At 71.5% G+C, this 57,671-nt stretch carries 47 protein-coding genes (1 of these 47 cut by a window edge); 30 read left to right on the plus strand and 17 right to left on the minus strand.

Annotated elements, in window-relative coordinates:
* Positions 1–280 precede the first annotated feature (280 nt).
* Complete coding sequence (locus ACBJ59_RS24845) at positions 281–583, plus strand: hypothetical protein (RefSeq protein ID WP_375112633.1); 303 nt, start codon at positions 281–283, stop codon at positions 581–583.
* Between the two features lie 152 nt (positions 584–735).
* On the opposite strand, the gene ACBJ59_RS24850 is transcribed toward ACBJ59_RS24845, so the two are convergent.
* On the minus strand, positions 736–945 hold the full coding sequence (locus tag ACBJ59_RS24850) for a 4-oxalocrotonate tautomerase family protein (RefSeq protein ID WP_375112634.1): 210 nt from the start codon (positions 943–945) through the stop codon (positions 736–738).
* A gap of 125 nt (positions 946–1,070) precedes the next feature.
* Here ACBJ59_RS24850 and ACBJ59_RS24855 point away from each other — a divergent pair, with 125 nt between their 5' ends.
* Entirely contained in the window at positions 1,071–1,907 is an 837-nt protein-coding gene (locus tag ACBJ59_RS24855; RefSeq protein WP_375112635.1) for a helix-turn-helix transcriptional regulator, read from the plus strand.
* Positions 1,908–2,459: 552 nt separating this feature from the next.
* Here the strand turns inward: ACBJ59_RS24855 and ACBJ59_RS24860 are convergent.
* Together ACBJ59_RS24860 and ACBJ59_RS24865 are read right to left on the minus strand one after the other, a co-directional pair.
* Positions 2,460–3,161 carry a response regulator gene (locus ACBJ59_RS24860; RefSeq protein ID WP_375112636.1) on the minus strand — a complete coding sequence of 234 codons (702 nt, stop codon included), beginning with the start codon at positions 3,159–3,161 and terminating at the stop codon, positions 2,460–2,462.
* Complete coding sequence (locus tag ACBJ59_RS24865) at positions 3,158–4,357, minus strand: sensor histidine kinase (RefSeq protein WP_375112637.1); 1,200 nt, start codon at positions 4,355–4,357, stop codon at positions 3,158–3,160. Before ACBJ59_RS24865 ends, ACBJ59_RS24860 begins: the two co-directional genes overlap by 4 nt.
* A 215-nt stretch (positions 4,358–4,572) precedes the next feature.
* Between ACBJ59_RS24865 and ACBJ59_RS24870 the strand changes: the two genes are divergently transcribed.
* Both ACBJ59_RS24870 and ACBJ59_RS24875 read left to right on the plus strand, forming a co-directional pair.
* Positions 4,573–5,376 (plus strand): hypothetical protein, encoded by an 804-nt coding sequence (locus tag ACBJ59_RS24870; RefSeq protein ID WP_375112638.1) that lies wholly within the window; start codon positions 4,573–4,575, stop codon positions 5,374–5,376.
* A gap of 153 nt (positions 5,377–5,529) precedes the next feature.
* Positions 5,530–5,946, plus strand: a complete 417-nt coding sequence (locus tag ACBJ59_RS24875; protein ID WP_375112639.1) for an HIT family protein — start codon at positions 5,530–5,532, stop codon at positions 5,944–5,946.
* Positions 5,947–6,006: 60 nt separating this feature from the next.
* On the opposite strand, the gene ACBJ59_RS24880 is transcribed toward ACBJ59_RS24875, so the two are convergent.
* Entirely contained in the window at positions 6,007–6,777 is a 771-nt protein-coding gene (locus ACBJ59_RS24880; RefSeq protein ID WP_375112640.1) for a TetR/AcrR family transcriptional regulator, read from the minus strand.
* Between the two features lie 109 nt (positions 6,778–6,886).
* On the opposite strand from ACBJ59_RS24880, the gene ACBJ59_RS24885 reads away from it, so the two are divergent.
* Both ACBJ59_RS24885 and ACBJ59_RS24890 read left to right on the plus strand, forming a co-directional pair.
* Positions 6,887–7,534 (plus strand): hypothetical protein, encoded by a 648-nt coding sequence (locus ACBJ59_RS24885; RefSeq protein ID WP_375112641.1) that lies wholly within the window; start codon positions 6,887–6,889, stop codon positions 7,532–7,534.
* 135 nt (positions 7,535–7,669) lie between these two features.
* Positions 7,670–8,593, plus strand: a complete 924-nt coding sequence (locus tag ACBJ59_RS24890; RefSeq protein WP_375112642.1) for a helix-turn-helix transcriptional regulator — start codon at positions 7,670–7,672, stop codon at positions 8,591–8,593.
* A gap of 49 nt (positions 8,594–8,642) precedes the next feature.
* Here the strand turns inward: ACBJ59_RS24890 and ACBJ59_RS24895 are convergent, their stop codons facing one another.
* A complete protein-coding gene (locus tag ACBJ59_RS24895; protein WP_375112643.1) occupies positions 8,643–9,227 on the minus strand; it encodes a dihydrofolate reductase family protein in 585 nt (194 codons plus the stop codon).
* A gap of 119 nt (positions 9,228–9,346) precedes the next feature.
* A complete protein-coding gene (locus ACBJ59_RS24900; protein WP_375112644.1) occupies positions 9,347–10,492 on the minus strand; it encodes an epoxide hydrolase family protein in 1,146 nt (381 codons plus the stop codon).
* Between the two features lie 52 nt (positions 10,493–10,544).
* On the opposite strand from ACBJ59_RS24900, the gene ACBJ59_RS24905 reads away from it, so the two are divergent.
* Positions 10,545–11,510, plus strand: coding sequence for a helix-turn-helix transcriptional regulator (locus ACBJ59_RS24905; protein ID WP_375112645.1), 966 nt, complete (start codon positions 10,545–10,547; stop codon positions 11,508–11,510).
* Between the two features lie 38 nt (positions 11,511–11,548).
* Positions 11,549–12,088 (plus strand): TIGR00730 family Rossman fold protein, encoded by a 540-nt coding sequence (locus tag ACBJ59_RS24910; RefSeq protein ID WP_375112646.1) that lies wholly within the window; start codon positions 11,549–11,551, stop codon positions 12,086–12,088.
* Positions 12,089–12,109: 21 nt separating this feature from the next.
* Here the strand turns inward: ACBJ59_RS24910 and ACBJ59_RS24915 are convergent, their stop codons facing one another.
* Complete coding sequence (locus ACBJ59_RS24915; protein ID WP_375112647.1) at positions 12,110–12,895, minus strand: integrase; 786 nt, start codon at positions 12,893–12,895, stop codon at positions 12,110–12,112.
* A 106-nt stretch (positions 12,896–13,001) separates the two neighbouring features.
* Here ACBJ59_RS24915 and ACBJ59_RS24920 point away from each other — a divergent pair, with 106 nt between their 5' ends.
* The 13 genes from ACBJ59_RS24920 to ACBJ59_RS24980 all read left to right on the plus strand — a co-directional run bounded on the left by ACBJ59_RS24920 (position 13,002) and on the right by ACBJ59_RS24980 (position 39,836).
* Positions 13,002–14,750 carry an RNA ligase family protein gene (locus ACBJ59_RS24920; protein WP_375112648.1) on the plus strand — a complete coding sequence of 583 codons (1,749 nt, stop codon included), beginning with the start codon at positions 13,002–13,004 and terminating at the stop codon, positions 14,748–14,750.
* Positions 14,750–17,107, plus strand: a complete 2,358-nt coding sequence (locus tag ACBJ59_RS24925) for an RNA repair domain-containing protein (protein ID WP_375112649.1) — start codon at positions 14,750–14,752, stop codon at positions 17,105–17,107. The genes ACBJ59_RS24920 and ACBJ59_RS24925 overlap by 1 nt, the downstream gene beginning before the upstream one ends.
* Before the next feature lie 140 nt (positions 17,108–17,247).
* Positions 17,248–20,703, plus strand: a complete 3,456-nt coding sequence (rpoB, locus tag ACBJ59_RS24930; RefSeq protein WP_375112650.1) for a DNA-directed RNA polymerase subunit beta — start codon at positions 17,248–17,250, stop codon at positions 20,701–20,703.
* 507 nt (positions 20,704–21,210) lie between these two features.
* Positions 21,211–29,955: a DNRLRE domain-containing protein gene (locus ACBJ59_RS24935; RefSeq protein WP_375112651.1), complete on the plus strand. Its 8,745-nt coding sequence runs from the start codon at positions 21,211–21,213 to the stop codon at positions 29,953–29,955.
* A 104-nt stretch (positions 29,956–30,059) separates the two neighbouring features.
* Positions 30,060–30,785: a hypothetical protein gene (locus ACBJ59_RS24940; RefSeq protein WP_375112652.1), complete on the plus strand. Its 726-nt coding sequence runs from the start codon at positions 30,060–30,062 to the stop codon at positions 30,783–30,785.
* Positions 30,786–30,897: 112 nt separating this feature from the next.
* Positions 30,898–31,854, plus strand: coding sequence for an alpha/beta hydrolase (locus ACBJ59_RS24945; RefSeq protein WP_375112653.1), 957 nt, complete (start codon positions 30,898–30,900; stop codon positions 31,852–31,854).
* The gene (locus ACBJ59_RS24950; protein ID WP_375112654.1) at positions 31,851–33,671 is read left to right on the plus strand and encodes an ABC transporter ATP-binding protein; all 1,821 of its coding nucleotides are present in this window, start codon (positions 31,851–31,853) and stop codon (positions 33,669–33,671) included. Before ACBJ59_RS24945 ends, ACBJ59_RS24950 begins: the two co-directional genes overlap by 4 nt.
* Entirely contained in the window at positions 33,668–35,407 is a 1,740-nt protein-coding gene (locus ACBJ59_RS24955; RefSeq protein WP_375112655.1) for an ABC transporter ATP-binding protein, read from the plus strand. The genes ACBJ59_RS24950 and ACBJ59_RS24955 overlap by 4 nt, the downstream gene beginning before the upstream one ends.
* A gap of 192 nt (positions 35,408–35,599) precedes the next feature.
* A complete protein-coding gene (locus ACBJ59_RS24960; protein ID WP_375112656.1) occupies positions 35,600–36,013 on the plus strand; it encodes a molybdopterin-binding protein in 414 nt (137 codons plus the stop codon).
* An 11-nt stretch (positions 36,014–36,024) separates the two neighbouring features.
* Complete coding sequence (gene modA / locus ACBJ59_RS24965; RefSeq protein WP_375112657.1) at positions 36,025–36,831, plus strand: molybdate ABC transporter substrate-binding protein; 807 nt, start codon at positions 36,025–36,027, stop codon at positions 36,829–36,831.
* A gap of 18 nt (positions 36,832–36,849) precedes the next feature.
* A complete protein-coding gene (modB, locus tag ACBJ59_RS24970; RefSeq protein WP_375112658.1) occupies positions 36,850–37,698 on the plus strand; it encodes a molybdate ABC transporter permease subunit in 849 nt (282 codons plus the stop codon).
* The gene (locus ACBJ59_RS24975; protein WP_375112659.1) at positions 37,695–38,726 is read left to right on the plus strand and encodes an ABC transporter ATP-binding protein; all 1,032 of its coding nucleotides are present in this window, start codon (positions 37,695–37,697) and stop codon (positions 38,724–38,726) included. The genes modB and ACBJ59_RS24975 overlap by 4 nt, the downstream gene beginning before the upstream one ends.
* 183 nt (positions 38,727–38,909) lie before the next feature.
* Positions 38,910–39,836, plus strand: coding sequence for an alpha/beta hydrolase family protein (locus ACBJ59_RS24980; protein WP_375112660.1), 927 nt, complete (start codon positions 38,910–38,912; stop codon positions 39,834–39,836).
* A gap of 48 nt (positions 39,837–39,884) precedes the next feature.
* Here ACBJ59_RS24980 and ACBJ59_RS24985 read toward each other — a convergent pair whose 3' ends face one another.
* Positions 39,885–40,976, minus strand: a complete 1,092-nt coding sequence (locus ACBJ59_RS24985) for a helix-turn-helix domain-containing protein (RefSeq protein WP_375112661.1) — start codon at positions 40,974–40,976, stop codon at positions 39,885–39,887.
* Here ACBJ59_RS24985 and ACBJ59_RS24990 point away from each other — a divergent pair.
* Positions 40,975–42,588, plus strand: coding sequence for a GMC family oxidoreductase (locus tag ACBJ59_RS24990; protein WP_375112662.1), 1,614 nt, complete (start codon positions 40,975–40,977; stop codon positions 42,586–42,588). The two genes, ACBJ59_RS24985 and ACBJ59_RS24990, sit on opposite strands and share 2 nt — an antisense overlap.
* Before the next feature lie 10 nt (positions 42,589–42,598).
* On the opposite strand, the gene ACBJ59_RS24995 is transcribed toward ACBJ59_RS24990, so the two are convergent.
* Positions 42,599–43,006: a helix-turn-helix domain-containing protein gene (locus ACBJ59_RS24995; protein WP_375112663.1), complete on the minus strand. Its 408-nt coding sequence runs from the start codon at positions 43,004–43,006 to the stop codon at positions 42,599–42,601.
* 180 nt (positions 43,007–43,186) lie between these two features.
* Here ACBJ59_RS24995 and ACBJ59_RS25000 point away from each other — a divergent pair, with 180 nt between their 5' ends.
* From ACBJ59_RS25000 to ACBJ59_RS25015, 4 genes are all read left to right on the plus strand, one after another.
* Positions 43,187–44,104 (plus strand): AraC family transcriptional regulator, encoded by a 918-nt coding sequence (locus tag ACBJ59_RS25000; protein ID WP_375112664.1) that lies wholly within the window; start codon positions 43,187–43,189, stop codon positions 44,102–44,104.
* A gap of 84 nt (positions 44,105–44,188) precedes the next feature.
* Positions 44,189–45,247: an LLM class flavin-dependent oxidoreductase gene (locus tag ACBJ59_RS25005; RefSeq protein ID WP_375112665.1), complete on the plus strand. Its 1,059-nt coding sequence runs from the start codon at positions 44,189–44,191 to the stop codon at positions 45,245–45,247.
* A gap of 83 nt (positions 45,248–45,330) precedes the next feature.
* On the plus strand, positions 45,331–45,702 hold the full coding sequence (locus ACBJ59_RS25010; RefSeq protein WP_375112666.1) for a hypothetical protein: 372 nt from the start codon (positions 45,331–45,333) through the stop codon (positions 45,700–45,702).
* Between the two features lie 76 nt (positions 45,703–45,778).
* The gene (locus ACBJ59_RS25015) at positions 45,779–46,189 is read left to right on the plus strand and encodes a VOC family protein (RefSeq protein WP_375112667.1); all 411 of its coding nucleotides are present in this window, start codon (positions 45,779–45,781) and stop codon (positions 46,187–46,189) included.
* Positions 46,190–46,313: 124 nt separating this feature from the next.
* Here the strand turns inward: ACBJ59_RS25015 and ACBJ59_RS25020 are convergent, their stop codons facing one another.
* Positions 46,314–48,254, minus strand: coding sequence for a hypothetical protein (locus tag ACBJ59_RS25020; RefSeq protein WP_375112668.1), 1,941 nt, complete (start codon positions 48,252–48,254; stop codon positions 46,314–46,316).
* A 204-nt stretch (positions 48,255–48,458) separates the two neighbouring features.
* Here ACBJ59_RS25020 and ACBJ59_RS25025 point away from each other — a divergent pair, with 204 nt between their 5' ends.
* Entirely contained in the window at positions 48,459–48,803 is a 345-nt protein-coding gene (locus ACBJ59_RS25025) for a VOC family protein (protein ID WP_375112669.1), read from the plus strand.
* Position 48,804: 1 nt separating this feature from the next.
* Here the strand turns inward: ACBJ59_RS25025 and ACBJ59_RS25030 are convergent, their stop codons facing one another.
* The 3 genes from ACBJ59_RS25030 to ACBJ59_RS25040 form a co-directional block, all read right to left on the minus strand.
* Positions 48,805–49,341, minus strand: coding sequence for a hypothetical protein (locus tag ACBJ59_RS25030; protein ID WP_375112670.1), 537 nt, complete (start codon positions 49,339–49,341; stop codon positions 48,805–48,807).
* A gap of 86 nt (positions 49,342–49,427) precedes the next feature.
* Positions 49,428–51,884 (minus strand): transglycosylase domain-containing protein, encoded by a 2,457-nt coding sequence (locus ACBJ59_RS25035; RefSeq protein ID WP_375112671.1) that lies wholly within the window; start codon positions 51,882–51,884, stop codon positions 49,428–49,430.
* Between the two features lie 262 nt (positions 51,885–52,146).
* Positions 52,147–53,079, minus strand: a complete 933-nt coding sequence (locus tag ACBJ59_RS25040; protein WP_375112672.1) for an AraC family transcriptional regulator — start codon at positions 53,077–53,079, stop codon at positions 52,147–52,149.
* Positions 53,080–53,188: 109 nt separating this feature from the next.
* On the opposite strand from ACBJ59_RS25040, the gene ACBJ59_RS25045 reads away from it, so the two are divergent.
* Positions 53,189–54,100, plus strand: coding sequence for an SDR family NAD(P)-dependent oxidoreductase (locus ACBJ59_RS25045; protein WP_375112673.1), 912 nt, complete (start codon positions 53,189–53,191; stop codon positions 54,098–54,100).
* Between the two features lie 27 nt (positions 54,101–54,127).
* Here ACBJ59_RS25045 and ACBJ59_RS25050 read toward each other — a convergent pair whose 3' ends face one another.
* On the minus strand, positions 54,128–54,880 hold the full coding sequence (locus tag ACBJ59_RS25050; RefSeq protein WP_375112674.1) for a TetR/AcrR family transcriptional regulator: 753 nt from the start codon (positions 54,878–54,880) through the stop codon (positions 54,128–54,130).
* Between the two features lie 80 nt (positions 54,881–54,960).
* Between ACBJ59_RS25050 and ACBJ59_RS25055 the strand changes: the two genes are divergently transcribed.
* A complete protein-coding gene (locus ACBJ59_RS25055) occupies positions 54,961–55,824 on the plus strand; it encodes an NAD(P)H-binding protein (protein WP_375112675.1) in 864 nt (287 codons plus the stop codon).
* A 97-nt stretch (positions 55,825–55,921) separates the two neighbouring features.
* On the opposite strand, the gene ACBJ59_RS25060 is transcribed toward ACBJ59_RS25055, so the two are convergent.
* Together ACBJ59_RS25060 and ACBJ59_RS25065 are read right to left on the minus strand one after the other, a co-directional pair.
* On the minus strand, positions 55,922–56,257 hold the full coding sequence (locus ACBJ59_RS25060) for a DUF6313 family protein (protein ID WP_375112676.1): 336 nt from the start codon (positions 56,255–56,257) through the stop codon (positions 55,922–55,924).
* Between the two features lie 141 nt (positions 56,258–56,398).
* Positions 56,399–56,881, minus strand: a complete 483-nt coding sequence (locus ACBJ59_RS25065) for a cupin domain-containing protein (protein ID WP_375112677.1) — start codon at positions 56,879–56,881, stop codon at positions 56,399–56,401.
* A 157-nt stretch (positions 56,882–57,038) separates the two neighbouring features.
* Here ACBJ59_RS25065 and ACBJ59_RS25070 point away from each other — a divergent pair, with 157 nt between their 5' ends.
* Positions 57,039–57,497, plus strand: a complete 459-nt coding sequence (locus ACBJ59_RS25070; protein ID WP_375112678.1) for a carboxymuconolactone decarboxylase family protein — start codon at positions 57,039–57,041, stop codon at positions 57,495–57,497.
* A gap of 79 nt (positions 57,498–57,576) precedes the next feature.
* Here ACBJ59_RS25070 and ACBJ59_RS25075 read toward each other — a convergent pair whose 3' ends face one another.
* On the minus strand, positions 57,577–57,671 hold the 3' portion of the coding sequence (locus ACBJ59_RS25075; RefSeq protein WP_375112679.1) for an NADP-dependent oxidoreductase. Its footprint extends 829 nt past the window's final position; 95 of the gene's 924 nt are visible here — the last part of the coding sequence; the start codon falls outside the window, past its right edge; its stop codon occupies positions 57,577–57,579.

Here is a 57,671-nt window from a genome sequence, read left to right on the forward strand (position 1 = left end):
GACGCTCGCGCTCCGGGGGCCAGTGCGGCCATGACGACGAGGTTGGGCACGGCCGGGGTTCGCCACCAGGGACGGAAGTCGGCGAAGGGCTCGGTGCCGTGCATGTCCGGGTTCGCGGCGTATCAGATGTCCCACAGCGGGTGCCAGAAAGCGTCCGCGACGGGGTTGCTCGGGTACCGCCCGACGCAACCAGAACGCGTAACTCGCGCTGAGCGCGACCGCCGGCGACGGGACCAGACCGGGCCACTGCGGGGACCCACACCGCGAGACCCACGTCAACATGCCCAGGACCAGCGCGGACAGCACGAAGAGCGCCCCGGGCTCCGCCGTTCGCACCCGGGCGACGGTGTCCACGTGCTGCCGCAGGCCGGGCCGGACCAGGTGCGGACGTGCGGCCGGCGCCTCGCGTACCACCTGCTCCGTCTCGGCACCGACGGCGCTGTTCATCGCCGTCACCACCGCGCCGAACGACAGCATGGCCGACGTCAGGAGCACCGCCGCCCTGACCGTCCGTGGCGGTGGCCCCTCTCCCGCGATCATCCTCGCCAGGCTGCAGGGCTCGGGTGCGTGGGGACTGTCGTGAAGATCGTGGGGTGGGGCGATGACCCGGCCAGGAAGGATCACATCTGCGATCCGGCCAGGACGACGCTCCATGACCACGCACTCTGAGGCGTTCGTTGCGGAGCTGCCATCCCGGCCCCGCAACGTCGCCGTCGCCGCGGGGCCGGGAACGGCTCAGGCCTGCTGCTCGATCCTGGCCAGGGTGAGGACCTCGCCCCGGATCCCCCATCCGCCGTCGGAGACCTCGTCGACGAGCACCATCGTGTTGCCCCGCACGGCGTCGCCGAAGGTGGCGCAGTACAGGTCGGTGACCTTGACGACCAGGTCCTCCTTCTGCTCGGCGGTGAGGGTTCCGGCTGGGACCTTCAAGTTCGCGAACGGCATCCGTTTCTCCTTTTCGGTTCGGTGGTTCCCACCATGTCCGGGCGGAGCAGGGGTATCCAGGTGCCCGCTGTCCAGGGGCCGGCGCCCCCTGTCTCGCGGTGGAGCCGGTGTGGAACGCTGGGCCGGTGAACCTTTCCGAACTCGGCAGCTTTCTCCGGACCCGGCGCGCGCGGATCAGCCCCGCGGAGGCCGGCCTGATCAGCGGGCCGCGCCGCCGGGTGCCCGGCCTGCGCCGGGAGGAGGTCGCTCAGCTGGCCGGGACCTCGGTGGACTACTACATCGAGCTGGAACGAGGCCGTGGCGCGCAGCCGTCGGCCCAGGTCCTGGCCGCGCTGGCCCGCGCGCTGCGGCTGGACGAGGACGAGCGGGAGCACCTGTTCCTGCTCGCCGGACGTACGGCACCGGCCGGTCACGGGACGGCCGTGCACGTGCAGCCGGCGATGCTCGCCCTGCTCGACCGGCTCGACACGACGCCCGCGCGGATCATCACCGACCTGCACGAGACCCTCGCGCAGAACCGGCCGGCCACGGCGCTGATCGGCCCGCCCACCAGCGACAGCTTCGTCAGCCGGTGGTTCACCGATCCCGGCAGCCGGTCGATCTATCCCGAAGCGGATCATCCGCACCATTCGCGCGTCCTCGTCCACGACCTGCGCGCCGCGGTGGCCCGCCGCGATCATGACGCGCAGTCGATGGAGATGGTCGTCCGGCTGCGCCGTTGCAGCGGGGAATTCGCCGATCTCTGGGACACCGGCGACGTCGCGGTACGCCGGGGGGACCGCAAGCGGATCGTCCATCCGGCGCTGGGTGTGGTCGACGTCCACTGCCAGAACCTGTTCAGCGAGGACGGCAGGCAACGCCTGCAGTTCTTCACCGCCCCGGCCGGCAGCCCGGCGGTCGAGCAGCTGCGTCTGCTGTCGGTGATCGGCGTCCAGAAGCTCGCTGAGCCCTCACTCCCGTAGGACCTTCCGGCGAACCATCAGCCGGCCCGACCTGCGGCATCCCGGACGCGGTCGGCGGCACGCTCGGCGAGCGCCGTTCACCCTGCCGACGTGCTGCTCACCGCCCGGCCCCCGCCGACACCCGCGTGGACCCGGCGCTAACGTCGCCCCCGCCCTGACCCACACCCGCGTGGACCCGGCACTCGTGCCACCTCCGCTCTGGCCGACCCGCATGAACCCCGGCGCGCTCACGTCACCCCCGCCCTGGCCGACACCCGCATGGACTCCGCTCTCGTCCACCCCCCCACCCCGGCCCCCCCCCGCACTCGTGCCACCGCCCGCTCCCGCCGACACCCGCGTGTGAACCCCGTGCTCGTGGCGGAGCGTGGCCTCCGGTGCCAGGTCATCATGGTGGGCCCGTCCGCGCCTGACCTCGGCCTCACTTCAGGCCGACCTCGGGGGATGCCGCGCGAGCCACCGCCCGCGTGCACCTGGGCGCCCTCCCCCGCTCCCCCCGGCTCCTCCGCTCCCGCCGATCCACGCCCATGCGCGCCTGTGCCAACGCCGAACCGGTCAACGGCGCCCGTCCGGGACGGTGATCAGGCCGCCTTCGTAGGCCGCGATGACGAGCTGAGCCCGGTCGCGGGCGTGCAGTTTGGCCAGGAGGCGGCTGATGTGGGTCTTGACCGTGCCGACGGTGAGGTGAAGGTGCTCGGCGATCTCGGAGTTGGACATCCCCTTGCCGATGAGGGTGAGCACCTCGCGCTCGCGCTGGGTGATGTCGTTGAGGTCCCGCACGGCCGGGGCGGGGTGCGGGTCTCGCAGGAAGTCGGCGATGAGCCGGCGGGTCACGGTGGGTGCGAGCAGCGCTTCGCCGGAGGCGACGACGTGGATGGCGGCGAGCAGTTCGGTCGCCGTGGCGCTCTTGAGGAGGAAGCCGCTGGCGCCCGCCCTGAGCGAGGCGTAGACGTATTCGTCTTGATCGAACGTGGTGAGGATCAGAACGCGGACACCGGCATTGGCGGGGTCGGCGCAGATATGCCGGCTCGCCTCGATCCCGTCCATGTCCGGCATCCGCACGTCCATGAGGACGACGTCCGGCCGCTGCCGGCGGGCCAGGAGCACGGCTTCGGCGCCGGTGCCCGCCTCGCCCACGGTGGTCATCCCTGGCGTGCTGTCGATGAGGACTTTGAGGCTGTCGCGGACCAGGACCTGGTCCTCGGCGAGCAGGACCCGGATGGGCGGGCGCGGATCGTGCGGGGCGGCATCGATCATGACAGGGTACCGTCCGGGTCGTAGGGCAGTCGAGCCGCCACGCGAAAGCCTCCTTCGGGCCGGGGTCCTGCGCTGAACGTGCCTTCGTACATCTTGACCCGTTCGCGCATGCCGATCAGCCCGTGTCCGCCGGAGCCCGCTCGCGGCGGCCGGCCGTGGCGGGGACCGTCGTCGGTGACCTCGATCGTGGCGGCGCGGCCGTCGATGTCCACGGTGACCGAGCAGCGGGTGGGCCCCGCGTGCGCGATGACGTTGGTCAGGGCCTGTTGCACGATCCGGTAGACCGACACCGCGACCGCGGGAGGCGGCGCGGCCTCCCCGCGGACGGTCAGGTCGACCTCGACCCCGGCCGAGCGGGCGCCGGCAGCCAGCTCGGGCAGGTCCGCCATGCCTGGGACAGGCACATGGGCCTCCTGCAGATCGCCGTCGGACCGCAGGAGGCCGAGCACGCGATGGATCTCGGCGAGCGTGCTCCGGCTGGTCTGCTCGATGACGGCCAGCGCGGCGCGCACCTCCTGGGGACGGGCGTCGGCGACATGGTTGGCCACGGTGGCCTTGACGGTGATCAGGCTCATGCTGTGGCCGATCACGTCGTGCAGCTCGCGGGCGATGCGCCTGCGCTCGTCGGCCACCGCGGCCTCGGCCAGGTGACGGACGAGGCGGGCGGTCGTCTCCCGCTGAGAGCGGACGGCGGCTCCGACGACCCATGCGGTGGCCAGGAGGAAGCAGGTCGCACCGATCTCCACCGGCCAGTACGGCGGAATCTCGCTGGGCGACGCCGGGGGCGCCAGGCCGGGGAGCACCTGGTCGTAGAAGATCAGGATCGCGCCCACCGCGGCGAACGCGCACGCTGCGGTGGCCGCCACCGACCATGCGGCCGAGACGGTGGCGGCCACCAGGTACAGCACGAGCACGGTCGGCACGAAGGTCACCCAGATCGCGCTCGCCGCGACGGAACCGGCCATGGTCGCCAGCACCCCCGCCGCGCACGCGAGAACGAGCATGGCCCGCGGCCAGCGTCGCCGGATGGCGATCGGGAAGCTCACCACGGCCGCCACCGGCCAGGCCGACCACGCGGGCCACGACGACGACGGCCCGGGCGGGTCGACGATGGCGTATCCGACGGTCAGCGCCACAATGACGGCCGCCGCCACATCGACAGCGCCCTTTCCACCGACCCGCCGTGCCCAGTTCATGCCGAGAAGTTATCGCCTCCCCGGATCACCCGGCATCTGCCCAGGGTCTGATATCCCGCATCCGACCAGGGTCGTACCACCTGCTCGTACCCGCCGGCCGAAATGCGACCTGGGCCAGACGCGCCGCCACCGTACCGGCCGTCACCATGCTGGTGCGCCCGGCGAACCGTGCCGGGACGCGCCCACCCCGACACCGACGAGACGGGCAGGAACCCATGAACATCGATCTTCGCCGGCGAATCACCGGCTGGCGACAGGCCGGCGCGGACCGGCGGGCCGCCAATGCCGCGGCCAACCTGGACCGGCAACCCCCGTTCCCCGGACGATGGGTGAGCGCCGTCTCGCTGATCGGCGGCCCCACCCTGATCATGGCCGGGACCCTCCTGCGCTCCCCGTTCTACTACTTCGTCCCGTACCAGCTCGTCGCCTACACCCAGCACCCCACCCTCATCACCGCCGCCTACGTCTGCTTCGCCGCCGGGTTCATCATGCTGTGGCCGGCGGTCATGACGCTGGCGCAACGGATCGCCGCCACCAGCCCGCTGTGGGGGCTGTGGGGCGGCTGCCTGGTGATCGTCGGCCTGTTCACCCGGACCTTCCAGTTCGGCACCGATCACCTGGCCTTCCACCTGACCGACGGCCTCGGCCTGCAGACCATGCTCAACGGCATCGACCACTACTACGAGACCTGGCGGGACACGGTCTGGCATCCGTTCAGGGCCATTTCCGGACCGGCCTTCTTCGGCTGGATCGTGCTGGCCATCGGCGCCTACCGCTCCGGCGCCCTGGGGCTGGGCCGCTCGATCGCGCTCGGCCTGATGTCGGCGCTCGCGCTCGGAACCCTCAAAGGCACCGAACCGCAGTCCTTCATCGCCGTCGGCGGCCTCTGCGTCGCCTTCATCCCCCTGGGCATCTCGCTGCTGCGCGGCGGCCCCCCGCCGACCAGACGCGCCATGGTCTGGATCGTCGTCCTCATCGTCGTGCACGTCCTCATGACGGCCTACGGCCCGAGAGGATGACGGCCCCGGACCGGCGGTACGTCGGCGGACAGGGAAGCGGCGACGTAACGTCCGCACCGGCGGAAGGCAGGGAACGGGCAGGACTTCCGGCCCGGCGGCGGTCGTGAGAAATGCCCATGCGGCGGAGCTGCCGCAACCGAGACCATGCTTCACATGAGCGTCTGTATCTTCTGCGCGATCATCGCAGGGCGGGCCGAGGCCGCCATCGTCCACGAGGACGACAGCGTGGTGGCCATCTTGGACCACAAACCGGCCAACGTCGGTCACGTACTGGTGATCCCGCGCGTGCACGTGGCCGGGCTGGCGGACTGCGATGACGCGGTCGGCGCGGCGATCTGGCGGACGGCCCGGCGGGTGTCGGTCGCGCTGCGGGCGTCGGGGCTCCGTTGCGACGGGGTGCGGCTGTCTCTGGCCGACGGGGAGGCCGCCGGGCAGGACGTCTTCCACCTGCACCTGCACGTCGTGCCGCATTATCCGGGGGACGGTGTCGTGGTCACCGCTGACTGGAAGAGCCGCTCGCGTGAGTCTCTCGACCGCGACGCGGCGCTGATCCGGCGGGCGCTCGCGTGATCGCTCAGGGCGGCGCCGCCGGCTGAGCGCGGGCGTCGCGCTCGCAGGACCCGGTCGAGGTCAGCGGGCCCGGTCGAGTTCGGCGAGCCCGGCCAGGATGCGGTCCAAGCCGAACTGGAAGTCCTCCGCGGTGTAGCCGATCGAGCCGGTGTCGACCTGGTCGGCGAACAGGCGGCAGAACATGGGATAGCGGTCCGGCGTCATGACGCTCCCGAGGAACCGGAAGTAGTCGCCCGCCGCGGCGTCCCCACCGTCGGCGATGACCGGGTCCAGGCTGAGGCGGGCCTGCTCGCGGGCGTAGCCGGAGATCAGCGTGACGGCGCGGAGCCGGTCATGAGGGCTGAGGGTGGTCCCGGACAGGGCCTGGAGCATGTGCTCGCCCCACAACAGTTCGTTCGGCGTGCTCGGCGGGCCCGAGGTGGGGATCTGCAGGGCCCAGGGATGCCGCCGGTAGAGGTCGTAGATCTGCCGGGCGATGCCGGCCAGGGACTCCCGCCAGCGTCCGGCGTCGGGCCGGGGCAGGTCGGGGGGCGGCGCGGCGGCGGCGTTGCGCATCACCACCACGAGGTCGTCCTTGGCGCGGACGTGCCGGTACAACGAGGTCGTCGCGGAGTTCAGCGCCGCGGCGACGCGAGCCAGCGACACCGCGGCGAGGCCCTCGCTGTCGGCGATCTCGATCGCGGCCGCGACGATCCGTTCCAGGGTGAGACCTGGTCGCGGACCGGGCTTGGGCCCGCCGGCCGGCTGATCGCGCAGACGGGCCGCGTCGGTGGAGGCACGCCAGGCCAGCTCGATGCCCGCCGGCGTACGTGTCCTGTGCTGCTCCCCCATCGTCGCCCGCTCCCCATGCCGCCCGTGCCTTCACCGGCGAGTCTATAGTGGCGTACTGTGTTCGCCACTATGGCGAATTTCATACGCCACCAATAGGACGGGGCAAGGCATGAGAACGACAAAAGCGGTGGGGATGTGGGCGGGTGGCGGCTTCACCGCCCTGGCGCTGCTCTACCTGGTGGTGCTCTCCGTGATGATGGTGCGAGAGCTGCCGTTCCCGCCCCAGGAGCCCTTCACGACCACTTTCCACGCGATCATGATCCTTGCGGCCCTGATCCTGGTGCCGCTGTGGAGCGCCGTCCATCTCGCCACCCCGGCGGACAGGCAGGTGTTCACGCTCATCTCGCTGGCGTTCGTCGTCATGAACGCCGTGGTCGTCTGCGCCAACCGGTTCGTGGCGCTGACGATGGTCAGGCAGAGCCCCGGGCTCGGCCGGACCGCGGGCCTGGAATGGTTCCAGCCGTACGGCTGGCCGTCGGTGATGTACGCCTTCGAGATACTCGGCTGGGGCGTGTTCTTCTCCCTCGCCTGCCTCTTCCTGGCGCCCGCCTTCCACGCCCCCGGGCTCGAACGCGGCATCGCCGCGACCCTGGCCACCATGGGCATCCTCAGCCTCGGCGGCGCACTCGGGCTCTTCGTCGGCTCCACCGCGCTCCTGGGCGTGATCGCGCCGCTGGCCTGGGGCCTGGGCCCGGCCGCCGCCACCGTACTGATCATGTTCTGGCTACGGGCCCGGCCGCGCGACCTCCTCAGGTGACGGCGGCGGCTCACCGGTGACCACGCGACCGGCTTGTGGCGGTCGGGCGAGGGCATCCTCGACGAACCTGCGGGCCCCGACGGTAGGAGAACCAGTACCACCTTCGACCACCCACGATGCAGCAGGATGAGTGCCATGACGACGACACCCGGCACCACGCTGGGCGCGATGATCCGCACATGGCGCAACCGCCTGCCCCCGTCAGCCGCGGCACTCCCGGTCAGCCGGACACGCCGCGCAACCGGGCTCCGCCGCGAAGAACTCGCCGAGCTCGCCGGGATATCCGTCGACTACGTCGTCCGCCTCGAACAAGGACGAGCCACCACGCCCTCGGCACAGGTCATCGCCTCCATCGCGCGAGCCCTGCAGCTGACCACCGCCGAACGCGACCACCTCTACCGGCTGGCCCACCTCGTACCTCCGGCCGGCGGCACCATCTCCGACCACATCCCGCCCGGCGTCCACCGCGTCCTCACCCGGCTCGGCGACGTGGCGGTCGCCGTGTTCGCGGCAGACTGGCAACTGATCTGGTGGAACCGCAGCTGGGCCGCGCTGCTCGGCGACCCCTCCACCTCACCGCCCCAACTGCGCAACTTCGCCCGCGACAAATTCCCGGTGACCGCGAGCCCCGCACGCCTCGCGCTCTGGCCCGTGACGGAGCAGGACAGGGACACCGTCGACGCCGCCGTCGTCTCCGACCTGCGCCGCGCCACCGGCCGCTTCCCCCAGGACACTCGCCTGGCGAAGCTCATCCACGACCTGACCGGCGGTAACCGGCGATTCGCCGAACTGTGGGCCACGGGTACGGTCGCCGCCCATCGCGAGAACCACAAGACCATCGACCACCCCTCGGTGGGACCGGTCACCGTGGACTGCGACATCCTGAACGACGGCGACTCCGAGCGCAAGATCGTGATCATGACCGCCGCGCCCGGCAGCGAGGACGAGACCAAGCTACGACTCGCCGCGGTCGCCGGTCCCCAGGTCACCTCGGACAGCTCACTCGCGCGCCGACAGCCAGGCCGGTTCCCTCGCCGGGGGGTTGCGAGCGCCGGATGATCAAATAACTCCAGCCTGGCGCCTTTACGGTGTAGATTTCCAAGCCGGGTCAGCGGCGGATGCGGTAACGGATGTGGGTGGCCTCCGGCGTGTCGACCACCCGGAGGATCTCCAGCTCCACCCGCGACGGCAACACCTCGAACAACCGGCGGCCACCGCCGAACAGCACCGGGATCTGATGGATCTGCAGCTCGTCCAGCACCCCCGCCTCGATCGCCCGCTGCCCCGTGTAGGCGCCGATCACGTGCACGTTGCGGTCCCCCGCGGCCGCCTTCGCCCGGGCCATCGCGCTGACGATCCCGTCGGTCACGTACGTCACCAGCGGATGGTTCGCCACCTCCGGAGCGGGCGGCCGATGGCTGACCACGAAGACCGGGATGCCCTCACCGTGATGGTTCCCGCCCCAGTGATCGACCTGCTCCGCGGTACGCCGCCCCGTGACGACCGCGCCGGTCGCGTGGATCTGGCCGAGCATCTCCCCCGCAGGCCCGGACTCGGCGAACCTCCCGTCCGGCGTCAGGCCCCAGTCGTGCAGCCGGATGAAGCCGTCGCCGCCGGGGTTGCCCACCTTGTCGTCCGGGCCCGCGATGTACCCGTCGAGCGACATCGACATGTCCAGCACTGATACCGACACTCCGGCCTCCTGCCTTGAAACGCCGCGAGTCACCGATTCTGGCCCACGGGAGAGCGCCTGGCCAGGCGGAGCGACCGGACCCCGGCAGCGGGGCGGGGCGGGGCCGGGCGGGGCGGGGGTCAACGGAGGGGACGGAAGAAGGCCCGGACGTCCTCGACGAGCAGGTCCGGCGCCTCCATCGCGGCGAAGTGGCCGCCGCGGTCGAACTCCGACCAGTGCACGACGTTGTGCTCGCGCTCGGCGATCCGCCGGACCCCGGCGTCCCCGGGGAAGACGGCGACCCCGTGCGGCAGCGCCGAGTACTCGGCCACCGCCCCCCACCCCTTCTGCCCCTCCTTGTAGAGGCGGGCGGCCGAGGCGGCGGTCCCGGTGAACCAGTAGATGCTCACGTCGGTGAGCAGCTGGTCGACGTCCACCGCGTCCTCGGGCAGTTCGCGGGCCGGGTCGGTCCACTCCTTGAACTTCTCCACGATCCACGCCAGCTGTCCCACGGGCGAGTCGTGCAGCCCGAACGCGAGCGTCTGCGGCCGGGTCGCCTGGATGATCGCGTAGCCGGCCCGGTCCTGGTCCTGGTACTGGCCGAGCCGGGCGAGCTCCCCAGGGGCCAGCCCCTCCAACTCGGCCGGGTCGCCGGTCGGGAACCCGAGCGCGCCGTTGACGTGCACGCCGACGACGTTCCGGGGCGCGGCGCGGCCGAGCATCGGCGAGATGACCGAGCCGCTGTCGCCGCCCTGCGCGCCGTATCGCCGGTAGCCGAGCCGGGCCATCAGCTCCACCCACGCCCGTGCGACCCGCTCCAGGTCCCAGCCGGTCTCGGTGGTGGGGCCGGAGAAGCCGAACCCGGGGATGGACGGGGCGACGACATGGAACGCGTCGGACCGGTCGCCGCCGTGCGCGGCCGGGTCGGTGAGCGGGCCGATGACGTTCAGGAACTCCGCGACCGAGCCCGGCCAGCCGTGCGTGATGATCAGCGGCAGCGCGTCGGGTTCGGGCGAGCGGACGTGCATGAAGTGCACATTCTGCCCGTCGATACGGGTCGTGAACTGCGGGAAGGCGTTCAGCCGCGCCTCGGCGGCACGCCAGTCGAAACCGGTGCGCCAGTACTCGGCCAGCTTCCTCGCGTAGCCGACGGGCACCCCGTAGGACCAGCCCACGCCGGGCAGCTCGTCCGGCCAGCGGGTCGCCGCCAGCCGGCCGCGCAGGTCGTCCAGCCGCGCCTGCGGGATGTCGATCCGGAACGGATGGATGCGCATGTCGTCGTTCATGTCCGTCATCGTAGGAATGGGTTAGGACAGATTCAGTCCTAGGATGGACGTCATGCTGGAGACGTCGGCGCGGCTGCTGCGGCTGCTGTCGCTGCTGCAGACCCCCAGGGACTGGCCGGGCCCCGAGCTGGCCGAACGGCTCGGCGTCTCGCCCCGTACGATCCGCCGCGACATCGACCGGCTGCGCGAGCTCGGCTACGTCGTGCACGCCACCGCGGGCGCCCCCGGCTACCGGCTCGGCGCCGGCGCCGGGCTGCCCCCGCTGCTGCTCGACGACGACGAGGCGGTCGCGGTGGCCATCGGGCTCGGCACCGCCGCCGTCTCAGGCGTGGCGGGCATCGAGGAGACCTCGGTACGCGCCCTCGTCAAGCTCGAGCAGGTCCTCCCGTCCCGGCTCCGGCATCGCGTCGGCGACCTGCGGTCGGTCACGGTCCCGCTGGCGGGGCGGGCCGAGGCCGTGGACCCGGCCGTGCTCACCGTGATCGCCGCGGCCGTACGCGACCGGGAAAGCCTGCGGTTCGGCTACCGGTCCCACGACGGCACCGAGGACCGCCGCACCGCCGAGCCGTACCGGCTGGTCAACTCGGGCCGCCGCTGGTACCTGGTGGCGTGGGACACCGGCCGGGAGGACTGGCGTACGTTCCGCGTCGACCGGCTGCGCCCGCACACCCCGAACGGCCCGCGCTTCACCCCCCGCGAGCCGCCCGCCGCCGACCTGGTCCGCTACGTCTCGGAGCGGATCTCCGTCGACCCGTACCGCTACCGCGGCCGCTTCACGGTGCACGCGCCGGCCGAGGTGGTCGCCGCCCGGATGCCGCCGACGATGGCGGTGGTCGAGCCGGCCGGCGACGGCGCGTGCGTCCTCAGCACCGGGTCGAACTCCCTCGATGAGCTGGCCATGTGGGTCGCGCAGCTCGGCGTCCCGTTCGAGGTGCACGAGCCGCCCGAGCTCGTCCGGCACATCCGCGCCCTCGGCGGCCGCCTCGTCGATGCGGCCCGGTGGCACCCGCCCACCTGACGGGCCCGCACCCATGAGTGCCCCTTACGGTGGTGCCCATGAACATCTGTGTCTTCCTGTCCGCCGCCGACCTGTCCGAGACCTACACCGGGCCCGCCCGCGAGTTCGCCGAGCTGATCGGCAAGGGCGGGCACACGCTGGTCTGGGGCGGCTCCGACGTGGGCCTGATGAAGGTGATGGCCGACGGGGTGCACGAGGCGGGCGGGCGGCTGATGGGGGTCTCGGTGGACTTCCTGGCCCACAAGGTACGCCCCGGCGTGGACGACATGGTCATCGCGGCCGATCTCGCCGAGCGTAAGAGGCTGCTGCTGGAGAAGGCCGACGCGGTGGTCATCATGGTGGGCGGCACGGGCACCCTCGACGAGGCCACCGAGATCCTGGAGCTGAAGAAGCACGGCCGGACGGACAAGCCCGTCGTGCTGCTCAACACGGCGGGCTTCTACGACGGGCTCAAGCAGCAGTTCCGGCGGATGGAGGACGAAGGCTTCCTCCCGCGTCCCCTGACCGACCTGGTCTTCTTCGCCGAGGAGCCCCTGGGGGCGATGGCCTACATGGAGGAGTCGCTCGGCATGCCGTGAGACGTCTCGTCCGGTCGGCGGTCAGGTCTCGGCAAGGCCGGTGCAGTACGCGATCGTCGCGTCGTCGGACACCACCGAGTGCCGGGCCTCCGCCCGCCGGACGCGACGGATGATCTCGGCGGGCCCGCTCGACGCCAGGACGGCCATGACCCCCGGCCAGTCGGTGACCCCGAACCGGTCCACGATGCGGCCGGCGCCGTTGCTGAGCAGGGCGGCGCCGGTCAGCCCGGAGATCGGACGGCTTCCGGTGATCGCCTCGTCCGCCGCCCGCGGGTCGTCCTTGGCCAGCCAGAAGCCGCCCGGCCGGTTCCGGTTGGCGCGCAGGTCCCGCAGGAGCCGGTGGCGCTCGTCGCTCCCCGGGGCCGCGGCCCTGATCGCGGGCTCGTACGACCGACTGATGATCACCTCCCGCGGGTCGGAGACCACGAGCGGCTCACCCTCCGCCGGGTCGAGCACGAGGAACGAGTCGCCGAGCACGAGGTACTCGGCGAGGCCGCCGGACAGGCGCAGCACGGCCACGGTCGCCGACGGGCTGATGGGGTCGGCGACGTCGCAGGTGTCCCGGTGAGCGTCCGTCACCTGCTCGATGGCCTCGGCGAGCAGCGACGGGAGGCCGCGGTCGAGTGACAGGAGGCCCAGCAGGCCGCCTCCCAGGCGGTTGGCGTACCAGGCCACGCCGTGCCGGCAGATCGACGCGGTGCCGGGGATGCCGGCGCCGTCGATCAGCACCGCCGCCGCGGGCAGGGCCCCGGTGAAGTCCTCGTTCGGGTGGCGGGTCGTCGCCACGCTCGTCATCGTCACGCGCATGCCGCCGCCCTCCCGCCGATCAAGGTGCCCGACTCTAGCCGTTTTATTCGATGGAGGCGCTTTGTGGCCGCTTGTACAGTCGTCCCCAGCCGAGGGGGGAGGGGTCATGCGCGTGCACTATCCGCGTACCCCTCACCTGCCCTGGTCCCCCGGCGTGACCTCGGACGACGTACGCGCCGGCGATCTGTCCGGGCTGCGCGGGCGCGAGGTCGTGGTCACGGAGAAGCTCGACGGGGAGAACACCACCCTGTACGCCGACGGGATGCACGCCCGGTCGCCGGACTCGGCGCACCATCCGTCCCGGGCGTGGGTCAAGGGTCTGCAGGGGCGGATCGGCGGCCGGATCCCGGCGGGGTGGCGGGTGTGCGGGGAGAACATGTACGCCCGGCACTCCATCGCGTACCAGGGATTGGAGAGCTGGTTCTACGGGTTCTCGGTCTGGGCCGGCGATCGGTGCCTGGACTGGGACGGCACGGTGGCCTTCCTGCGCGGGCTCGGGATTCCCGTCCCGCCGGTGTTGTGGCGCGGCGTCTTCGACGAGCGGGCCCTGCGGGGGTTGCGGCTGGACCTGGCGCGGCAGGAGGGCTACGTGGTGCGGGCCGTCGAGGGGTTCGGGCGGGAGGAGTTCGCGGGGCGGGTGGCCAAGTGGGTGCGCCGGGAGCACGTCACGACCGGCACGCACTGGATGCACGCGACCGTGGTGCCGAACGCCCTCGGCCCGGGCGCGGCGCTGTGGTCGGTGCGCTCGGGCGCGGACCCCGAGGTGAGCGCCCTGATGGCCGCGGTGGGCCGCACCCCCACGGGGGAAGGCTCGGAAGCGGCGGACGCGGAGGCGGTGGCCGAGGTGTCGGCGCGGCTGGACGTGCTCGGCCGGCACGGGGACGCCCGGCTGGCGGGCGTGCTGGCCACGGCGCTGCGGTTCATGCCGCGGGCCCGGCTGGCGGCCCGGCTGGCGGGGCCGCTGGGCATGCGGCCGGCGCGGCAGGTCGCGGACCTGGCCGGGCTGCACCGCGCGCTGCGCCGGCCCTACCCGGACGAGGAGCGGCGGGCCGGGCTGGGGCGCATGGCACTGGCCGCCGACCTGGGCGTGCTGCACGCCGTGGCGGCGGCCGGGCTGGCCGGGCGCGCGGACGAGGCGGCCGGCCAGGAGCGTGAGCAGGTCGAATGGTCCGCCCTGCACGCCGAGGACGCCGGGCTGCTCGGGCCGGCGCCGCTGCAGCCGTTACGGGCCGGCCTGCGCGAGGCCCTGGCCGGCCTCGGCGGGGAGGCGGCCGAGCGGTGCTGGGCGGAGGCGCGCGACGCCTGGGCCAGGGGAAGGATCGCCACGGTCGAGGAGGCCGTGGCGGCGACCTGGCGGTGGCGGTCGAGGCGGTTCCCCCGGCTGGTGCAGCTGGTCGGGCCGTCGGGCAGCGGCAAGAGCACGTTCGCGGCCGGGCTGCCGGAGGTCGACGCGTACGTGTCGCTGGACGACCTGCGCGATGCCCGGGGCTCGCGGGCGGACCAGCGGGCCAACCGGGAAGTGCTCGGTGAGGGCCTGGACCGGCTCGATGCCGCCCTGGCGGCCGGCGGCACCGTGGTGTGGGACGCCACCTCGCTCAACCAGCAGCAGCGTTCCCTGGTGCACGCGGTGGCGCGCCGCCGCGACGCGCTGACGACGCACGTGGTCGTGCTGGTGGAGGAGGACGAGCTGCACCGGCGCAACGCCCGCCGCGCTCACCCGGTGCCCGCACACGTGCTGGCCGCGCAGGCGCGCCGGTTCGTCCCGCCCTATCCCGGGCAGGCCCCCCGCACCTGGTACGTCGGGGCCCGCGGAGCCGTCGAGGACGTGGACGGCGCTCTGGACGAGGAGGCGTGATGCGTACCAGCGAGGAGGTCTACCACCGGATCCGCTGGGACCCGCGGTTCGACCCGTCCCGTTTCGTCCTGGGAGTCGGCCAGCGCAACGCCGACCCCGAGCGCGTCGCGCTGCCCGCTTTCACCCCGGGCGGCGACATCCCCTGGCACCGGGTGCTGTTCGTCGAGGCGGACGGCGAGCTGGTCTGGGACCGTGCCACGGGCCTGGACCGCGTCGACACCTGCGAGGCCGGCCGGGCGCGGGAGGCGCGCCGCCTGCTGGCGCCGTTCTTCACGGCCGCGACCCCGCACGTCTGGGATCCGGCCGGCGGCTGGCGTCCCGCCGCCGCTCGCGCGCGGCCGGGGCCCGCGGCCGCGCGCGTGCTGACGTGGAACACGCTGTGGGACCGCTACGACAGCGACCGCATCGACACCGCCCGCCGCCGCCCCCTGCTCCTCGCGGCCCTGGAGGAGTCCGACGCGGACGTCCTCGCCCTGCAGGAGGTCGAGCCCGCGCTGCTGGCCATGCTGCTGGCCACCCCGTGGGTACGCGCCGGCTACACGGTCGGCACCGACCCGTACGGCCCCGACGTCGACGACAGCGGCCTGCTGCTGCTCAGCCGGCTGCCCGTACGTGAGGCGGCCCGGCACGAGCTCGGCCCGCACAAGTCGGTGGCCGCCGTCGTCGTGGAGACCGCCACCGGCCCGCTCACCGTCGCCGTCACCCACCTGACCAGCGACCATTCCGCCGACGGCGCGGGCAGGCGGCGGGCCGAGCTGGCCAGGATCGCCGAAGGGCTGGCCGGCGTGGACGGCGACCTGGTCCTGCTGGGCGACTTCAACGACGGCACCGACACCCCCGCGACCGCGCTCGGCCTGCGCGACGCCTGGACGGAGGCGTACGGAGCCGACGAGACCCCCACCTTCGACCCGGCCGCCAACCCGCTCGCGGCGCTGTCCTCCCGCTCCGGCCGGGCCGCCCGCCTGGACCGCATCCTGCTCCGCGGCCGCCCCCGGGTGGTCTCGGCGGCCCTGCGCGGCGACACGCCCACCCCCGAAGGGCTGTACGTCTCCGACCACTACGCGGTGGAGGCGGTCCTGGACGTCACCGGTGACGACGACCGCGAGCCGGCGACCGCCACCCAGCCCGCCACCCAGCCCGCAGCCCGGCCCGCAGCCCAGCCCGTCCGCGCGCCGGACCGGACGCCGGACCGGACGGCATCGACCGCCGACGTGACGCGGCGGCTGGCGCGGGCGCTGGAGCCGGGGATCGTGTACGTCGCCGGCTCCCGGCGCATGGGCTGCGAGCTCCCGGACGCTGACCTGGACCTGGTGGCGGCGCTGCCGGGCGGGACGGATCCGGCCGAGGTCGAGGCCCGGGTGCGAAAGGCGCTGCCCGGCGTGGCCCGGCTGCGCCAGGTGATCGGCGCCCGGGTGCCGGGCCTGCGCTTCCGCACGGCCGGACTGGACGTGGACCTGACCGTGGTGCCCGCCGGATCCGTGCCGCCCGGGCAGGCGGTGGCCCGGCGCGCCGAGCTGGGCCAGGCGGCGGCGATCGCCATGAGCGCGGTCAGCGACGCGGACGCCGTCCGCGCCGCCGTAGGCCGGCACCACGCCCGTTTCGCCCGCCTCGCCAGGCAGGTGAAGACGTGGGCGCGGGCCCGTGGCCTGGATTCCGCCCCGTTCGGCGGGCTACCCGGCCTGGCCTGGACGGTCATGGCCGCGCACACCGTACGCGAGGGCGGCGACCTGCCCGCCGGCGACCTGCCGGGCCTGTTCTTCGGTACGTGGGCCGCCTGGGACTGGCGCGACCCGATCGCCCTCGGCCCCGCCGCTCCGGAACCGGCCCCCATCGCGGTGCTGACGCCCAGCTCCCCGGTGCGCAACTGCGCCCGCCAGGTCACCCCGGGCGTGCTGGACCTGCTCACCCAGGAGCTCTACCGGGCCTGGGAGCTCACGGAGCACGGCCGGTCCGCCGAGCTGCCCGACCCGCCGCCCCTCCACCGCCGTCACGCGGCCTGGGCGGTGCTCACCGTGCGCTCCGACCGCCCAGAGGAGCTCGACGCGGCGCTCGGCCGGGTCAGGGGACGCATGCTGGAGTTGCTCGCCGCCCTGGAAGAGGTGCCGGACGTCCACGCCTGGCCGCACCCGTTCGACGGCGGCCCCGGCCGGGCCCGCTACGCGATCGGTTTGGGCCGCACTCCCCCGCCGGCGGCGCGGCTCGGGGAGATCGCCGGCCGCTGGGTCCGCGGCATGCCCGGCGTCACGGTGGAACGGGCCGAGTGCGGCGCCGTGCCGGTCTTGGGAGTGGACATGGCCACCGCGAGAGTTGACGAAGGCACCCCCCTATGGCATTCTGAAGGCGGCACCAAGGATTGACGCTTATAGTACGTGTAGACATCCGTTTCTTATTTGCGTTATGCTGCCCTCCTCGTGCTGCCAGTGCGCGCCCCGGATTTCCCGGGGCGTTCGGCATGCGCGCAGTTCGACTCCATCCGTGCTTTCCGGAAGGACACCTGTTGGCAGCCTCGCGCAACGCCTCCGCCGTACCCGCTGGTCCCCGTCGCGTCTCCTTCGCGCGCATCCAGGAGCCTCTCGAAGTTCCTGACCTTCTCGCCCTGCAGACCGAGTCCTTCGACTGGCTGCTCGGCAACGAGAAGTGGAAGGCCCGAGTAGAGGCGGCTCGCCAGGCCGGGCGCAAGGACGTCCCGACCCAGTCGGGTCTCGAAGAGATCTTCGAAGAGATCAGTCCTATCGAGGACTTCTCGGGAACCATGTCCCTGTCGTTCCGCGATCACCGGTTCGAGCCGCCGAAGTACTCCGTGGACGAGTGCAAGGACAAGGACATGACCTTCTCCGCCCCGATGTTCGTGACGGCGGAGTTCATCAACAACACCACCGGTGAGATCAAGAGCCAGACGGTGTTCATGGGCGACTTCCCGCTCATGACGCCGAAGGGGACCTTCATCGTCAACGGCACCGAGCGGGTCGTGGTCACGCAGCTGGTCCGATCCCCCGGCGTCTACTTCGAACGCAACATCGACAAGACCTCCGACAAGGACCTCTACGGCTGCAAGGTCATCCCGTCCAGGGGTGCCTGGCTCGAGTTCGAGATCGACAAGCGCGACAGCGTCGGTGTGCGCATCGACCGCAAGCGCAAGCAGCCCGTCACCGTGCTGCTCAAGGCACTGGGATGGACCAGCGAACGCATCCTCGAGCACTTCGGCCAGTACGAGTCGATGCGGGCCACCCTGGAGAAGGACCACACGGCCGGCCAGGACGACGCCCTGCTCGACATCTACCGCAAGCTGCGGCCCGGTGAGCCGCCGACCAAGGAGTCGGCGCAGACCCTGCTGGAGAACCTCTACTTCAACCCCAAGCGGTACGACCTCGCCAAGGTGGGCCGCTACAAGATCAACAAGAAGCTGGGCGTCGACGCCGAGATCACCCATGGCACGCTCACCGAGGACGACATCGTCTCGATGATCGAGTACATCGTCCGGTTGCACGCCGGCGAGACGTCGATGGGCGAGACCGTCGTGGAGATCGACGACATCGACCACTTCGGCAACCGCCGCCTGCGCAACATCGGCGAGCTCATCCAGAACCAGGTCCGCCTGGGCCTGGCCCGGATGGAGCGCGTCGTCCGCGAGCGGATGACCACGCAGGACGTCGAGGCGATCACGCCGCAGACCCTGATCAACATCCGCCCGGTCGTGGCGTCGATCAAGGAGTTCTTCGGCACCTCGCAGCTGTCGCAGTTCATGGACCAGACCAACCCGCTGGCCGGCCTGACGCACAAGCGGCGGCTGAACGCGCTGGGCCCCGGTGGTCTGTCCCGCGAGCGGGCCGGCATGGAGGTGCGCGACGTGCACCCGTCCCACTACGGCCGGATGTGCCCGATCGAGACCCCGGAAGGCCCGAACATCGGCCTGATCGGCTACCTCGCGTGCTTCGCCCGCCTCAATCCCTTCGGCTTCGTGGAGACGCCCTACCGCAAGGTCGTCGACGGCAAGGTCACCGAGCACATCGACTACCTCACCGCCGACGAGGAGGATCGGTACATCATCGCCCAGGCGAACTCCGCGCTGACGGAGGACGGCGGGTTCGCGGAGAGCCGGGTGCTCGTGCGGCGCAAGGGCGGCGAGTTCGAGCACGTCCGCTCGGACGAGGTGGACTACATGGACGTGTCGCCGCGCCAGATGGTGTCGGTGGCCACCGCGATGATCCCCTTCCTCGAGCACGACGACGCCAACCGGGCGTTGATGGGCGCGAACATGCAGCGCCAGTCGGTACCGCTGCTCAGGAGCGAGGCGCCGCTGGTCGGCACCGGCATGGAATACCGTGCCGCGACCGACACCGGCGACGTGATCAGCGCCGAGAAGGCCGGTGTGGTGGAGGAGGTCTCCGCCGACTACATCACCGTGATGAACGACGACGGCACCCGGACGACCTACCGCGTGGCCAAGTTCAAGCGGTCCAACCAGGGCACCTCGTTCAACCAGAAGCCGATCGTGGCCGAGGGCGACCGGGTGGAGGTCAACCAGGTCATCGCCGACGGTCCGTGCACCGACAACGGCGAGATGGCGCTGGGCAAGAACCTGCTCGTGGCGTTCATGCCGTGGGAGGGTCACAACTACGAAGACGCGATCATCCTGTCCCAGCGGCTGGTCCAGGACGACGTCCTGTCCTCGATCCACATCGAGGAGCACGAGGTCGACGCCCGTGACACCAAGCTGGGCCCCGAGGAGATCACCCGGGACATCCCGAACGTCTCCGAGGAGGTCCTGGCCGACCTCGACGAGCGCGGCATCATCCGGATCGGCGCCGAGGTCGTGCCCGGCGACATCCTGGTCGGCAAGGTCACCCCGAAGGGCGAGACCGAGCTGACCCCGGAGGAGCGGCTGCTGCGCGCGATCTTCGGCGAGAAGGCCCGTGAGGTCCGCGACACCTCGCTGAAGGTGCCGCACGGCGAGCAGGGCAAGGTCATCGGCGTGCGCGTGTTCAGCCGCGACGAAGGGGACGAGCTGCCGCCCGGTGTCAACGAGCTGGTCCGCGTCTACGTGGCCCAGAAGCGTAAGATCACCGACGGCGACAAGCTGGCCGGCCGCCACGGCAACAAGGGCGTCATCTCCAAGATCCTGCCGGTCGAGGACATGCCGTTCCTGGAGGACGGCACCCCGGTCGACATCATCCTCAACCCCCTCGGCGTGCCCGGCCGGATGAACGTCGGCCAGGTCCTGGAGATGCACATGGGGTGGATCGCCGCCAGGGGCTGGGACATCTCCGGGATCGAGGAGGCGTGGGCCGAGCGGCTGCGTGACAAGGGCTTCGAGAAGGTCGCCCCGCGCACCAACATGGCGACCCCGGTCTTCGACGGCGCGCGGGAGGAGGAGATCGTCGGGTTGCTCGGCAGCACCGTTCCCAACCGTGACGGGGAACGGCTGGTGGAGAGCAGCGGGAAGGCCCGGCTGTTCGACGGCCGCAGTGGTGAGCCGTTCCCGTATCCGATCGCGGTCGGCTACGTCTACATCCTCAAGCTGCTCCACCTGGTCGACGACAAGATTCACGCTCGGTCGACCGGCCCCTACTCCATGATCACCCAGCAGCCGCTCGGCGGCAAGGCCCAGTTCGGTGGCCAGCGCTTCGGTGAGATGGAGGTCTGGGCGCTGGAGGCGTACGGCGCCGCCTTCGCCCTGCAGGAGCTGCTGACCATCAAGTCCGACGACGTCATCGGCCGGGTGAAGGTCTACGAGGCCATCGTCAAGGGCGAGAACATCCCCGAGCCGGGCATCCCCGAGTCCTTCAAGGTCCTCATCAAGGAGATGCAGTCGCTGTGCCTCAACGTCGAGGTGCTTTCCAGCGACGGCATGTCCATCGAGATGCGCGACACCGACGACGACGTCTTCCGCGCGGCGGAGGAGCTCGGCATCGATCTGTCCCGGCGTGAGCCGAGCAGCGTGGAAGAAATCTGACGGTCCCCATTCACGACGGGCGCGTGCCGGCCCGCGACGGAGGAAATGGTTGTCGTCCTCCGTCGCGGGCCGGCACGTTGCCATTTTTCACAGCAAATTCGGAGACTGGCCGGTCAGGGCTTTCCCAGCTTCCCGTATTGAAACCGTTATACGCATACGGTGCGCTGACGATGTCTACACGTTTCGTGATCCACGTCCTGCTCATGCGCGGATAACAGCTGCGCCGCGCGCTCGTCCGGCGCGCGGGAAGCCCGGCCGGCGGGCTGCCGCGGCGAAGATCGACGGGGTTGACAAACGTTTGTGACCGGTTGATGATCCCGGCAAATACCTACGTGGGGCTCCGGCTTGTACCTCGTCCGGGATAAATAACTCCCGTACGGCGAAAAAGACCGATCTGCAGTTTCCTTCCGTGTCCACCGACTTAGTGCTGTGGCCTTTTTCGGCATGCCACGGCCTGATTCAACCATGCCCTTTTTCGGCTCCCGCTCCGACTCTGGAGGCCGGCCCATGGCTGCACACAGGACAACGCGTGAACTTCGTCGATTATTGGCCGGGCTCCTGGTGCTCGCTGTCGCCCTGGGCGGCATGCAGCTCCCCGCCGGAGCGGCCACACCCGGCCCGCCCCCCGTGGGCGACGCGCGAGGCGGGTGGAAACCGGACAGCGAGCGCGGCTGGCTGGAGGACCTCTCCGACTGGCTGACCGGCGCCGAGGAGACGCCCGAGCCGCGTGATCTCGGCGTGAACGGGGTGCCCCGGCGCGATCAGGAGTCGGCCGGGCAGAAGCTCCCGCCGGTCAAGCGGGTCAAGGAACTGGCCGGCGGCCGCAGCGCCCACGAGCGGGCGTTCCTGCTGGAGGACGGCCGGCAGCAGGTGGAAGTATCAGCAAGGCCGCTGAATTATCGCGACAAATCCGGCAAGTGGCAGCCGATCTCCACCGAGCTCTCGCCCACGGACCGGGCGGGCTTCGCGTACGGCAACCAGAGCAACGTCTTCAGCAGCTTCTTCGGCACCGACCCCGGCTCCGTCCTCCGCGTGGAGCTGGACGACGTGTCCGTGACGCTCGGGGCCGACGGGGTGAAGCGCGGGAAGCCGCAGGTGAAGGGCAACACGGCCACCTACGCGTACGACGAGGGCGGGGCCCGGCTGTCGTACGAGGTGACCCCGGAAGGCGCCAAGGAGCAGATCGTCCTCGACGCCGCGCCGGAGCAGGCCCCCACCTACACCTTCAGCATGAAGGTGGACGGGCTGCGCGCCTGGCAGCGGCCGGACGGGTCGATCGCGTTCTACCGCGGCGACTTCGACGGCGCGCCGGTCATGGAGATCCCCAAGCCGTACATGACCGACGCCCGCGACGACGCGTCCTCGCCGTACGGCAAGGCGTACAGCGACAAGGTGACGCAGAGCATGGCGTGGGACGGGGCGGCTGGGCTGCTGCGGCTCACGGTGACCGCGGACCAGGCGTGGCTGGCCGATCCGGCCCGGCAGTACCCGGTGGTCATCGACCCGACGATCAGGATCGCGCCGACGCCCAGCGTCTCGCAGGACACGATGATCGTCTCCGACTCCCCGGACACGAACTTCGACGGGAGCTGGCGCCTGTCGACCGGCACGTCGTCGGTCGGCGTGTCCCGCTCGCTGCTGAAGTTCCCGCTGACCGGGGTGCCGTCCGGCACCAGGATCGACTCGGCGCAGCTCCAGGTCTACTACGACCAGGACATTCAGACCAGCACCGGGGCGAGCAACAACGTCACCCTTCAGGCGCACCGCGCGACCGCCGCCTGGGACGAGACGACCGCCACCTGGAACACGGCCAAGAGCCTCACCGGCGAGCTCGGCCACAACAGCGAGGTCGTCGACGACGGCGACACCGGCCGGACCGCGGCGACCGGCGCGTGGCCCGCCTCCACCAGCGCCCTGGCGGCCAAGGCCGTCAACGGTGACTACCTGTACAACAAGGACGCCGTCGCGGGCGACCGCTACACCTGGACCCCGCGCCTGACCGAGGACGGCGACTACCGGGTCGACGTCCACTACGTGGAGGCGTCCGACCGGGCCACGGCCGCGCCCTACACCGTCACCTACAACGGCGGCACCAAGGCATACGCGGTCAACCAGTACGCGGCCTCCACCACGAACGGGGTGTGGAAGACCCTGGGCACCCATCCGTTCGCCGCCGGCACCACCGGCAAGGTCGTCCTGGGCGACGGCCCCGCCTCGGCCTCCACCGGGGTGATCGCCGACGCCGTGCGGCTGACCAAGGACGCCACCCAGGTGAAGCCGGCCGGGGCCAACGGCAGCCAGTGGCACTCCTTCGCGGTGCGCAACATCGTCCAGTCGTGGCTCGACGGCGCCGCCCCGAACCACGGCTTCGTGCTGAAGGCGGCCGACGAGACCCTCGACAAGGGCGGGGTGCGCTACGAGGGCAGCCTGTACTCCTACGGCGGGGAGACCGCGACCTACCCGCGCCTGGTGCTGACCTACGGCCGCCAGGGCGTGGCCGTCAATCCTCCCGCCACGATCCACGCCGCCGGCGCGGAGCTGTCGTGGCCCGCCTACCGCGACCCGTCGGACGGCTCGTCGGACGACCTCGTGGAGTATCAGGTCCACCGGAGCGTCTACCAGACCTTCACCCCGTCCGCGGCCACGCTGGTCTCCCCCGTGGCGCCGGCCACCACGTCGTTCACCGACTCGACGGCCGAGCCCACCCCGGCCACCTCCACCGATCCGTTCGGCCAGGTCTATTACTACATGGTCGCGGTGAAGACCAAGGACGGGCAGATCGTCCCCGGCCCGACGGAGATCGCCGCGCTGCCGAAGGCCGGCCGCACCGTCAGGATCTTCCAGGGCGGCACCGCGGACACGACCCTGTCCAGCGGGCAGCCCGACGTCAACCAGGACGCGCTGGCGGGCGCGCCGTGGCTGTCGGTCGGCAACAACTCCGGCACGTACGGCACGACGAGGGCCGTGCTCAAGTTCCCCGGGGTCTCCGCGATCCCGCCGACCGCCCGGGTGCTCGACGCGTCGGTGGACCTGTGGGAAGTGACCATGATCGGGTCGGGCACGGCCACGTACGAGCTGCGTGGCGTGAACACCGGATTCGAGGAGAAGACGGCCACCTGGAACAGGGCCACGGCCGCCACGGCGTGGACCACGGCGGGCGGCGACCACGCGGCCACGGTCACCGGCAGCTACGCCGGGATCACCAACGACCCCTACCGGCGCAGCTTCACCGCCACGGCGCTCACGCAGAGCTGGGTCGCCGCCCCCTCCGCCAACCACGGCGTGATGATCAAGCTGGCGAACGAGGCGACCCCCGCCGAGCGGACCCTGTTCCTGTCCGACGAGGCGGCCGAGCCGCAGCTGCGGCCCCAGTTGCGCGTCACGTATCTGGAGAAGACCACCGAGAGCACCTATCACGCGCCCGGCACGGCGGCCCGGATGGTCGAGGGAGGTCAGAGCACCACCCCGGTGACGCTCACCAACACCACCGCGGCCACGTGGAAGGCGTCGGACTACGTGCTGTCCTACCGCTGGGCGCGGCCCGACGGCACCGACGTGACCACCGCCGACAACCAGGTCAAGACCGCGCTGCCCAAGGACCTGGCCCCGGGTGACACCGTCACCGTCCAGGCGCAGGTCAAGGCGCCGGTGACGGCCGACGAGAGCAACAAGCGCACGAGCTACGTGCTGCAGTCGGACCTGTACAACAGGGCGACCGACGCCTGGCTGTCGGCCAGCGACGCGATCCCGGCGCTGACCCAGGCGGTGGCGGTGGACAAGCCCACCTCCAACCAGCTGGGGCTGGAGCCGTTCTACGAGTACGCGGGCCGCGACACCGGCGCCGGCGGCGTGCTGCGCAACAACCTGTACTCGGGGAACGCCGTCTGGACCTACAACCCCTGGCTGCACCCGTCGCGCGGGGACTTCTCCACCGTCGTCAACCTCGCCTACAACTCCAAGGACACCTCCAACAGCTCGATGGGGTTCGGCTGGTCGCTGCAGGCCGCCACGCCGATCCGGCTCGGCACGCCGCTGGACTTCCACCCCAACCCGAACCCGACCACGGTGACCATGACCGACGGGGACGGCACCGGCCACACCTTCACGTGGGACGACGCCGCGGGCGAGTGGACCAGTCCGAAGGGCGTGCACCTCTACCTGCAGCGCCTGGTGACGTGCGGCCCGCAGACCGAGGAGTCCCGGGCCTGGGTGATGACCCAGCCCGACCGTACGCAGTACTACTTCGACTGCGACGGCTACCTGTCGGCGGCGCAGGACCGCAACGGCATGATCAACACCGCGTCGTTCACGTACGCCTCGCGCAAGTCGAACAACAAGCCGGTGAAGTTCCTGCAGTACGTCACCGACCCGGCGCGCCGGCAGACGCTGACCATCGACTACTACCAGAAGGGCGAGAACTACACCTGGATCAACGACGAGGGCGAGGAGGTCTACTGGGCCAACCTCGTCAACCCGAACATCATCGACCGCGTCAAGTCCATCAGCGACATCGAAGGCCGCAAGATCACCTTCATGTACACGAGCTGGGGCCTGATGGCCAAGATGGTCGACGGGGACGGCCACGACAGCGCCAAGACGTTCCGCTTCGACTACGACATGACGCAGGGCAACCGGAACGCCAAGCTGGTCAAGGTCACCGACCCGCGCGGCAACGGCACCGGCGTGGCCTACTACTACCCGCAGACCGGCGACGACCCGAAGTTCCACTGGTCGGCCAAGACCATCACCGACCGGCTGGGCGGGACCACCGGGTTCGGCTACGTGGACCCCGACGGGGCCACGGGCGAGACGCTCGACACCACGGTCACCGACGCCGAGAACCACGCCACCGCCTACCACCTGGATGAGTACGGCCGGCCCACCCGCATCACCAACGCCAAGACCCAGGTCACCAACCTCGGCTGGGACGCCGACCACAACGTGGTCCGCGAGGAGGAGAACAACGGCGCCGTCACCACCTCGGGCTACGACCCGCTCACCGGGCACCGGCTCTGGGTCCGCGACGCCGAGGCGAACCACAACGGCACCCCGGCCACCACGTACACGTACCAGAAGGGCTTCAACGGGCGCATCGCGGACCTGATCGCCGAGACCAGCCCGGAAGGCCGCCGCGTCACCTTCGCCTACGACGCGTGGGGCAACCTGACCTCGGTCACCGACCCCGTCGGCAACACCACGGAGACCGCGGGCGACTACACCACCAGGTACGCCTACGACATCTACGGGCAGGTGACCCAGGCGACCGACGCGAACGGCAACCCCACCACCTTCGGGGACTACGACGCGACCGGCCAGCCGCAGGTGATCACCGACGCGAACGGCGACTCCACCCACCTCGGCTACGACTGGCGGGGACTGCCGCTGACGGTGACCAACCCGCTGGGGACGGCGAGCTGGCGATCGTACGACCTGTTCGGCCGCCTCCTGACCAGCACGGTGCAGAAGGACCACACGGCCGGCGAGAACATCGTCACGCCCGCCCCCGTCTACGACCCCAACGACAACATCACCAAGGCCACCGCGCCCAACGGCGCCGTCACCACCACCGCCTACGACGCGAACGACCAGGTCACCTCCACGCTCGAACCCAGGGACGAGCAGAGCGACGCGCCGGAGCGCAAGACCTCCTTCACCTACGACAAGGTCGGCAACCGGCTGACGATCACCGAGCCCAACGGCAACGTCAGCACCGCGGCGGGCGACTACACCACCACCAAGTCCTACGACGAGATCTACCAGCTCACCGGCGTGACCGACGCCAAGGGCTTCAACACCAGGTACATCTACGACGGGGTCGGCAACCTGACCTGGGTCATCGACCCGCGCAAGAACGCCACCCCGGACCCGCTCGACCACACGGCGAAGTTCGGCTACGACCGCAACCACCGGGTGACCGCGGTGACCGACGCCGGCGGGTACACCACCGCCGCGGGCTACGACCGCGACGGGTTGCAGACCACCTCCACCGACCAGAACGGCACCGTCTCCACCACGGTGTACGACGCCCGCGGCAAGGTGGTCGAGACCCGGGTGCCGCACGAGGTGGTGGACGGGAACGCCAAGGAGACGATCCGCCGGTTCGAGTACGACCAGGTCGGCAACCAGACCAAGGCGATCAACCCGCGGGGCGTGGCGACCACCGACGACCCGGGCGACTTCCTGACCGAGGTCCGCTACGACAAGCTGAACCGCGCGGTCGAGCAGATCTACCCGTTCGACAAGGACGACAACCAGGGCGCGCCGGACTACCCGTACCGCACGCCGCAGAGCGTCCAGTACACCTATGACGCGGCCTCGCGCCTGACGTCGGTGGCGTTACCGCCGCCCGACCCCGATCACACCCCCAACCCCGACCACCGGGGGCGGATCGTCAGCAACACCGAGTACTACGACAACGGCTGGATCAAGAAGTCGACCGATCCGTTCGGCATCGCGGTCAGCTACGACTACAACGACCTGGGCCAGCAGACCGAGCGGAAGGTCACCGCGGCCGACGGGAGCCTGCAGCGGGCCCTGGAGTGGGGCTACCACCCCGACGGCAAGCTCAAGCGCCACGCCGACCAGGGCGGATCGTCCGGACCGCCGTACCCGCAGACGGTCTCGTTCGACTACCTCTACGACCCGAACGGCAACCTCAAGAAGGTCACCGACAGCTCGCCGAACGCCACGATCGACCAGTGGGACCTCGAGTACGACGACCTCAACCAGGTGCAGAAGATCACCGAAAGCCTGGACGGCGCGCTCAAGAACACCACCTCCTACGGCTACAACGAGATCGGCAGCCTGATCCGCCGCGCTCATGACAAGACGATCGCCGACTACACCTACGACGCCCGCGACTTGCTCGACACGATGCGCAACGCCGGCAGCGCGACCGACCCCAGCCCCAGGCTGACCCGGTACACCTACACCCCGCGCGGCGAGCGGGCGACCGAGACCAAGTCCAACGGCAACGTCGCGACCTACGAGTACTTCCTTGACGGGCTGCCGCGGCACTCGGTGGAGAAGAAGCCCGACGGGGCCGTGCAGGCCGAGCACACCCTGACCTACCAGGCCGACCTGCGCGTCGCCAAGGACCACACCAAGGTGCGGTGCGTCGAGTTCCGGTGCCTGTACCCGGACGTGGAGAAGGACTACACCTACGACCCGCGCAACCGGGTCACCAAGGTGGAGTACCTCTCCCAGGCGCGCAGCGAGGAGTACCAGTACGACGCCAACTCCAACGTGGTCATCCAGAACGTCGCCGGGACCTCGACCAACTTCCAGTACGACTGGAACCGCCTGGTCAGGAGCGGTGACCTGGGCAGCTACTCGGAGTTCACGTACGACCCCTCGGGCCGGCTCTCCGCGGTGACCTCCGGCGAGGAGCAGACGCCGACGGCGTTCTACTTCTACAACGCCTTCGACCAGACCACCCGCACCGAGCAGGTCGGCGTCGACGGCGTGAACCGGGCCACGGAGTACACCTACGACCCGCTGGGCCGTACCTCCTCCACGACCGACCACGACGGCAGGAAGACCACCTACTCCTACCTGGGCCTGTCCGGCGAGGTGCTGGACGAGGAGGTGGCCGGCTCGATCACCCGCTCGTTCGAGTACTCGGCGTGGGACGAGCGGCTTTCCATGGCGAGGTTCGGCGCGGGCGGGAGCGCCGAGCGCAGCGTCTACGGCTACGACCCGCAGGGCAACGTGGAGATCCTCACCACCGACACCGGCGACACCCGGGCCACGTACGGCTACAGCGTCTTCGGTTCCCTGGTGCCGGGATCGGTCAGCGGGGTGGACACCCCCGACTCGGCCAACCCGTACAAGGAGCCCTACAACCCCTACTGGTTCGGCGCCCGGCGCTTCGACCAGCTGTCGTCCAGCTATCAGATGGGATCGCGGAACTACCTGCCCACCAGCCACCAGTTCCTGACCCCCGACTCGCGGCAGGAGGCCGGAGCCGATCTCGGCCTGACCCTGAACCCGGCCACGAGCAACCGCTACGGCTTCGCCGCGGGCCTGTCCGTCGCCAACCTGCGCTACTCCCCGCCGATGGACTGGAAGCGGGAGCTCTCCTCCATCGGCGCCGGGCTGCTGGTCGGGCTGGGCGTGGGCGCGCTGGCGGCGCTGTGTCCCGAGACCGGTGGCATCACCTGCGGGCTGGCGGTCGCCGTGGCCGCCGGGGCGGCGGCCTCCGCGACCACCTACGGCGTGAACGTCGCCATGGACCCCAACCGGAGCTTCGACGCCGGTGAGTTCGCCCTGGAGACGCTCGCCGGCGCCACGGTGGGCGCGGCCACCTTCGGGCTCGGCCGGGTCCTGGGCCGGGGCATGCGGAACGTCGGGTGTGGAGCGCCCAACAGCTTCGTACCCGGCACCGAGGTCCAGATGGCCGACGGGAGCACCGAGGACATCGAGCGGATCGAGGTCGGGGACGAGGTGCTGGCCACCGACCCGGAGACCGGCGAGACCGCGGCCAAGCCCGTCACCGCCCTGATCACGGGTGAGGGCGACAAGGAACTGGTCGACATCACCGTCGACACCGACGGCGGGAAGGGAGAGGAGACCGGCGAGGTCACCGCGACCGGCGAGCACCCGTTCTGGGTCCGCGACCTGGGCACGTGGGTCTACGCCAAGGACCTCGAGCCCGGCATGTGGCTGCGCACCTCCGCGGGCACGTACGTGCGGATCGAGGCGGTCGGGAAGCGGACGGCCCGCCAGCGGGTCCACAACCTGACCGTCGCCGACCTGCACACGTACTACGTGCTGACGGGCAGCACGCCGGTGCTGGTGCACAACACCAATCCGAAGTGCGGGATCACCATCAGAACGGAGCTGGCGGAGAACCTGCCCGCCGGGATCCGGGCCCGCTACGCGGAATCGGTCGCCGCCGTCGAAACGGCCGCGCTCCGGCTCGCGCAACGGCCTCAGGACATTCTCCGGGGCTTCCAGCGGAACGAACTGAGGGAATATCGCAAGCTGATCCGCGCGGGCGACTTCCGTGGCGCGCGCCGGTTCTTCGGGTCGGCATTCCATCGGGCGCTCTACCGGGAACTGAACGCGATAGACCCGGGGCGGTGGGTTTACAAACCCAGCTGGGGTGTCGACTTCTACGACCGGCGCCTGATGAACTGGGTCGAATTCACCACCGTCAAGGATTACGCGAACCATCTCGGGCGGGCGACCACCGGAGGGTACAGCCGGGTTCCGTACGTGCTGTACAGCATCGGCCGGCTGCCGTCCTGACCATCGATTGACACCGAGCCGCCCCCGGCCTCGTCCGGGGGCGGCTCGCCCTCGTCCCCGGTAAAATGTGCGACTCCTGATCGAGGCGACGGAGAGGTCGGCTGGTGAAAGCGAGCGACGAGCTACGGCTGAATGGCGCCCGATTGACGGGCGCGGACTATTCCGGGCGGCGTTTCGGGTATTTTCTCGTCGCGAACGGCAGCCGGCTCACCCGGTGCGATTTCCGCGGCGTCCGTGCCACGGACGGCTGTCTGGGCGGCGGCCTGCAGCCGAGCGTCTACACCGAATGCGTCTTCGACGGCAGCACCCTGCAAGGCGACGGCCTCGATCCCGGCCGGGCCACCTTCGTCTCCTGCTCCTTCCTGGACGTGACCCTGTCCGGCCTCACCTTCATCGACGCCGAATTCGTGGACTGCGTCTTCTCCGGCAGCCTGGAATCGGTCACCTTCTCCGCGGACCCCTGGGCGAGGGACGCCGAGCTGGGGCGGACGACGAACAGGTACGAAGGCAACGACTTCTCCGCCGCGCGCATGACGGACGTGGACTTCCGCGGCGGGATCGACCTGGACCGGCAACGGCTCCCCGAGGGCGCCGGCCACCTCGTCCTGCGGGACGCGGCGGGCGTTCTGGACCTGGCGCTGCGGGACATCGAGCGCTGGGCCGACGCCAAGGACCGCGACGAGGCCCTGGCCACGATCGACACGCTGGAGTTCGACGTCCAGGGGGGTCAGCGCGACCTGTTCACGGACAAGGCGTTCCTCACCAAGGGGTTGTCCCCCGAGGCGGCCGAAAGGCTGCTGGCCATCTTCCTGGAGCACTCCGCGCGCTGACCGCCCCGCCGATCGGTGCGCCGGTCGTTGCGCCGGTCGTCGCGCCATCCGGGCAGGATGCCCGACGGATGGCGGATGATGCCGGGGGGTGCCGGCCGGGAGGATGACCGGCATGGATCCTGAACTCGAAGCATTCGTCCCGTTGTTCCCTCCGGCTGACCTGAGCGACCCGTTCACGGCGCGCAAGTCCTTCGCCGAGCTGGCCGCCAGGATGCCGGCGCCGGACACCTCGGGCATGGAGATCGAGGACCGCACGGTGGCCGCCGATCCGGACGTGCCGGTGCGGATCTATCGCCCGCACCTGGCCCACGGCGCCATCGTCTGGTTGCACGGCGGCGGGTTCGTCATGGGTGACGTGGACACCGAGCATCCGTGGGCCGCCCGGCTCGCGGACGGCTCCGGGGCGGTGGTGATCTCGGTGGGCTACCGGCTGGCGCCCGAGCACCGGTTCCCGGCCGCCCTCGACGACGCCTACGCCGTACTGGAGTGGACGGCCGAGCACGCCGCCGAGCTCGGCGTCGATCCGGAGCGGATCGCGGTCGGCGGGCACAGCGCCGGCGGGGGGCTCGCGGCCGCGGTCGCGCTGCGGGCGCGCGAGGAGCAGGGGCCGCCGATCCGCTTCCAGCTGCTCAACCAGCCCGGGCTCGACGACCGGCTGGAGACCTGGTCGGCGCGGAACTTCACCGACACGCCCTGGCTGAATCGCGGCAAGCTCGCCGCGGCGTGGCGGCACTACCTGGGTGACACGCCCGCCACACAGCCCAATGCACCGGCCAATTCACCGGCCACTTCACCGGCCACTTCATCGGCCACCTCGCCGTACGCCGCCCCGGCGCGCGCCACCGACCTGTCCGGCCTGCCCCCCGCCTACGTCGCCACCGCGGAGCTGTGCCCGAACCGCGACGAGGACATCGCCTACGCGCTGCGCCTGCTGCAGGCGGGCGTATCGGTCGAGCTGCACCAGTGGCCGGGCACCTTCCACGGGTCGCAGGCGATCATGTCCGCCGAGGTGTCGCAGCGGCAGATCGCCGAACTCGGCGACACCCTGCGCCGGGCGCTGGCCGGGTGAGCGCGGTGACCGCCACCGGCCTCACCGCCGAGGCGAGGGAGCCGGCCGCGCCGCCCGAGAGCCTGGGAGACCTGCTGCGCCCCTACGGGTGGAGCTTCGCCACCGTCGTCATCCTGCACGTGATCGGCTCCGTCGCCGGTCTGGCGCCGCTGCTGGCGGTCGTCGAGCTGGGGCGTACGCTCCTGTCGCCCGGCCCGGCCGATCCCGGCCGGGTCTGGACCGTCGTGCTCGCGGGTGCGGCCGGCCTGTTCGTCCGGCTGCTGTTCACGGTCGCGTCGTCCGGGATCGGGCACCTGCTCGACGCCCGGGTGGAGCTGTCGTTGCGCCGGCACCTGGCCGCGCGGCTGGGGCGGGTGCCGATCGGCTGGTTCTCCCGGCGGCGGACCGGCGAGCTGGCCAAGGTCGTGGGGCAGGACGTGAGTGCCGTGCACCCGCTCATCGCCCACTTCCCCGGCGAGTTCGTCTCCGCGTTCGTGGTGCCGCTGGTGTCGCTGATCTACCTGTTCACCGTCGACCGGCGGCTCACGCTGATCACGATGATCCCGGTGGTGCTGGCCGTGGCGCTGGTCCCGCTGATGATGACCCCGAGCCGCCGGCGCGAGCAGGAGGCGCTCGACGAGGGGATGGGACGGATCTCGAACGCGGCCGTGGAGTTCGTGCAGGGCATCTCGGTGGTCAAGGCGTTCGGCGGGGGCGAGCGCGCCCACCGCAGCTTCCGCACGGCCACGGATGACTTCGCCGACACCATGCTCCGGTGGGTGCGCGGCCTGTCCGGCATCGCCGCCGGGATGCAGCTGGCGCTGTCGCCGCCGTTCGTGCTGCTGGTCGTGCTGGCCGGCGGGACGGTTCTGGTCACGGACGGTTCCCTGGCCGCGGCGGACCTGCTGCCCTTCCTGCTCCTGGGGCTGGGACTGACCGCCCCGGTGGCGGCGCTCGGCCACGGCTTCGACGACCTGCAGGCCGCCCGGCGCGCGGTCGGCCGGATCCGGGACGTGCTCGGGGTGCGGTCGCTGCCGGAGCCCCGCCGCCCGGCCGCACCGCAGGGGCACCGGGTGGAGCTGCGTGGGGTGCGCTTCGGTTACGAACCCGGGCACGAGGTGCTGCGCGGGATCGACCTGGTGCTCGAGCCGGGGACGGTCACCGCGATCGTGGGGCCGTCGGGAAGCGGGAAGTCCACGCTGGTCCAGCTGTTGCCGCGGTTCTTCGACCCGGACCACGGCTCGGTCCTCCTGGGCGGCGTCGATCTGCGCGAGATCGGCGGCCAGGAGCTCTACCGGACGGTCTCCTTCGTCTTCCAGGACGTACGCCTGCTGCGCGCGCCGGTCGCGGACAACATCGCGCTGGCCGTGCCGCGGGCCGGCCGCGAGGAGGTGATGCGCGTCGCCCGGCTGGTGAACCTGCACGATCGGATTCTCGAGCTGCCGCGCGGATACGAGACGGTGATCGGCGAGGACGTCAAGCTGTCGGGCGGCGAGGCCCAGCGGATCTCGATCGCCCGCGCGCTGCTCGCCGCCACCCCCGTGCTGGTGCTGGACGAGGCGACCGCCTTCGCCGACCCGCAGACCGAGCAGGCGGTACGCGCCGCCCTGGCGACGCTCGCCGGCGACCGGACGGTGCTGGTCATCGCCCACCGCCTGGAGACGATCGCCGACGCCGACACCGTCGTGGTGCTGGAGGACGGGGCGATCGTCGAGCAGGGCGATCCCGCCGAGCTGCTGGCACAGGACGGCAGGTTCGCCGCGTTCTGGCGATCCCACCGCTCCGCGATCACCGATGACACCCGTGGTGGCCTGCCGCAAGGAGATGAGCTGCGATGATCCGAATGTTGCTGCGCGTGCTGGGGCACGAGTACGCCCCGCCGATGCGTCGCACCGTGGCCCTGATGACGGCGACCGCGGTGGCCGAGGGGCTGTCGTACGCGCTGCTGGTCCCGGTGCTGCGGGCGCTGTTCGGGGGCGGGCCCGCGGACGCCTGGCCCTGGCTGGCCGGGTTCGGGGCCGCGGTCGCGGTCTACGCGGTGCTGCGCTATCTCAGCGACCTGTCCGGTTTCCGCGTCGGGACCACGTTGCTGCGGGGCGTCTACCACCGCTTCGGCGATCATCTGGCCCGGTTGCCGCTCGGCTGGTTCACCGCCCGCCGCGTCGGGGAGGTCTCGGTCCTGGCCAGTGAGGGCGTCCTGCAGGCGATGGGGGTGGCGGCGCATCTGCTGGCACCGTTCATCTCCGCGTGCGTGACCCCGCTGACGATCGTCGTGGTGATGCTCGCCTTCAACTGGCAGATGGGGCTGGCCGCGCTGGTCGCCGTACCGGTGGTGGCGGCGATCCAGATCTGGACGGGACGCTCGACGGCCGCCACCGACGCGGAGCGCGGCGAGCGCGGCGACGAGGCCACCGGGCGGGTCATCGAGTACCTCCAGGCCCAGCCGGTGCTGCGGGCCGGCGGCCGGAGCGGTGAGCACTTCCGGCTGCTCGACGACGCGCTGTCCGGGCTCCAGCGCGCGGCCCGCCGTTCCCTGCTGTCGGCGCTGCCCGGCGCGGTGGGCCTGACGCTCACGGTGCAGGCGATGTTCACCGCGCTGCTGGCCCTGGGCGCCTACCTCGCGCTGGGCGGGAACATCGGCGCGGCGGAGGTCCTGGCGATCCTGGTGCTCGCCGCCCGCTGCGCCGACCCGCTGCTGTCGCTGTCGGACATCGGGGGCAAGGTACGCAGCGCCCGTTTCGACCTGGCCAGGCTCGACGCGGTGGTCCGCACCGAGCCGCTGCCCCAGGCGCGCGAACCGATCCAGCCGGTACGCCATGACCTGGAGTTCGAGTCCGTCACCTTCCGCCAGAACGGCCACACGGTGATCGGCGACCTGTCGTTGTCCGTGCCGGAGGGGCGGCGGCTCGCCGTGGTCGGGCCGTCGGGCGCGGGCAAGAGCACGCTGCTGCAGCTGCTCGCGCGCTTCCACGACGTGGACGCGGGCGTGGTGCGCGTGGGCGGGGTGGACGTGCGCGCGATCGACACCGAGGTGCTGATGGCGCGGATCGCCATCGTCTTCCAGGACGTCTACCTCTTCGACGGCACGATCGAGGAGAACGTACGTCTCGGCCGTCCCGGCGCCGGCGAGGCCGAGGTACGGGCGGCGGCGACCGCGGCGCGGCTGGACGAGGTGATCGAGCGGCTGCCCGGCGCATGGGCGGCGAAGGTGGGCGAGGGCGGCGCGCTGCTGTCGGGTGGTGAGCGCCAGCGGGTCTCGATCGCGCGGGCGCTGCTGAAGGACGCGCCCATCGTGCTGCTGGACGAGGTGACCTCCGCGCTGGACCCGCTGAACGAGGCGGCCGTCCACGAGGGCATCGATCGCCTGATGGCGGGCCGGACGGTGGTGATGGTGGCGCACCGGCTGCGGACCGTCCAGCGCGCCGACCACATCGTCTTCCTCGACGGGGGCCGGATCGCGGAGGAGGGCAGCCACGACGAGCTGCTGCGCCGCGGCGGCCGCTACGCCGATTTCTGGAATCTCTCCCTGGCGTCGGCAGCGGCGCGCCGGCCCGGGAGGACCGACCAGGAGTGATCACCATGACGGAGCCGCCTCGCGGCGGGCGGTCAGGCCAGGTCGACGGTTCGCACCCCCAGCGGGGCGGCGACGACCTGGCCGCGCGGCGCTCCGATCTCGCGGATGCCAGGGAAGAACCGTGGCGAGTGCCGCTGCTGCGGCCGAAGGCCGGTGTTCAGGGTGGAATGTGCGGGGGTATGGTGGGGACTTGTGAGTACGTTCCGGATCAGCGAGGCCGCGGCGCTGCTCGGGGTCAGCTCCGACACCGTCCGCCGGTGGGTGGACGCGGGCCGGCTGGAAGCCGAGCGCGACGAGCACGGCCACCGGCGGATCAACGGCGCCGACCTGGCCGCGTTCGCCCGCTCGCAGGTCGAGGAGAGCGACGACGGTGGCCGGTCCTCGGCGCGTAACCGCTTTCGCGGAATCGTGACCGAGGTGATCCGCGACGCCGTGATGGCGCAGGTGGAGATCGCCGCGGGGCCGTTCCGGGTGGTGTCGCTGATGAGCCGCCAGGCCGCCGACGAGCTGGGCCTGGAGGCGGGAGTGGTGGCGGTCGCGGTGATCAAGTCCACCAACGTCGTCGTGGAGATTCCCGGTCACGAGCGCGTGACCAGTCACGTGTGAGGAGCCCCTCTTTGGCGTTCAGGCGTCTTACCCGATGGGCGATCGCCCTGCCCGTCGCGCTCGCGCTCGCGGGCCTGTCCGGTTGCGGCTCCGGCGGGCCGGCCGCGACCTCCGCCTCTGACCCGGCTCCGGCCGCCTCCGGCGGCGCCGAGGAGCTCACCGTGTTCGCGGCGGCCTCGCTGACCGGGACGTTCACCGAGCTCGGCAGGACCTTCGAAGCCGCGCACCCGGGTACGACGGTGAGGTTCAACTTCGGCTCCAGCTCGACGCTGGCGCAGCAGATCACCCAGGGGGCACCGGCGGATGTGTTCGCCGCGGCCAGCCCGGCCACGATGAAGACCGTCACCGACGCGTCGATGGCCGGTTCGCCGGTCACGTTCGTGCGCAACAAGCTGCAGATCGTCGTGCCGAAGGACAACCCGGCCCGGGTGGACGAGCTGAAGGACCTGGCCGACCGCAAGGTGAAGGTGGCGTTGTGCGCCGAGCAGGTGCCGTGCGGCGCCGCGGCGGTCAAGGCGCTGGACGCGGCCGGGCTCAAGGTCACCCCGGTCACCCTGGAGCAGGACGTCAAGGCCACGCTGACCAAGGTCGAGCTGGGCGAGGTGGACGTGGCGCTGGTCTACCGGACCGACGTGATCGCCGCGGCCGGCAAGGTGACCGGGATCGCCTTCCCGCAGGCCGACCAGGCGGTCAACGACTATCCGATCGTCGCCCTCACCGACGCTCCGGCCGGTGAGCTGGCCCGGCGGTTCGTCGATCTGGTGCTGTCGCCGCAGGGCAGGGACGTGCTGACCAGAGCCGGCTTCGAGGCGCCCTGATCACTGATGAGCTCTTCCATGCAGGAACAGGTCGATCTGCCCGAACCGCCGCGCGGGCGCGGCCGGCCGGCCGCGGGCCGCGAGGTCTCCGGGCGGCTGCCGTGGATGCTGGTGCTGCCCGCCGTGGTGGGGCTGGTCTTCCTCGTGCTGCCGCTGGCCGGGCTGCTGATCCGCGCCCCCTGGGCCACGCTGCTGCGGCGGCTGGCCGAGCCGCAGGTGCTGGAGGCGTTGCGGCTGTCGCTGGTGTGCGCCACCGTCGCCACCGCCGTGTGCCTGCTGCTCGGGGTGCCGCTGGCCTGGCTGCTGGCCAGGGTGTCGTTTCCCGGGCGGCGGCTGATCCGGGCCCTGGTCACGGTTCCGCTGGTGCTGCCACCGGTGGTCGGCGGGGTCGCGCTGCTGCTGGTGCTGGGGCGGCGCGGGCTTGCCGGGCAGTGGCTGGAGGCCACGTTCGGCATCACGTTGCCGTTCACCACGGCGGGTGTGATCGTCGCCGAGGCGTTCGTCGCGATGCCGTTCCTGGTGATCAGCGTGGAGGGCGCGCTGCGCGCCGCCGACCAGCGGTTCGAGGAGGCCGCGGCCACGCTGGGCGCCTCGCGGTGGACCGTGTTCCGGCGGGTGACGCTGCCGCTCATCATGCCGGGCGTGGTGGCGGGGGCGGTGCTGTGCTGGGCGCGGGCGCTGGGCGAGTTCGGCGCGACGATCACGTTCGCGGGCAACTTCCCCGGCACCACCCGCACCATGCCGCTGGCCGTCTACCTCGCCCTGGAGACCGAGCCGGAGGCGGCCATCGTGCTCAGCCTGGTGCTGCTCGCCGTCTCGGTGATCATCCTGGCCAGCCTGCGCGACCGGTGGGTGAACGCGTCATGACCCTGCACGCCCACCTGGTCGTCACCCGGCCCGCCTTCACCCTCGACCTCACCCTCGAGGTCGCCCCCGGCGAGGTCGTGGCGCTGCTCGGCCCCAACGGCGCGGGCAAGACCACCGCCCTGCGCGCCCTGGCCGGGCTCACCCGCATGTCCGGCGGGCGGATCGGCCTGCGCGGCAGGCCGCTGCACACCCTGCCCGCCGAGGGCCGCCCGATCGGCATGGTCTTCCAGGACTACCTGCTCTTCCCGCACCTGACGGTGCTGGACAACGTCGCGTTCGGCCCCCGCTGCCACGGAGTCCCCAAGGCCGAGGCCCGCCGCACCGCCGCCGCCCTGCTGGAGCGGGTCGGCCTCGCCGACCGCGCCGCCGCCAAGCCGCGGCACCTGTCCGGCGGCCAGGCCCAGCGGGTCGCCCTGGCGCGGGCGCTGGCCGTGCGGCCCGAGCTGCTGCTGCTGGACGAGCCGCTGGCCGCCCTCGACGCCCACACCCGCCTGGAGATCCGCTCGCAGCTGCGCCGCCATCTGGCCGACTTCGACGGCGTCACCGTCCTGGTCACCCACGACCCCCTGGACGCCATGGTGCTGGCCGACCGCCTGATCGTCATCGAGAACGGCGCCGTCGTCCAGGAGGGCACCCCGGCCGAGGTCTCGCGCCGCCCCCGTACCGACTACGTGGCCCGCCTCGTGGGGCTCAACCTGTATCGCGGCGTGGCCGGCGGGTGCCGGGTCAAGGTGGGCGAGCTGCTGCTGCACACCTCCGAGCAGCTCGACGGTGCCGCGTTCGTCGCCTTCCCGCCGGCCGCCGTGGCGCTGTACCGCACCCGCCCCGACGGCAGCCCGCGCAACCTGTGGCAGGCCGTCATCGACGGCATCGAACGGCACGGCGACAACGTACGCGTCCACCTCGACGGCCCCATCACCGCCTTCGCCGACATCACCCCCTCCGCCGTCGCCGATCTCGACCTGACGCCCGGCCAGCAGATCTGGGCCTCGGTCAAGGCCACCGAGACGCACGCCTACCCCGCGTGATCGAGCACGCGCCGCAGGGCCGCAGCGCACGTCGCGCCGGCCTTGCTCCTGCGGGCCGTCAATCCCATGACGCCTGGTCAGCGCGCCCCCGCGGTGGCGCACAGGCGGGCCCGATTGACAAAACGGGACATGGTTCCATATATTTCCGGGACAACGTTCCGCTTATCGAAGGAAACGCACATCATGCGTGAATCGACTGTCCTGTCGGTCAGCCCGGTGGTGCTGCCCGCCCCCGGCCGCGCCGTGGACCTGCACGTACGAGTGTCCGCGCCCATGACCGGCGACGAGCTGCCGATCATCCTGCTGTCCCACGGCCAGGGCTACTCGAACAACCTGTCCTCGCTGAACGGCTACGCCCCGCTCGCCGACTTCTGGGCCGCGCACGGCTTCGCCGTGATCCAGCCCACCCACCTGAGCTCCAGGACGCTGAGCCTGGACCCCGACGACCCCGAGGCGCCCTTGTACTGGCGATCGCGGGCCGAGGACATGACCCGCGTCCTCGACGGGCTCGACGCGATCGAGGCCGCCGTCCCGCAGCTGTCCGGGCGCCTGGACCGGAGCAGGGTCGCCGTGGCCGGGCACTCGATGGGCGGGCACACCGCGAGCCTGCTGCTGGGCGCGCGCCTGACCGATCCCCACGACGGGACGGAAGTGGACCTGACCGAGCCCCGGATCAAGGCGGGCGTGCTGCTCGCCGCGCCCGGCAGGGGCGGCGACGCCGTCACCGAGTTCGTGGCCGAGCACTACTCCTTCTTCCTGACCACGGACTTCTCCGGGATGACGACGCCCGCGCTCGTGGTCGCCGGCGACAAGGACGCCTCCACCCACCTGACGGTCCGGGGCCCGGACTGGCACGCCGACCCGTACTTCCTCTCCCCCGCGCCCAAGACCCTGCTCACCCTGTTCGGCGCCGAGCACGGCCTCGGCGGGGTCTCGGGATATGACGTCGCCGAGACCACGGACGAGAACCCCCAGTTGGTGGCCGCGGTCGCGCGGCTCACCTGGGCCTACCTCCGCAGCCGGCTCTACCCGGGCGACTCCGCCTGGCAGGAGGCGTGCGACGAGCTGACGACCGGACCAGACGCGGTCGGCCGCGTCGAATCCAAGTAGGCCCGAGACCGGCGCCGAGCACACCCCTTGCCCGGCCGTGCACGGGCCTCAGCAGGCCGGTCCCCCGGCTCCGCCTCCGAGGCGGCGGAACTCCGCGGGCGGCACACCGTACGCCGCCCGGAAGGCACGACTGAAATGAGCGGGGTTCGTCAGACCCCAACGGGCGGCGATCGCGCTCACCGGCCGCGACCGCAACGCCGGATCCAGCAGGTCACGCCGGCACCGCTCCAGCCGCCGCCGCCTGATCCAACCGGCCACACCGCTCTCCGCGCCCTCGAACAACGTGTACAACCGCCGCAGCGAGATATGGTGCGCACCGGCGATCGACCCGGGGGACAACGCCGGATCACCGAGCCGTCGCTCGATGTAACCCTGCACCCGCACCAGCAACGCGTCCCCGCGAGACTCCGCCGGCCGCCCGTCACCCCGCCCCACCCGGGCGGCCAGCACCACACAGAGCAGGTCGAGAACGGCGGCCCCCAGACGGGCACTCTCCTCGGAACGGCAACCGTCCAGCGTGGCCGGCAATTGACGGGCCAGCGACGAGATCAACGCCGTCGTGCCCCGATCACCCGGCATGGCGACACCCGTGAGCGCACCGAGCTCCCCGTCCTTCAGCGGCAACAGCGCGCGCGGGAAGCTGAGCGCGATGCTCGACGCCGCCGTGTCGTTGACCCACCGGCACGGACGCGACAAATCGACGACCGCGAAATCGCCCGGCCTCAACTCCGCCTGACGGCCGCCCTGCTCGACGACGAGCCGCCCGCGTACGAGAACATCGATCTTGCACAGCCCCGGGTCCGAACGACGGATGAGACGCGGCGTCCGCAAGGCCTGCCCACGCGTCGTCACCAGATCGAGGACCTGCGCCGGACCCACGTCGGTGACCGTGACGCGGCTGCGGAAATCACCCCGCGGCATCCGCAGCTCCAACGGCGCCAGCAACCCGCGCACGACCTCCTGCCAGTAGTCCCGCCGCGAGACCACCGGCTCGTCCTCCGCCTGGAACACCACAGTCATGACGACCACCCCACCGTACCCCGCCCCACCGCATCCCACCCCCGGCGCGCACGGACGGCCAACAAGCCCGCACGCCACGTCAAGACGCCGGGCCACCGCCGCCGCGACGATGGGGGTCATGTCCACCAACGACAGCGGATACGACTACATCATCGTCGGGGCGGGCAGCGCCGGCTGCGTGCTGGCCGCCCGGCTGAGCGAAGACCCCGGACACCACATCCTGCTGCTCGAAGCCGGCCCACCCGACGAAGCACCCGAGATCCGCATGCCCGCCGCCGCCCCCGCCCTCTGGCAGGGACCCCTGTCCCGCAACGACGTCACCGTCCCCCAGCGCCACGCCGGCAACCGCACCGTCTTCCTGTCCGGCGGCCGGACCCTGGGCGGCGGCTCCACCATCAACGGCATGGTCTACATCCGCGGCAACCGCGCCGACTACGACGCCTGGCGCGACCTGCACGGCTGCGCCGGATGGGGCTACGACGACCTGCTGCCGTACTTCCGGCGCGCCGAGGACCAGCAGCGCGGCCCCTCCGCCTACCACGGCACCGGCGGGCCCCTGCGGGTGGCCGACCTCAACCACCGCCACCAGCTCAGCCAGGCGTGGCTGGCCGCCGCCGTCGCCGCCGGGCTGCCCGCCAACGACGACTTCAACGCCGCCGTCCAGGACGGCGTCGGCTACTACCAGGCCACCCAGCGCGACGGCCGGCGCTGGTCCGCCGCCGACGCCTACCTGCGACCCGCCGCACGACGCCCCAACCTCACCGTCCGCACCGGCTCCCCCGCCACCCGGATCCTGTGCGAACGCGGACGGGCCACCGGAGTGCGGTACGTGCACCAGGGCACGACGTACGAGGCGCGCGCCCGCCGCGAGGTCCTGCTGTGCGGCGGCGCGATCGCCACCCCGCACCTGCTCCTGCTGTCCGGCATCGGCCCCGCCGGCCACCTGCGCGAGCTCGGCGTCCAGATCACCGCCGACTCCCCCAGGGTCGGCACCGGCCTGCAGGACCACCCGCAGTGCCTGCTGGAGTGGCACACCCCCGGCGTGCCCAGCATCACCGAGCACGCGACCCCGGAGAACCGGGCCCGCTGGCAGGACAGCGGCCAGGGCCCGATGAGCTCGTGCGGCGCCGAGGCAGGCGCCTTCGTCCGGACCCGCCCCGGCCTGACCGCACCCGACCTGCAGATCGGCGCCCACCCCGGCCCCATCCCGGGCGAGGGCTCCGCGAACCGGCGCGGCCTGGCCATCCTGGTCAGCGCACTCGACATCCACAGCCGCGGACGCATCACCCTGCGCTCGACGGACCCGGCCGACCCGCCGCTCATCGACCCCGCCTACCTGTCCGCCGAGACCGACCTCGACATCCTGGTGGCAGGAGCCCACCTCGCCCGCGACATCACCGCCTGCTCCCCGCTGGCCGGCCTGGTCACCGGCGAGCACCAGCCCGGCGAGCACGTCGACGGCCCGGCCCTGCGCGAGTGGATCCGCGGCCACGTCGGCACCATGTTCCACCCCACCAGCAGCTGCGCCATGGGAGCCGACGAGCGGGCGGTCTGCGACCCCGAGCTGCGGGTGCGCGGCCTGGACGGGCTTCGCGTCGTCGACGCCTCCGTCATGCCGGCCGTTCCGCGCGGCAACACCAACGCCCCCACGATCGCGATCGCCGAACGCGCCGCCGACCTCGTCCGCGGCGTCGCGGTGTTGTCTTCGCGGGATCCGGCTCAGCGGACCTGACCGAGCGCCTTTACATTGTAGATTTATAACGGCGCCGGGCGGCGTAGCGGATCCCCAGGATGCTCGCCGTCTCTTCCACGGTGCTCCCTCTCCCCGACAGGTAGTCGACGAGGAACGTGGCCAGCTGCCCCCGCGCGGCGGTCTCCGCCTGCACCTGCTCCCAGTAGGCGGCGATCTCCTCGGCCGCCGCGCCCGCCGGCAGGTCACACACCCGCCTGATGCGGGCCAGCGGCATGCCCAGCCGCCGCAGCCAGGCGATCAGCCGGGCCCGCTCCAGTTGCGCGGGATCGTAGAACCGGTATCCGGACTCGCCGTCCACCGCGGCCGGCCGCAGCAACCCGAGCTCGTCGTAGAGCCGCAACGCCTTCGGCGACAACCGCGCAGCCCGGGCGAAGGCCCCGATCGTCAGCAGCCGCACCACTCCTCCTCGTCCCGGCCACCGTGGCCGGTGCCGACGATGTTGCGGCTTCACCCAAGGGGAAGGTCAACACCTCGCCGTGCTCCCGGTCCGGGAAGGCTATCCCCCGCTCCCCCGCCCGGCCATGGGCGCCCGGCCGCGGATTTGGACGTGGAATGGTGGTGGGTGCACGATGGTTGCGTGAGCGTCCAGCAAGCCGATCCTCTCGAAGACGTCCTCACCCTCGTCGGCACGACCAGCCACCTGTCCGTCGGGCTGGTGGCCGGTGGCCGGTGGGGGCTGTCGTTCGAGCCGCCGCCGGGGGTCAAGTTCAACGCGGTGCTCCGCGGTCACTGCGTGCTCACCGTCGAGGGTGTGCCGGAGCCGATCGAGCTGGCCGAGGGCGACTGTTTCCTGCTCGTCCAGCCGCGCGCCTTCACCCTGGCCAGCGGGCCGGGGGTGCGGCCGGTCCCGGCCCGCCCGGTCTTCGAGGCGGCGGGGGACGGCGTGGCGCGGACGGGGTCCGGTGAGGACGTGGTCTTCATCGGCGGCCGGTTCGGGTTCGGCGAGCGGGCCCAGGAGCTGCTGCTCGACGTGCTGCCGCCGGTGGTCCACGTGCCCGGCCGCACCGCCGAGGCCACGACCATGCGCTGGGCACTCGAGCAGATCGCCGCCGAGCTGCGCGAGCGGCCGCTCGCCGCCACCCTGGTCACCGAGCACCTCGCCCTGGTCATGCTGATCCACCTCCTGCGCCTGCACCTGGCCGCCGGCGGGCCGGGCGGCACGTCGGGCTGGCTGGCCGGGCTCGCCGACCCGATCGTGGCGCCCGCCCTGCGGGCCATGCACGCCCGGCCGGCCCATCCCTGGACGGTGTCGGAGCTGGCCGCGGTCGCGGCGGTGTCCCGCTCGACGCTGGCCGCCCGGTTCAAGCAGGTCGTCGGGCGGGGGCCGCTGGAATACCTGACCGGCTGGCGGATCGAGCTGGCCGCCGACCAGCTGCGCCGCGGCGACGAGACGGTGGAGACGATCGCCCGCCAGGTGGGGTACGCCTCGGTCAGCGCGCTGAGCAACGCCTTCAAGCGGATCACCGGCGTGTCGCCGCGCGACTACCGCCGTTAGGGTCACCGTTCGGGGTATCGGGACAGCGCACCTTAGATCTATGCTTTACCTACATGTAGAGTAGGTTATACAGGGAGATCGCCGATGAGCCTCCAGTTCCTCTGGTACATCCCGAACCAGGCGCAGCCCGGCCACCGCGGCGACGACGTCGTCCAGGACCACAACAGCCTGGAGACCCTCACCGGCCAGGCCAGGGCGCTCGAGGACCACGGGTGGGGCGGCGCGCTGATCGGCACCGGCTGGGGACGGCCCGACACCTTCACGGTCGCCACCGCGCTGACCGCGCGGACGACGACGTTCCAGCCGCTGATCGCGGTCCGGCCCGGCTACTGGCACCCGGCCAAGTTCGCCTCCGCCGCCGCGACCCTGGACCACATCAGCGGGGGCCGGGTGCTGATCAACGTCGTCTCGGGCAAGGACGACCTGGCGGCGTACGGTGACAGCGAGGGCGACCAGGCACACCGCTACGCCCGTACCAGGGAGTTCCTCCGCATCGTGCGCCGGCTCTGGACCGAGGAGAGCGTCACCTACCACGGCGAGCACTTCGGCGTCACCGACTCCACCGTGGTGCCGCGCCCGGTCGTCCGGGGCGAGCGCAGACATCCCCGCGTCTACTTCGGCGGCGCCTCCGCAGCCGCCGAGCGGGTCGCCGCCGCCGAGGCCGACGTGCAGCTCTTCTGGGGCGAGCCGCTGGAGGGCGTCGGCGAGCGCATCGAGCGGCTCAGACGGCTCAGCGCGGAGCTCGGACGCGAGCACCCACCGCTGGAGTACGGGCTGCGCATCACCACGCTGGTACGGGACACCACCGAACAGGCCTGGGCCGACGCCGAGGCCAAGGTCGCGGAGATGGCGAAGGGCGCCATCGCCCGCGACCCGAACCGGCACGCCGCCGTCGGCCAGCGGCGGCTGCTCGACCTGGCGGCGCGGGGCGAGGTGCTCGACGACAACCTCTACACCGCCCCCGGCAAGTACGGCGGCGGCGGCGCGGGCACGACCTGGCTGGTCGGCTCGGCCGAGGACGTGGCGAAGTCGCTGCGCAGGTACCAGGCCCTCGGCGTCACCCACTTCGTCCTCTCCGACACCCCTTACCTGCCCGAGATCAAGCGCCAGGGCGATCAACTGCTGCCGCTGTTGCGCGGCTGACCCCACCGTTTAGGATCATCCGGAACCCTGTTCACGACGATCAACCGGGGGTCGCGATGCCGGTGCGCGTTCAGCGTTCCAGAGTGGCGGCGTTCTTCGGGGTCCTCGTGCTCGCGGGCGCCCTGACGATGGCGCTCGTGGTCTTCCGTGGCTCCGGGGACGACCGGTTCGTCCGCGCGGCCGCGGAGGTCGAGGCGGTCGCCCGCACGCTGAACGAGGGCGACCGGCTGTGCCCCCGCACCGTCGCGGGGATGGAGTTCGAGGAGGTCAGCCGGGAGCACGGCGTGGTCTTCTTCCAGCAGGGCGAGTCCGCGGCCAGCCCGTACGGGTACGCCTGGAGCCCGCAGGGCGATCCGGCCGGGCTCCTGGACGGCGCGGAGCGGCCAGGCGATCCCGTCGACCACTCCTTCGAACACCTGCACGACGCCCTCTACTCCTGGATGGGAAGGCGCTGACGGCGGGCCCAGATCGGCCGATGCCGAGCAGGATCGGAGAAGCGGAACGCGGTGGCCGCTGCCTAGCGTTGGCCGCATGAACATCGCACTCCAGTACTGCCACATCACCGTCACCGACGTGGACGAGGCGCTCTCCTTCTACCGGGACGCGCTCGGCCTCGAGGTGCGCAACGACGTCCCCTCCGGCGACTTCCGCTGGGTCACCCTCGGCAGCCCGGGCCTGCCGGTCCCCGAGTTCGTCCTCTCCGAACCGCACGCCGGCCGCTCCCGGGCCGACGGCGACGCCGTCCTGGACCTGCTCGGCAAGGGTGCCCTGCCGATGATCGTCTTCCGCACCGACGACGTCGACGCGACCTTCGAGAAGGTGCGGGCCTCCGGCGCCGAGGTGCTGCAGGAGCCCATCGACCAGCCCTGGGGCCCGCGCGACTGCGCGTTCCGTGACCCCGCGGGCAACATGGTGCGCTTCTCGCAGCGGCCGGAGGCGTAACCGCGCGGGCGTTCGGCTGCCGCCGCCCCGGCCGGTCCCTCGGAGACCGGCCGGACGGCGTCCAGCCCGAGGGGGGCGCACCTCGATCCCGCGTTCCCGCACGGCGATCGGGTGCTTCCCGGGTCTACTCGCCGCGGGGCGGACCGGCGTACCCGATGTTCGGCCGGGGCGGCGCGGTCATCCCGTGGCCCAGGAAGTAGTCGACGTTGCTGGACTGCAGGTAGCCCTTGAGGGTCAGGCCGTTGCGGTAGGCCGGGTTGTGGGCGAGGGTGTACAGCCGGGTGCCGGTCGGCCGGTCGGTCGTGAAGATGACGAGCTCGTCGTTGTCGGGGCTGGTCAGCACCACCTCCTCGCGCCAGTCGCCGAGGATGTCGCCGACCAGGTGCGGGTAGACCATGTTGCCCAGAGCGGTGACCGCGCCGTACTCCGAGGTGGTCACGACGCGGGGCAACGCCCACGGCTGGGCCGGGTCGGCGGGGTCCCACTTCTCGATCCTGGCGTCGCGCCGGTCGGGGAAGGGGTCGGCGTTGAACAGCTCCCGCAGCGGGTCGCCGTCCCACCACACGCCCATGTGCGGCCAGGGCTGCTTGGTGGTGTCGGGTTCGGCCAGCTGACCGGTCGCGGCGTTGTAGAGGCCCGTGGGCCTGCCCTGCTCGTAGTTCACCTCGCCGTTGATCGACCAGACCTCCATGCCCGGGAAGCGGGGGTCGATGTCGGCGACCATGCCCCGGCCCGCGTCGGCGCCGGGTTCGGTGCTGCTGTGCTTCCAGATGATGGCGCCGGTGGCGGCGTCGTAGTAGTAGTCGAGCAGCCCGCCGGGGTGGTCCTGCTGGATGCCGTACCCTTCCAGCCCCTTGCGGCCAGGGTCGATGTCCGCGACGAACCACCGGTCGCCGTGGATCACCCCCTGCGGGGCGAGGCTGTAGCGCAGGGTGCCGTCGCCGTTGAGCAGGAAGCCGATCTCGCCGACCTCGTCGCGGCCGTCGCCGTCCACGTCCACGATGCGGGTGTTGTGCCCGTCCGGCAGGTCCTGGTCGCCGCGCAGGAACTTCCACTGCTGGGTGAGCGAGCGGCCGTCGAACTTCCAGGCGGTGTACATGAGGTTGAAGTCGCCGTTGCCGATCCGGTTCTTCATGTACGCGACCAGGCTCGGGGCGCGGCCGTCGAGGTGGCCGACACCGAAGCGGGCGTACATCGGCCCGTCGGCGACGTAGTCGTCGGGCACCGGGGCGGTCGCCTTGGGCGCGCCGGTGCGTCCGTCGAGGATCGCGATGGACTGGCGTACGTCGTCGGTCTCGGTGTGCCTGGTGCCGTCGCCGAAGGTGACGCCGTTCGCGACCCGGACGGCCACCTCGGCCCGGCCGTCGCTGTCGAGGTCGTAGACCGTCACGCCGTCGTTGTGGCCGACGTCGATGGTGGCCGAGCCGCCCTCGATGTTGTTCTGCTGCACGCTGTTGGGGCCCAGGTCCAGCTCCCACAGGAACGCGCCGTCGCTGCGGTAGGCCTCGAGCTTCTGCGGCGCCGTCTGGCGGTCCAGGACGTAGTCGTAGGCGCCGTCGCCGTCGAGGTCACCGACCCAGACGAACTTGATCCGCCCGCCCTCGCGCAGCGGGACGCGTACCACCGGCTCGGTCGCATGGCCCGCCGACAGCGTGAACGGCCGGCTCGGCGGCTGCGGCCGGCTGTCGACCACCGGCCGCACCCGGTAGCGGTTGGACGTGCCCAGGTCGGCGGTGGCGTCGACGTAGTTGGTGCCGCCGGTCAGCACCTTGCGGTTGAGCCTGCGGTACGGCCCGCCGTCGGTGGACCGCTCGACGTCGAAACCGATGCCCTCGGGATCGAGCCCGAGCAGCCGCCAGCTGACCAGCACCTCCTTCTCCCCCGACCGCACGGCCACCACGCCCCGGTCGAGCCGCTCCATGAGCCGCGGGCCTGCCGCCGGGGCCTGTGGCGAGGCCGATCGCGGCACCGGGGCGGACACCGCCGGCCCCGCCGTCGCCCCGAGCGCCAGGCCGGTCAGGGCGCAGAGCGTCAGCGCCCGCACGCGCCGGTTTCGTGCCGTCATCGATCTCCTCCATGAGCACCAGGGAACGCACTGCCTCGAAGAGTTAAACCGTTTACTAGAGACAGATATCAACATGGGGAGCTGTTACTGTCAATAGCGAGATCGACGCTGTGAATACGCTTACACCCCTGCCAATCCGTACGAACGATGAGTTCTGATCGCGGAACCGGTCCAACCTCTCGACGACGGAAAGGAATGGTCAGAGTGGACCTGTACAGCATCATGCCGGTGACTGACCTGGCCAAGGCGCTGCGGTGGTTCGGGGTGTTCTTCGGGCGCCCGGCGGACGAGGTCATCGGCGAGGAGCACCTGTGGCAGGTCGGCGAGAACGCGTGGGTCGTCGTCGACGCCCGCGACGTACGGGCCTCCCGGGTGGGCGCGGCCATGATCACACTCGGGGTCACCGACCTCGACGACATCCTGGCCCGCCTCGCCGAGCACGGCATCGGCCACGAACCGGTGGAGACCTACGGCAACGGCGTACGCCACGTCGAGGTGCTGGATCCGGACGGGAACAGCCTGTCGCTCGCCGAGGCGCCCGACCAGTAGGTCACCGGATCCGCATGACGTCCGCGTCGATCCGGACCTTGCCACCGCCGATGGAGGGGAACCCCGGCGGCCGGACCCGACCCCAGTGATCCGTCACCACCAGACCGTCGCGATCGCGCAGGTGCCGGGGCAGCGGATCAGGCTTGAGCGCGCCGGGGACGGCCAGGGTGCCGATCGCGAACGGCGCCAGGATGCCCTGGAGCGCGTGGACCCGGTACGAGCCGGGCGCCAGGGCGACGGCGACCGCGTAGTGACCCCGCTCCTTCATCCGGACCGCCGTGAACGACGTCGTCGCGCCGGACGGCGAGGTGAACCTCAGCCCGTACCGGCCCGACCCGGCCTGTACGGGCGGATGGACGTCGTTCTCCAGCACCCACAACCCGAGCGTGTGGGTCACGTGCGGGGTGAACGCGGCGGGCACCGGGTCGAGAAGGGTGACCGCCGTCCCGCCCGTCCGGGCCCGGGCGGGACCGCCCGCGCCCACGAGCGTCAACACCAGGGCGACAAGGAGCAGCGTTCGCGCTTCGCGTGATCTCATGCCTGTTGTACACCCATGGGCCCGGAATGGTTTCCGGCGGCCCTGCCCGGCGCGGTGAGCGGGCGCGCTCGGCCCTGCAGGCGGGCTCAGCCGCCCCCGAAGACCCCGTCCCCGTCAGAGACGGTGGTGTCGGCGGGATCGCCGTCCCCGTCCGGCGTCTCGTCGCCGTCGTTCCCGAACGGGTCGTCGTCGCCGCCGACGTCGCCGTCGTCCGGGCTGCCGCAGGCCGGGTCGGCGGAGCAGGCCGGGTCATCTCCGACGTCGTCGCCGCCGTCGTCGGAGGGGTCCTGGGTCGGCTTGGGCGTCGGCTTCTGGACCAGGTCGTGCGTGTCACCGCCGAACGCGGGCGCCGGGAACGGCTCGACCGGCCTGTCGGCCATCGCGATCGTCATGAAGTCACGCCAGATCTTGGTGGGCGTACCGGCGCCCTGGATGTTCCCGAGGGAGACCTCCTTCTGCAGGGCGTAGCCGTTGGCGTCCTTGATGACCTTCCTGGTCTTCGGGTCGGTCTGCGGGATCTCCTTGTACATCCCGACGGCCGCCGAGAGCTGCGGGGTGTAGCCGGCGAACCACGCCTCCTTGTTCTCGTTGTTGGTGCCGGTCTTGCCGGCGATCGGACGGCCGCCGGGCAGCGAGGTGCCCCTGGCGGTGCCGTACTTGACCACCTGCTGCATCGCGTACGTGGCGTCGGCGGCGGTGTCGGGGCTGATGACCGTCCTGGGCCGGCCGGCCTCCTTCATGACGCTGATCCCCTTGAACGTCTTGACCGAGATGACCACGTGCGCGTCGTGGTGGACGCCGCGGTTGGCGAAGATGCCGTACCCGGCGGCCTGCTCGACCGGGGTGACCAGGCCGGCGCCGATCGACATGCCGTACGCGTGGTCCTTGATGGCCTGCTCCAGGTTCTCCTTGTCGATCCCGGCGCCCTCGGCGATCTTCTCGACCTCCTTGAGGCCGACCTCCTCCGCCATCGTGGCGAACGCCGTGTTCACCGACTCGGCGGTGGCCCGGTCGATCTGCACGGCGGCGCCCACGTCGTGCGAGTTGCCGATCGGCTTGGTGCCCGGCAGCGTGACCGGTCCGTTGCCGGACACGTAACTCTTCAGGCTGTAGCCGCGCTCCAGCCAGGCGGCCAGCACGTACGGCTTGAAGGCCGACGCGGCCTGCTTGTAGGCGTCGAAGGCGTTGTTGTTGAAGCTCTTCAGGTAGTCGCGGCCGCTGTAGAACGCGATCACCTGCCCGTTGCGCGGGTCCACGGCGGCCATGTTCGCGTGGACGTGCTTGTCATTGACGCCGGCGAGGTTGGTCTCGACCGCCTTCTTCGCGGCCAGCATCAGCTTCTTGTCGAACGTCGTCGTCACCCGGTAGCCGCCGCTGCGCAGGCTCTCCTTGGTGATCCCCCGCTTCTCCAGCTCGCGCTGGACGATGTCGACCATGTAGCCGTTGATGCCCTTGAGGGTCTCCTTCTTCTCCAGCCTGGCGAGCTTGGGGAACTTCGCCGTCTTGGGCAGTTGCCCGTACTTCGCCGGGTCGACGATCGTCAGGCCTTCGATGACGTACGCGAACCGCTCCCGGGTCGGTGCCCAGTTCTTCTTGGCCTCCGCCCGGTCGAACGCGTTCGGGCTCTGGATCCGGCCCGCCAGGTAGGCCCCCTCGGCGGGGGTCAGCTTGTCCACGTTCTTGTCGAAGAACGCCTGGGCGGCGGCCTGGATGCCGTTCGCGCCCCGGCCGAAGTAGATCGTGTTGAGATAGTTCGCCAGGATCTGGTCCTTCGTCATCTCCTGGCCGGCGCGGATCGCGACGAAGATCTCCTTCACCTTCCGCTGGAGCGTCCGCTCCTGGCTGAGGCCGTCGTAGTAGCCGCGCGCCATCTCCTGCGTGATCGTCGAACCGCCCTGGACCTGCTGGCCGGTCACCGTGCTCCACACCGCTCGCGTGATGCCCGACACCGAGATGCCCGGGTCGGTGCGGAACGTACGGTTCTCGGCGGCGATGAAGGCGTCCTGAACGTGCAGCGGGATCCTGGAGATCGGGACGATCTCGCGCTTGGTGCCGAGGCGCGCGATCTCGGTCTTGCCGTCCCGGTAGTAGATGATGCTGCCCTGCTCGACGGCGTGTTGCTGGGTGCCCGAAGGTAACGGGGTGAGGGCGTACGCCACCATGATCATGCCGAAGAGACCCGCCACCAGGACCGTGACGCCGACGACCACGATCTTCCAGCTGGGGATGAACCGCTTCCAGCCGGTACGCCGGGAGCCGCCGCCACCGTCCCCGTCCGACCGCCCGCCGCCGGCACCTTCATCCCCCGCCCCGCCGCCGCCACTCCTCCGCCGGCCGGGACCCGGCTGCGGGGCCTGGGCCTCCTCGACGGCCGCCGCGCGGCGCCGCCCTACGCGTGCACTCTCCTCACGGGAGGAGCCGTGGCCGGGCGTGCTGCCCTGGGACGAGCGATGACGCCTCCCCGGCCGAGCCGATGCGCCGGGCCGCCCCTCGGCGCTCTGGGGACGACGGGTCGGCTCCGGGTCATAGCTGTTGTTACTCACAGGTCCTTGTTCACTCATCCAGCGACGTCAATCGGTGGTCGGGGAGCAAGCCCCATCACGGCCGCTCCACCCCCTAACGGCTAGCCAATAGATAGCGGTTAGCCGTAAAGGGTGTCAAACGCCGCACGCCTGGAGCGCCTTGGGGCGAATCACCCGTGCCGGACGATACTCCACTACCAGATCGCGCACTTGGCCTTGATCACAAACTTGTCCGCCCACCGGCGCGGCCACCCCGACGTGTGGCCCCCCGATCGGGGCGGACTCACACGCCCGCGCGATGGCGGCTCGGGGACACGCCGCGGACCCGTTTGAAGGCCACGCTCAGCGCGAACGCGTTGGCGTAGCCGACATGCCGGGCGACCGAGTCGATCGTGCTCTCTGACGCCCGCAGCAGATCGGCGGCGAGGGCCATCCGCCAGCCGGTGAGGTACGTCATGGGCGGCTCGCCCACGAGGGCGGCGAACCGGCGGGCGAACGCCGCGCGCGAGGCGCCGACCTTCTCGGCGAGCGAGGCCACCGTCCAGGGATGGGCCGGGTCGTCATGGATCAGCCGCAGCGCCGGACCGATCAGCGGATCGCTCTGCGCCCGGTACCAGCCGGGCGCCTGGGTCTCCGGGCGGGCGAACCAGGCCCGCAGGGTGGCGATCAGCGCCAGGTCCAGGAGCCGGTCGAGGACGACCTGCTGGCCGGGCCCGTCACTGCTGACCTCCTGCGCCAGCAGCTCCATGATCGGGGCCTGCGTGCTCGCCCGCGGCACGAGCACGATGTCCGGCAGGGCGTTCAGGAGCCGCTCGCTCACGTCCCCGCTGACCTGGTAGGTCCCGCTGGCCACGATCGCCGACCCGTCGGGGTCGTGCCCGCTCGTCCGCGGTCCGAGCCGCAGGTCGTCGGTGATGTCGACGTTGTCCATGGTGGTCAGGCGGTTGCCCGGGTGGACGATGGTGTCCGGCGCGGTGGCCGGGTCGTCGCCGATGGTGTACGGGTCCGGCCCTTTGATGATGACCACGTCCCCGGTGCGCATCAGCACCGGCTCACCCTCGTCGGGCACGATCCAGGCGTGCCCGCGCAGCGTGGTGGCCAGGGCCAGCATGGCGCCGTCGGCGATGCGCATCAACCAGGGCGGTTCGAGGATCGCCCGGCAGAACGCCGCGCTGCGGGCACGGACGCCGTCGAGAAGGTCCGCGAGCGGGTCCACGACCCCAGTGTAGACAGGCAGAAATGGATACGAGCGCCCGGAACATGGATCGTCTCGCCGCGGCGGCGTTCACTGGGTCGTGACGCACATGGATGACCGGGGAGGCGGCGTGGCAACGATCGTGATGACCGGCGGCACGTCAGGATTCGGCGCGATCGCCGCCGAACGGCTGACGCGGCAGCCGGGCGGCGCCCGGCTGATCCTGGGCGCGCGCCGACCGGCGACCGCCGGCGAGTCGATCCCGCTCGACCTGACCGAGCTCGACTCGGTACGCACCTTCGCGGCGGCGGTACGCGAACGGCTGGACGGTGGCCCCGTCGACGCGCTGCTGCTCAACGCCGGCCTGATCCTCCCCGACGTCGCCGGCCGGACCGCCGACGGTTTCGAGACGACCTTCGCCGTCAACCACCTCGCGCACTACCTGCTGTTACGCCTGCTGCTGCCGGTCCTGGCGGACGGGGCGACCGTCGTGCTGACCACGAGCGGCACGCACGATCCCGCCACGCACGCCGGGTTGACGCCGCCCCGCCACGCCGACCCGGAACTGCTGGCGCACCCCGATCGCGACGCCGGTCTCGACCCCCGGCCGCGCAAGGCGGGCGAGCACGCGTACACCGCCTCCAAGTTGTGCGCCGTGCTCACCGCACGGTCGTTGTCCGAGCACCGCGACGACCGGCCCAAGCGACTCGCCGCGATCGCCTACGATCCGGGGCAGGTCTTCGGGACCGGCTTGGCCAAGAGCCTGCCGTTCCCCTTGCGGACGGCCTGGTCGCTGCTGGGCGCATCGGTGCTGGGGTGGCCGCTGGGCAGGCTCAACCCCCATCTCAACACCCGCGCCGCCGCCGGGAACGCCCTCGCCGACCTGGCTCTCGGCCTCGCCACACCCCCGGACGGGCACACCTACGCCGCCCTGCGCCGGGCCCGGCTCACCTGGCCGGCCCCGTCAGACCTGGCGCGCAGCGACGAACTGGCGCAGGCACTGTGGAGCCACAGCGCCCGGCTCGTCGGCCTGCCGCACTGAGCACACCGCGCCGGCGGGCCAGGACCCTCACCTGGCGGAACCGGCCGCCGGGCCGCTCGCCGGGCCGCTCGCCGGGCCGCTCGCCGGGCCGCTCGTCCGGTCCAGCCATTCGGACAGCAGGGCGCGTTCGGCGCCGGTGAGCGCCGGCAGCTTCGGGACGACGGCCCGGAACGCGACCGTCACCGCGTTCGTGTCGTCGGACGGCAGCGCCGGCCCGTCGGTGAGGATCGCCCGCAGCACCGCCTCGTACATCGCGTCGGCGAGGCCGAGATCCCGATCCTCCGGCGGGGCGGACAGCAGGGTGAGGACGGCGCCGGTGCCGGCGGCGTGGATGAGTTCGACGGCCCGGCCTTCGGCGACCCGCAGCCGGCCCGTTGCCGCGACGCGGTGCACCCTGGCGCGCAGGACCTCCAGCCCGGCGGCCGCCGCCGGTGAAGGCGCCCCCCGGCCGGGGTCGGTGAGCAGGCCGAACAGTGCCGCGTTGGCGAGGCCGAACCGGATGTGCGCCTCCCATCCGGCCCGGAGGTCCGCCAGCGGGTCGTCGCCGGCCCCGGCGTGCGCCTTTTCGCTGACGTAGGTGCTGAAGACGTGCTCGGCGACGGCGTCGAGCAGCGCGTCCTTGTCCTCGAAGAAGCGATAGATGGTCGGCGCCTGCATGCCGGCCGCCTGGGCGACGGCCCGTGTGGTGACCGCGGCCGCGCCCTGCTCGCGCAGGAGCCGCGCCGCGACCTCCACGATGTTCGCCCGCGTCTCCTGCCGGTCCGGCCTCACCTTCACCATGTTTCCGATGATAGGGCATCTGTGATATCCATGTTGCTATCACTGTTGCTATCACCGTTATTCGTCGGAAGGGACGAGACATGATCATCATCACGGGCGCCACGGGCCGGCTCGGCTCCCAGATCGTCGGTCGGCTGCTCCAGAGGGTCCCGGCCGGGCAGGTCGGCGTCAGCGTTCGCGACGCCGATGGCGCCGGCGACCTGGCCGCACGTGGCGTACGCGTGCGGCGCGGCGACTTCACCGACCCGGTCTCCCTCGCCGAGGCGTTCGAGGGCGCCACCCAGGTGCTCATCGTCTCGACGAGCCAGACGGGCGAGGCGGCCCTCAACCAGCACGTCACGGCGATCGAGGCCGCGCGCGATGCCGGTGCGCGCCGGATTCTCTACACCAGCCACCAGGGCGCCGCCGAGGACTCGCTCTTCGCGCCCATGCCCGACCACGCCGCCACCGAGAGCTACCTGGAGAAGACCGGCACGCCGTTCACCGCGCTGCGGAACGGGTTCTACGCCGACACCGTCCGCCTCCTGCTCGGCCAGGCACTCGAGACGGGTGAACTCGTCGCGCCGGCGGACGGCCCCGTGTCGTGGACCGCGCACGCCGACCTCGCCGAAGCGGCGGCGGTCATCCTCGCCGACGAGGGCCGGTTCGACGGCCCGACCCCGCCGCTCACCGCGCCGGTCGCGCTCGCCCTCCAGGACGTCGCCCGCATCGTCACCGAACTCACCGGCCGGCCGATCAGCCGCGTCGTCGCCGGCGATGCCGAGTGGGCGGCCACGCTGGTCGGCCACGGCGTGCCGGAGCAACAGGCCGGCCTGCTGCTCGGCATGTTCCGCGCGGCCCGCCGCGGGGAGTTCGCCACCACCGGGCCCGAACTCGAGAGCCTCCTCCAGCGTCCGGCCACGCCGCTCCGTTCGATCCTGGAGGGCGTGACCGGCCGGAGTTAGCCACCTGTCCCCCGCGCGTGATCACCGGGCTCGTGCCGCCCGAGCCGCTCGGCGACCCGCCGCACGGCACCAGCACGGTACGGCACGTCCCATCCCATCAGCGTGGTTTCTTGCAGAGCCAGAGATATCCCACCACGGCACCGATGAGGGCCGGGATGATCGCCCACCCCACGATGGAAAGCGCCCATGCCAGCACAGAGTGCTTGGCATTCGACGGAGAGCGGAACCCCATGAGGATCTCGTAGGCCTCCACCCAGCCGATCACCAGACCGGTCGCCACGAAGAGCACGGCGACGGCGACGAGGAGCCACTTGGCCTCGCGCCAGAGCCACCTGCTGAGGTTGACCAGGCCACCCCACCGCCACGCCCAGCGCTGACGAGGCGACTTTCGCTGGTCGCGGGGTTCCGGTGCGGACGACGATGGCTGCGTCATGCACGGAAAGTAACCGCTTAGCCGGGCATGCCAAAGGAGCCCGACTGGGGCTTTTCCAAGACAAGGAACTGGCGTCGTCGAGTACGGTGATCCGGCTCCGCCGCAGCGGCCTGTTGACTCCCCATTGCGCGGACCGATGCCTTATCTTGGCCGATCATCGACCTTGAGCTTGTCCCCCGTGTCGGAGATGAAAATGACCAGAAGTTTCGCCGATTTCGTCCGGCTGGTGTTTTCCGCGAGCACATGGTGGGCACCCGGCGGCTCGACCCAGCTCTCGCCCTGGCGGTAAGTACGCACCGGCTCGCCGCTGAGCTGGCTGCGCACGGTGCCCTCGAGCACATAGGCGTACACGAAGGCGTTGCCGTGCCGGTGCGACACCGCGCGAGCGGTGGGCGGGAAGTCCGCGATCGCCGAGGTGAACGTCTTGCCAGGGACATTCGGCAGCGCCTTTTCCAGCAGCGGCGACAGCGTCTCGGACGGTGGCTGCGTGACGGTGACGGCAACCGGCGCGTGGCCACCGACCGGCACCCTGCCGCCCGCGCGCTCGACCGTGGGAGCGCACGCGGCGACCGCGGCCGCCATTCCGGCAACCAGAAATCCCCGGACAAACCGTACTCGGACCATGACGGCCCTCCTGTCCTGCCGAAGCATTTCCGGGTACGCTGTCCAGGCATTTCGCCGGATAACCAAAGACGAATTCAAGCCCTGGCGATGATTCGCCCATGCACACCCGGTCGAGCCCCCCGACGGCCGGCATTTCACGCCGCCTAGACTGAAATCCGTGACTGAACAGCGCGTCAATATCGGAAAACAGCACCCGGCCGGCTACAAAGCCCTCATCGCCATGTCGGCGGCCGCGGAGGAAGGCGCCGCAGCGGCGGGTCTCGACCCGCTCCTGATCGAATTGGTGAAAATCCGCACCTCCCAGATCAACGGCTGCGCGTTCTGCCTGCGGACGCACACCCGCGACGCGCTCAGGAAGGGCGAGAGCACGGACCGCCTCGCGGTCCTGCCCGCATGGGCGGAGACCGGTTACTTCTCCGAGACCGAGCGCGCGGCCCTGCGCCTGACGGAGGCGATCACGCGGGTGTCGGACGGCCAGGTGAGCGACGCGGACTACGCGGCGGCCGCCGCGGTGCTGTCCGAGGAGCAGATCTCGGCCGTCGCCTGGCTGTCGACCGTGATGAACGCCTTCAACCGGGTGGCGATCACGAGCCGGTACACCGTCGCCGGAACCTGATCCCTTTGATCCGCCACGGGGGTGGACCGATTCGCGCGCCGGAGCGAACGGCAGCCGCCCCACGCTGCCACGCGGCCGCCTATTCCCCCTCGGTGACGCGGATGATCGTCTTGCCGGGGGTGGGCTGCGCGGGCGCGAACGCGGCGGGCGCCTCGGCGAGCGGGCGCACGGCCC

This window comes from Nonomuraea sp. MTCD27 (assembly GCF_041950495.1).
GTDB lineage: Bacteria > Actinomycetota > Actinomycetes > Streptosporangiales > Streptosporangiaceae > Nonomuraea.

Bases quoted from the DNA above. Each gene is read 5' to 3' on its own strand.
- ACBJ59_RS25055 (WP_375112675.1), top strand. From the start codon at position 54,961: ATGATCATCATCACGGGCGCCACGGGCCGGCTCGGCTCCCAGATCGTC.
- ACBJ59_RS24865 (WP_375112637.1), bottom strand. From the start codon at position 4,357: ATGAACTGGGCACGGCGGGTCGGTGGAAAGGGCGCTGTCGATGTGGCG.
- ACBJ59_RS24875 (WP_375112639.1), top strand. From the start codon at position 5,530: ATGAGCGTCTGTATCTTCTGCGCGATCATCGCAGGGCGGGCCGAGGCC.
- ACBJ59_RS24890 (WP_375112642.1), top strand. From the start codon at position 7,670: ATGACGACGACACCCGGCACCACGCTGGGCGCGATGATCCGCACATGG.
- ACBJ59_RS24985 (WP_375112661.1), bottom strand. From the start codon at position 40,976: ATGACCCCCATCGTCGCGGCGGCGGTGGCCCGGCGTCTTGACGTGGCG.
- ACBJ59_RS24990 (WP_375112662.1), top strand. From the start codon at position 40,975: ATGTCCACCAACGACAGCGGATACGACTACATCATCGTCGGGGCGGGC.
- ACBJ59_RS24845 (WP_375112633.1), top strand. From the start codon at position 281: ATGCCCAGGACCAGCGCGGACAGCACGAAGAGCGCCCCGGGCTCCGCC.
- ACBJ59_RS24915 (WP_375112647.1), bottom strand. From the start codon at position 12,895: ATGCGCGTGACGATGACGAGCGTGGCGACGACCCGCCACCCGAACGAG.
- ACBJ59_RS24900 (WP_375112644.1), bottom strand. From the start codon at position 10,492: ATGAACGACGACATGCGCATCCATCCGTTCCGGATCGACATCCCGCAG.
- ACBJ59_RS24860 (WP_375112636.1), bottom strand. From the start codon at position 3,161: ATGATCGATGCCGCCCCGCACGATCCGCGCCCGCCCATCCGGGTCCTG.
- ACBJ59_RS25060 (WP_375112676.1), bottom strand. From the start codon at position 56,257: ATGACGCAGCCATCGTCGTCCGCACCGGAACCCCGCGACCAGCGAAAG.
- ACBJ59_RS25065 (WP_375112677.1), bottom strand. From the start codon at position 56,881: ATGGTCCGAGTACGGTTTGTCCGGGGATTTCTGGTTGCCGGAATGGCG.
- ACBJ59_RS25020 (WP_375112668.1), bottom strand. From the start codon at position 48,254: ATGACGGCACGAAACCGGCGCGTGCGGGCGCTGACGCTCTGCGCCCTG.
- ACBJ59_RS24920 (WP_375112648.1), top strand. From the start codon at position 13,002: ATGCGCGTGCACTATCCGCGTACCCCTCACCTGCCCTGGTCCCCCGGC.
- ACBJ59_RS25050 (WP_375112674.1), bottom strand. From the start codon at position 54,880: ATGGTGAAGGTGAGGCCGGACCGGCAGGAGACGCGGGCGAACATCGTG.
- ACBJ59_RS24850 (WP_375112634.1), bottom strand. From the start codon at position 945: ATGCCGTTCGCGAACTTGAAGGTCCCAGCCGGAACCCTCACCGCCGAG.
- ACBJ59_RS24880 (WP_375112640.1), bottom strand. From the start codon at position 6,777: ATGGGGGAGCAGCACAGGACACGTACGCCGGCGGGCATCGAGCTGGCC.
- modB (WP_375112658.1), top strand. From the start codon at position 36,850: ATGCAGGAACAGGTCGATCTGCCCGAACCGCCGCGCGGGCGCGGCCGG.
- ACBJ59_RS24885 (WP_375112641.1), top strand. From the start codon at position 6,887: ATGAGAACGACAAAAGCGGTGGGGATGTGGGCGGGTGGCGGCTTCACC.
- ACBJ59_RS24955 (WP_375112655.1), top strand. From the start codon at position 33,668: ATGATCCGAATGTTGCTGCGCGTGCTGGGGCACGAGTACGCCCCGCCG.
- ACBJ59_RS24975 (WP_375112659.1), top strand. From the start codon at position 37,695: ATGACCCTGCACGCCCACCTGGTCGTCACCCGGCCCGCCTTCACCCTC.
- ACBJ59_RS24945 (WP_375112653.1), top strand. From the start codon at position 30,898: ATGGATCCTGAACTCGAAGCATTCGTCCCGTTGTTCCCTCCGGCTGAC.
- ACBJ59_RS24925 (WP_375112649.1), top strand. From the start codon at position 14,750: ATGCGTACCAGCGAGGAGGTCTACCACCGGATCCGCTGGGACCCGCGG.
- ACBJ59_RS24870 (WP_375112638.1), top strand. From the start codon at position 4,573: ATGAACATCGATCTTCGCCGGCGAATCACCGGCTGGCGACAGGCCGGC.
- ACBJ59_RS24935 (WP_375112651.1), top strand. From the start codon at position 21,211: ATGGCTGCACACAGGACAACGCGTGAACTTCGTCGATTATTGGCCGGG.
- ACBJ59_RS25005 (WP_375112665.1), top strand. From the start codon at position 44,189: ATGAGCCTCCAGTTCCTCTGGTACATCCCGAACCAGGCGCAGCCCGGC.
- ACBJ59_RS25015 (WP_375112667.1), top strand. From the start codon at position 45,779: ATGAACATCGCACTCCAGTACTGCCACATCACCGTCACCGACGTGGAC.
- ACBJ59_RS24905 (WP_375112645.1), top strand. From the start codon at position 10,545: ATGCTGGAGACGTCGGCGCGGCTGCTGCGGCTGCTGTCGCTGCTGCAG.
- ACBJ59_RS24980 (WP_375112660.1), top strand. From the start codon at position 38,910: ATGCGTGAATCGACTGTCCTGTCGGTCAGCCCGGTGGTGCTGCCCGCC.
- ACBJ59_RS25030 (WP_375112670.1), bottom strand. From the start codon at position 49,341: ATGAGATCACGCGAAGCGCGAACGCTGCTCCTTGTCGCCCTGGTGTTG.
- ACBJ59_RS24910 (WP_375112646.1), top strand. From the start codon at position 11,549: ATGAACATCTGTGTCTTCCTGTCCGCCGCCGACCTGTCCGAGACCTAC.